The sequence below is a fragment of the Actinacidiphila sp. bgisy160 genome (assembly GCF_057707815.1).
Window position 1 is genome coordinate 1 of the sequence record NZ_JBYIQW010000046.1, and the last position, 56,761, is coordinate 56,761.

Genomic DNA, 56,761 nt, shown 5'->3' on the forward strand with positions numbered 1-56,761 from the left:
CGAAGATCTCCTCGGCCTCGGAGCCCAGGTGCGGGCCCGCCAGCCAGCGGGGGCTGTCCTGCGGGCCGATGGAGGTGTTGCTGACCAGGGCCGGCTTCCCGCCGGGCCCCCGGGCGAACCAGCCGCCGCCGGAGGAGCCCGCCGTCATGGTGCAGCCCAGCCAGTGCATGGCGGGCGCGCCCGCGTTCAGCGCGAGGCGGACCGGATCGCCCGAGCACTGGTACTGCTGGTAGCCGAAGCCGTCGAAGGGGGCCGCGGCGGGGTAGCCGCGGATGTCCATGGAGTCGATGCCGGCCGAGGTGGGCGCGTCGAACCAGACCGGCACGGAGGCCCCGACCGTCTCCTCCAGCGACCGGGTCGAGTCCGGATCGGTCACCTTCAGCACCGCGAAGTCGTAGGGGTAGGCGGAACTGGTCTGCGAGGACTCCCCGCCCCCGTCGATCCACTGCTGGGAGGTCCCCGCCTTCGTCGCCCACCACGTGCCGTAGGGGGCCAGCTGCTCCTTGCCTGCGCTCCGCAGCGCGGCGCCGCTCAGGCCCGTGTCGTTGAAGGACGGCACGAAGACGATGTTGCGGTACCAGCCGCCCCGGGCGCCCGCGTGCACGCAGTGGCCCGCCGTCCACACCAGGTTGCTGCGGCCCGGGTTCGCCGGGTCGCTCACCACGGTGGCCGAGCAGACCGCCTGGCCGTCGGGCATGTCGAAGAGCAGTTTGCCCGTCGCCGGGGAGGCCCCGTGGTACGGGGCCGGCAGGTGCCGCGCCCGGATCGCGGCGGGCTCCGGGTCGCTGGTGCCGTCGTCCACCTGCCCCAGGTCGGGCCGTTGCTCGTCGTCCGGGGTCTCGTCGGCGCTGCGGAGCCGGTCGGCGTCCCAGAGGTCCTTGATGATGGGATTGATGAAGTCGGCCGCGTCGCGCAGCCACTTGTCCTTGTCCCAGTCCTTCCACCCGCCGTCCTTCAGAGCGTCGGCCCACTTGTCCAGATCGTCCAGGCTGGTGGGGAGGGCGGTCGGCAGCTGGAGGCCGCCGCCACCGGCCGTCGCGGTGGGTGTCGGGCCGGGTTTGGCGTCGGCGTTGTCGTCGGACGGGCCGCAGGCCGTCGCCGTCACGGCGAGCAGGGCCGCCGCGACAGCGGCTGCGGCCAACCGGCTTATCGGTGCCATGGGTTGCGCTCCCCCTGTTGTCAACACGTTGTCAACAGTCGTCTGCCCACTCGAGGGCGACCCCTCACCGTGCCCTCAAGGGGAGGACGGCGGGCGCCCCGCCGACGGTTCCTCACCAGGATCTGCGCTCCAGACAGTTGCCGGTCAGCGCGTACGTCGTTGGTAGCTCCGGGGACGCAAGCACCGACACCGAGGAGTGAGCACGTGGCCGCCATGCCGAGCGCGAGGAGCCGACCGGCGGTGCGCGGGGGCGAGCACGAGTCCGACACCGAGTTCGACGACACCGAGGGCATTCTGAGGCGTCAGTCGATGCGCGAGTCGGCCGCCCGCACCTACGCCCGCTCGCTGCCCGTCGTGCCCGTGCGGGCCCAGGGCATGACCGTCGAGGGCGCCGACGGCCGCCGCTACCTCGACTGCCTCTCCGGCGCCGGCACCCTCGCCCTCGGCCACAACCACCCCGTCGTCCTCGAGGCCATCCGCGCCCTCCTCGACTCCGGCGCCCCGCTCCACGTGCTGGACCTCGCCACGCCCGTCAAGGACGCCTTCACCACCGCCCTCTTCGAGACCCTGCCGCGTGAACTCGCCGACCACGGACGCATCCAGTTCTGCGGCCCGGCCGGCACCGACGCCGTCGAAGCCGCCCTCAAGCTCGTCCGCACCGCCACCGGCCGCGGCGGACTGCTCGCCTTCACCGGCGGCTACCACGGCATGACCGCCGCGGCCCTCGCCGCCACCGGCGACACCGCCGTGCGCGGGGCGGCCGGCGGTACCGTCGACGCGCGGGTCACGCGGCTGCCGTACCCGTACGACTACCGCTGCCCGTTCGGGGTGGGCGGGGAGCAAGGCGCAGAGCTGTCCGCGCGGCTGACGGAGAGCCTGCTCGACGACCCCAAGGGCGGCATCCAGCCGCCCGCGGGCATGCTCTTCGAACCCGTCCAGGGCGAAGGCGGCGTCATCCCCGCCCCCGACACCTGGCTGCGGCGGATGCGCGACCTCACCGCGGCCCGCGGCATCCCGCTCATCGCCGACGAGGTGCAGACCGGCGTGGGGCGCACCGGGGCCTTCTGGGCGATCGAGCACAGCGGCGTCGTCCCGGACGTGATGGTGATGTCCAAGGCGATCGGCGGCAGCCTCCCGCTCGCCGTCATCGTCTACCGCGAGGAACTCGACTCCTGGCGGCCCGGCGCCCACGCCGGCACCTTCCGCGGCAACCAGCTCGCCATGGCGGCGGGCACCGCCACCCTCGGCTACGTGCGGCGCAACGGCCTCGCCGAGCGCGCCGCCCTCCTCGGGGCCCGCATGCTCGCCCGGCTGCGGACGCTGGCCGAGGAACACCCCTGCGTCGGCGACGTCCGCGGCCGCGGCCTCATGCTCGGCGTCGAACTCGTCGACCCCGACACGGACCCCGGGCCGCGGGGCGTCCCCCCGACCGCGCCCCGCCTCGCGGCGGCCGTCCGGCGGGCCGCCCTCGACCGCGGCCTCATCGTCGAACTCGGCGGCCGCGACGGCAGCGTGATCCGGCTGCTGCCCCCGCTGACGATCACCGAAGAACAGTCAGAAGCCGTCCTGGACCGCCTTGCCGACGCCCTCGTCGCCGCGACGGCGGTCCGGGCGTGACCTTGCGCCCAGCGGCCCCGCCCCCGGGGCGGGATCCCACCGGGCGCCGACCCCTCACGGAGCGAAGCGATGACCGTACGTCCCGGCGACGAAGCCACCGCGGCCGTCCCCCATCAGCGCGCCGCCGAGGCCGGCCTGCCGGGCCGGGCCGGCCCCGCGGCCCCGCCGCCCGTCGCCGACCCGCTGGAGCAGGAGGATCCGTGGGCCGCCGCCGACGCCGCCGGCACGGACGCCCTGCTGCGCTGCTGGGTACGTGAGACGGGGCTGCCGCCCGAGCCGGACGGCCGCACCCTGCGCGTGCCGTTGCCCGCCGCCGGCGCCGAGCTCCTCGTCCCGGTCCACCACTGGTCGGCCGTCGGCCACCACCGCTTCGGCGCCCCGCGCCCCGCCGCCGGAGGTGCCCCGCTGGACGCCGTCACCCTCGCCGCGCTGCTCGCACGGGAGGCCGCCGCTCCCGGCCCGGACGGTCCCGGACTCGTCGCGCGGGTCGCCGACTCCGTACACCGCACCGCGGCCTTCCTCACCGCACGCCGCGCCCACCCCGCCGCCCCCCACGGCACCCACCCGTTCCTCGACGCGGAGCAGGACCTCGTCCTGGGCCACCCGCTCCACCCCGCACCCAAGAGCCGGGAAGGAGTCACCGAGGCCGAGGCCGCGGTGTACGCCCCGGAGCAGCGCGGGGCCTTCGCCCTGCACTGGCTGTCCGTGCACCGCTCGCTCCTGGCCACCGACTCCGCCTGGACCGAACGCGGCCGCCCCGTACCCGCCGAGCAGCTGCTGACGGCACTGGGCGGACCGGAGCTCGTCCGGCGGCTCCCCGCGGGTACCGTGCCCCTGCCGCTCCACCCCTGGCAGGCCCGCGAGGCCGCCCACCGTCCGCAGGTGCGCGCCCTGCTGGAGGCCGGGCTGCTCCACGACCTCGGCGCCGCCGGCGACCCCTGGCACCCCACCTCCTCGCTGCGCACCGTGTACCGGCCCGGCGCCCCCGCGATGCTCAAGCTCTCGCTGGCCCTGCGGATCACCAACTGCCGCCGCGAGAACCTCCGCAAGGAACTCCACCGGGGCGTCGAGGTGCACCGGCTGCTCCGGGCCGGCCTCGCCGCGCGCTGGCACGCCGTCCATCCCGGGTTCGACATCGTCCGCGACCCCGCCTGGCTGGCCGTCGGCACCACCGCCGGCGTTCCCGTACCCGGCCTCGACGTCGTCCTGCGGCACAACCCCTTCGGCCCCGGCGACGAGGTGCGCTGCCTCGCCGGCGTCACGGCCCCGCGCCCCGCCCCGGACGGCGGCGGCGCCCTGCGGTCCCGGCTCGCCGAACTGGTGGCGCGGCTCGCCTCCCGTACCGGACGACCGGTGGCGGCCGTCGCCACCGAGTGGTTCCTGCGCTACCTGGAAGCAGTGGTCCGGCCGGTCCTGTGGCTCGACGGCGAGGCGGGCATCGCCCTGGAGGCGCACCAGCAGAACACGCTGGTCGTCCTCGACCCCCACGGCTGGCCGGCCGGCGGCCGCTACCGCGACAACCAGGGCTACTACTTCCGCGAGTCCGCGCGCGCGGCCCTCACCGCCCTGCTGCCCGCAGCGGGCGAGAGCAGCGACACCTTCGTGGCCGACGCCGTCGCCGACGAGCGATTCGCCTACTACCTCGGCGTCAACAACGTCCTCGGTCTCGTCGGCGCCCTGGGCTCCCAGCGCCTCGCCGACGAACGGGTGCTCCTCGCCGCCCTGCGCCGCTTCCTGGAGCAGGCCGCCCGCACCGGCCGCTCCGGGCTGCCCGCGCGGCTGCTGGAGGAGCCCCGGCTGCGCTGCAAGGCCAACCTCCTCACCCGGCTGCACGGGATGGACGAGCTGGTCGGCCCCGTCGACACCCAGTCCGTCTACGTCGCCGTCCCCAACCCCCTCACCACCTGACGAGAGGAGGCCGCGACCACCGTGGCGACCGCCGACCCCACCCCCGCCCCCGTGTCCCCGCCCGGGAACGCCGACGACACCCTTGACCTGGAACTGCCCGCCGACGTCCTCGCCCTCCTCGACGAGGACGTCACGGCCGACGACCGCGCCGGCGGCCCGGCCCCGCTCGACGACCTCCTCGACGGCGTCGCCGACTGGGGCCCGGTCGGCACCCCCGCGGGCACCTTCCAGCTGGTCCCCGTACGTCCCGAGCGCGACCTGCGCGTCATCGCCCACTGGATGAACGACCCCGCCGTCGCCGAGTTCTGGGACCTCGCGGGCCGGCCCGAGGTCGCCGAGCGGCACCTGCGCGCCCAGCTCGACGGCGACGGGCGCAGCGTGCCGTGCGTCGGGGTCCTCGACGGGGTGCCCATGAGCTACTGGGAGATCTACCGGGCCGACCTCGACCCGGTGGCCCGCTACTACCCGGCCCGCCCCCACGACACCGGGCTCCACCTGCTCATCGGCCCCGTCGCCGACCGGGCCCGCGGGCTCGGCGGCATCCTGCTGCGAGCCGTGGCCGACCACGCACTGCGGCAGCGGCCCCGCTGCACCCGGGTGATCGCCGAGCCGGACCTGCGCAACACCCCGTCCGTCGCCGCCTTCCTCGCCGCGGGCTTCCGCTTCTCGGCGGAGGTCGACCTGCCGGGCAAGCGGGCGGCACTCGTCGTCCGCGACCGCGCACTGCGTCACCTCCTGTGACCCGCCGGCCACGCGGGAGGGTCGCCGTACGGGCGGTGGCGACCGCGTTGTCGGTGCCGCCCCGTAGGCTGGACCCGCTATGACACAGCCCTCGAAGCCCGCCCTCACCGACCTCCTCCACGCCGCCGTCTCCGCGGTCGGCGGGGTGGAGCGGCCCGGCCAGGTCGCCATGGCCGAAGCCGTCGCCGAAGCCGTGGACAACGGCTCCCACCTGCTCGTCCAGGCCGGCACCGGAACCGGCAAGTCGCTCGGCTACCTGGTGCCCGCGCTGGCCCACGGCGAGCGCGTGGTCGTCGCCACCGCGACCTTGGCCCTGCAGCGCCAGCTCGTCGAGCGGGACCTGCCGCGCACCGTCGACGCGCTGCATCCGCTGCTGCGGCGCGAGCCGCAGTTCGCGATGCTCAAGGGCCGCTCCAACTACCTGTGCCTGCACCGGCTCCACGAGGGCGTGCCGCAGGACGAGGGCGACGGGCTGTTCGACCAGTTCGAGGCCGCCGCGCCGACCAGCAAGCTCGGTCAGGACCTGCTCCGGCTGCGCGACTGGTCGGACGAGACCGAGAGCGGAGACCGCGACGACCTGACGCCCGGCGTCTCCGACAGTGCCTGGCAGCAGGTCTCGGTGACCTCCCGCGAGTGCCTGGGCGCCTCGCGCTGCGCGTACGGCGCCGAGTGCTTCGCGGAGGCGGCGCGCGAGCGCGCCAAACTCGCCGACGTCGTGGTCACCAACCACGCGCTGCTGGCCATCGACGCCCTCGAAGGCGCGCCCGTCCTGCCCAGCCATGAGGTGCTCGTCGTCGACGAGGCCCATGAACTGGTCTCGCGCGTCACCGGCGTCGCCACCGGTGAGCTCACACCCGGCCGGGTCAACCGGACGGTGAAGCTCGCGGCCAAGCTGGTCAACGAGAAGGCCGCGGACGCCTTGATGAGCGCGTCGGAGGGCTTCGAACGGCTCATGGAACTGGCCCTCCCCGGGCGTCTGGAAGAGCTGCCCGAGGATCTGCGCTACGCCCTGATGGCGCTGCGCGACGCGTGCCGTCTGGTCATCACCTCGCTCGGCGAGACCCGTGACCGCTCCGTGCAGGACGAGGACGCCGTCCGGAAGATGGCCCTCGCCGCCACGGAGAACGTCCACGAGGTCGCCGAGCGCATCGTCGAGGGCTCGGATTACGACGTCGTCTGGTACGAGCGCCACGACCGCTTCGGTGCCTCGCTGCGGGTGGCCCCGCTCAGCGTCTCCGGCCTGCTGCGGGAGAAGCTGTTCACCGAGCGCTCCGTCGTCCTGACCTCCGCCACGCTCCGGCTGGGCGCCGACTTCAACGGCGTCGCGGCCTCACTGGGACTGGCCCCTGAGGGCGCCGTGGCGGCCGAGGGGGAGGAGGACCCGCCGGAGTGGAAGGGCCTCGACGTCGGCTCGCCCTTCGACTACCCCAAGCAGGGCATCCTCTACGTCGCCCGCCATCTGTCACAGCCCGGCCGGGACAGTGGCCGCGAGGACATGCTGGACGAGCTCACCGAGCTGATCGAGGCCGCGGGCGGCCGCACACTCGGGCTGTTCTCGTCCATGCGCGCGGCTCAGGGCGCCGCCGAGGCGCTGCGCGGCCGCATCGACCACCCGATCCTGCTGCAGGGCGAGGAGACCCTGGGCGAGCTGATCCGCCGCTTCGCCGCGGACGCCCGCACCTGCCTGTTCGGCACCCTCTCGCTCTGGCAGGGCGTGGACGTGCCCGGGCCGAACTGCCAGTTGGTGGTGATGGACCGGATCCCGTTCCCCCGCCCGGACGACCCGTTGATGAGCGCGCGCCAGAAGGCGGTGGAGGAGAAGGGCGGCAACGGCTTCATGGCGGTGGCCGCCACGCACGCGGCCCTGCTGATGGCGCAGGGCGCCGGCCGGCTGGTACGGGCCTCCGGGGACCGCGGGGTCGTCGCCGTCCTCGATCCCCGGCTGGTCACGGCCCGCTACGGCGGCTTCATCAAGGCCTCGATGCCGGACTTCTGGCAGACAACGGACCGCAACCAGGTCCGCCGTTCGCTGGCCGCCATCGACGCCGCCGCCTCGGCGGCCGAGTGACGTCGCCGGGGCGACCCCCGGCAGCGCACAGGAACAGCCCCCGCCCACAACGGGGCCCCGGAACCGGCGCAGAGGTCCCGGGGCCCGGTCACGGGCGGGTCCTGGCTCAGACCCGGCGCAGCACCGCCACCACCTTGCCGAGGATGGTGGCCTCGTCACCCGGGATGGGCTGGTAGGCGGCGTTGTGGGGCATCAGCCACACATGCCCGTCCTCGCGCTTGAAGCGCTTGACCGTGGCCTCTCCCTCGATCATCGCCGCGACGATGTCGCCGTTCTCCGCGACCGGCTGACGGCGCACCGTCACCCAGTCGCCGTCGCAGATGGCGGCCTCGATCATCGAGTCACCGACGACCTTGAGCACGAACAGCTCGCCGTCGCCCACCAGCTGGCGGGGGAGCGGGAACACGTCCTCCACGGACTCCTCGGCGAGGATCGGGCCACCGGCGGCGATCCGGCCCACCAGGGGAACGTACGACGCGGAGGGCTTGCCCGCGGTGTCCGTGGGCTGCGCCTGCGCGGAGTCGGAGGCGCGCACCTCGTACGCACGGGGGCGGTGCGGATCACGCCGGAGGAAGCCCTTGCGCTCCAGCGCCATGAGCTGATGGGCGACCGACGACGTGCTCGACAGCCCGACGGCCTGGCCGATCTCACGCATGGAAGGCGGGTATCCGCGCCGCTGGACGGAATCCCGGATCACCTCGATGACGCGCCTTTGGCGGTCGGTGAGTCCGGAACTGTCCGCCCGGATTCCCGGAGGTCGTCCTGGTAGCGCTCGCGCGGGCTTTGGCGTCTCGTCGTTCATCGCTTCCATCGGGCGTAGCCGGTCCTGGGGGCGGTCATGGGCGGTCAATGTGGCGCTGTCGGCGGTGGTGGTCACGGCGGCCCCTCTCGAGATGTTCTCCCTAGTAGGACAACGGTAGTTGCTTTCGAAAGGTTGCGCCAAACACACGTTCGAGTGAATTTGTGCTGATCCACTGTTGCGATCAAGCTGCAGATGGTATTGATCGAATATGAATTCGAATTCATCCGGCATTCGGGTTCCGAACGCCGTTTCCGCGGGCCGGTATTGCGTCGTCGCCTCCTGTCCGCCCGTCCGGCTCCATGATGCGCGAGTCGTGACGATCCGTACACCCAGTGTGTCACTCGCGCCCCGGCTCTCCCGGGAGGCCGCGCGTCGCGTAGGCTCCCGTCCCGTCGGCGAGCCGCGACACGCGGTTCGCGCGATGGGTGCGTTTGGCCACCACGCCACCAGATCTAGTGGTTGGATGGGGTCCTGCCCCCACAAGTAGTGGTCCCCGGGTCATCAGACCCTTCCGGATCGCCTATGCTTGTGGCTGCTTCGCGGGGCCCTGACCGGCCCCTCGGGCTCAGAAGCCGTGCGCTCACCGTGGGTGAGGGAGGGAGAGGGAAACGATGCACTGCCCCTTCTGCCGACACCCCGACAGCCGCGTCGTCGACAGCCGGACCACCGACGACGGCACCTCGATCCGCCGTCGCCGGCAGTGCCCCGACTGCGGCCGCCGCTTCACCACCGTGGAGACGGCCTCGCTGATGGTCATCAAGCGCAGCGGGGTCACCGAACCCTTCAGCCGGAACAAGGTCATCGCCGGAGTCCGCAAGGCCTGCCAGGGCCGGCCCGTCACCGAGGACGCCCTCGCCCAGCTCGGGCAGCGCGTCGAGGAGGCGGTGCGCGCCACGGGCAGCGCCGAGCTGTCGACCCACGATGTCGGGCTGGCCATACTCGGCCCGCTGAAGGACCTGGACCTGGTCGCCTATCTCCGCTTCGCCTCCGTCTACCGGGCCTTCGACACGCTCGAGGACTTCGAGGCGGCGATCGCCGAGCTGCGCGACCAGGGGCCACCGAACGACACCGGGGGGCGGGACCGGGACGTGGCCGTCCCCACCGCCGCCGTCGCCGCGGAGTAGCGGCGACACACCGGCACCAGACTTGCCGGGCACCTGGGGGGGTGCACCGGCCGTGAGAGACACCGGCGCGGGAAGACCGCGGCGCTTCAGGGCGTTTTACCTGTAATGCCTGTAATGGGAGGCGGCACATGACAGAGACGACGAGCGGCCCGGCAAGGGGTTCCCGAGCCAAGGCCGGCAAGGCGGCCGCGGCGGCCCCGGCTGCCAAGGGCCTGCGCATCGAGCGCATCCACACCACCCCGGGGACGCACCCCTACGACGAGGTGGTCTGGGAACGCCGTGACGTCGTCATGACCAACTGGCGCGACGGCTCGATCAACTTCGAGCAGCGCGGCGTGGAGTTCCCCGACTTCTGGTCGGTGAACGCGGTCAACATCGTCACCAGCAAGTACTTCCGCGGCGCCGTGGGTTCCCCGCAGCGCGAGAGCAGCCTCCGCCAGCTGATCGACCGTGTGGTCACGACGTACCGCAAGGCCGGTGAGGACCACGGCTACTTCGCGTCCCCCGCCGACGCGGAGATCTTCGAGCACGAGCTGACCTGGGCCCTGCTCCACCAGGTCTTCAGCTTCAACTCCCCGGTGTGGTTCAACGTCGGCACCGCCCAGCCGCAGCAGGTCTCGGCGTGCTTCATCCTCTCGGTCGACGACTCCATGGAGTCCATCCTCGACTGGTACAAGGAAGAGGGGATGATCTTCAAGGGCGGTTCCGGCGCGGGCCTGAACCTCTCGCGCATCCGCTCCTCCAAGGAGCTGCTCTCCTCCGGCGGCAACGCCTCCGGCCCTGTCTCCTTCATGCGCGGCGCGGACGCCTCCGCCGGCACCATCAAGTCCGGCGGCGCCACCCGCCGCGCGGCCAAGATGGTCGTCCTGGACGTCGACCACCCGGACGTCGAGGCCTTCATCGACACCAAGGTGAAGGAGGAGGAGAAGATTCGCGCCCTGCGCGACGCGGGCTTCGACATGGACCTGGGCGGCGACGACATCACGTCCGTCCAGTACCAGAACGCCAACAACTCCGTGCGCGTGAACGAAGAGTTCATGAAGGCGTACGAGGACGGCGGCAAGTTCGGCCTGCGCGCCCGGATGACCGGAGAGGTCATCGAGGAGGTCGACGCCAAGGCGCTCTTCCGCAAGCTGGCCGAGGCCGCCTGGGCCTGCGCCGACCCCGGCATCCAGTACGACGACGTCATCAACCACTGGCACACCACGCCGGAGACCGGCCGCATCACCGCGTCCAACCCCTGCAGCGAGTACATGCACCTGGACAACTCGTCCTGCAACCTCGCCTCGCTCAACCTGCTGAAGTTCCTGGACGACGACGGCAAGGGCAACCAGCGCTTCGACGCCGTGCGCTTCGCCAAGGTCGTCGAACTCGTCATCACCGCGATGGACATCTCCATCTCCTTCGCGGACTTCCCGACCCAGAAGATCGGCGAGACCACCCGCGCCTTCCGGCAGCTGGGCATCGGATACGCCAACCTCGGCGCCCTGCTCATGGCGACCGGGCACGCCTACGACTCCGACGGCGGCCGCGCGCTCGCCGGTGCGATCACCTCGCTGATGACCGGCGTCTCCTACAAGCGCTCCGCGGAGCTCGCCGCGGTCGTCGGCCCGTACGACGGCTACGCCCGCAACGCCACCGCCCACAAGCGCGTCATGAAGCAGCACTCCGACGCCAACGCCGTCGCCACGCGGATGGACGACCTGGACACCCCGGTCTGGGCCGCGGCCACCGAAGCCTGGCAGGACGTCCTGCGCCTCGGCGAGAAGAACGGTTTCCGCAACGCGCAGGCCTCCCTGCTGGCCCCGACCGGCACCATCGGCCTGATGATGGACTGCGACACCACCGGCATCGAGCCGGACCTCGCCCTGGTCAAGTTCAAGAAACTGGTCGGCGGCGGCTCCATGCAGATCGTGAACAACACGGTCCCGCAGGCCCTGCACCGCCTCGGCTACCAGCAGGAGCAGATCGAGGCGATCGTCGCCCACATCGCCGAGCACGGCAGCGTCATCGACGCGCCCGGCCTAAGGCCCGAGCACTACGAGGTCTTCGACTGCGCCATGGGCGAGCGCTCCATCGCGCCGATGGGCCACGTCCGGATGATGGCCGCGACCCAGCCGTTCCTGTCCGGCGCCATCTCCAAGACGGTCAACATGCCGGAGTCGGCGACCGTCGAGGAGATCGAGGAGATCTACTACGAGGGCTGGAAGCTCGGCCTGAAGGCGCTCGCGATCTACCGCGACAACTGCAAGGTCGGCCAGCCGCTCTCCGCCAAGAAGAAGGCGGCGGAGAAGAAGGCCGAGGAGGCGGTGGCCGCCGCCCCCGCCGCGGTCGAGAAGGTCGTCGAGTACCGCCCGGTCCGCCGTCGGCTCCCCAAGGGCCGTCCGGGGATCACCACCTCCTTCACGGTGGGCGGCGCCGAGGGCTACATGACCGCCAACTCCTACCCGGACGACGGTCTGGGCGAGGTCTTCCTGAAGATGTCCAAGCAGGGCTCGACCCTCGCGGGCATGATGGACGCCTTCTCCATCGCCGTCTCGGTCGGCCTGCAGTACGGGGTGCCGCTGGAGACCTACGTCTCGAAGTTCACCAACATGCGCTTCGAGCCGGCCGGCCTCACCGACGACCCGGACGTGCGGATGGCGCAGTCGATCGTCGACTACATCTTCCGCCGCCTGGCGCTGGACTTCCTGCCCTTCGAGACCCGCTCCGCCCTCGGCATCCACTCCGCCGAGGAGCGTCAGCGCCATCTCGACACGGGTTCGTACGAGCCCGCCGCCGATGAGGTCGACGTCGAGGGCCTGGCGCAGTCCGCCCCGCGCCAGACCGAGGCGCCCAAGCCGGCCGCCACGGCCAAGCCCGAGGCCGCGGCGACCCCAGCGGCGAAGACCGCCCACAACTCCACGGAGTTGCTGGAGATCCAGCTCGGCCTGAACGCCGACGCCCCGCTCTGCTTCTCCTGCGGCACGAAGATGCGCCGTGCGGGCAGTTGCTACCTCTGCGAGGGCTGTGGCTCCACCAGCGGCTGCAGCTGAGACTTAGGCGGAATTGCATCTGCTGCAACATTTCGCAGGTGTAGCCGATCCGCCTGAACGGCAGCTCAAGGGGGTGTCGACCGATCGTCGGCACCCCCTCGTTCGTCGATGAGCTGGGCGTTCCCGAAGGCCGCGTAGCCGATTCAACGATGTTGCGTTGCACGCAAGCAGCGGAGGCCGCTGTGGCTGTTCTTGGAGTACCTCACGGACGCGCGGTATTCGTGGCCGGCGGTCTGCCAGGAACGTCAGCTGACAACAACCGGCACATTGCCGATGCTGCGGCGACTCGAAGCCGCCAACGCCCGCATCCGGCGCCTCACCGAGGAGAACCAGCGGCTCCGTGAGCAACTCGCCCGCGCACTCGGCGAACAGCGCCCGGCGACGAATCGCACGGGCCCGCCGCGGGCGAGTGCGAGGAGTGTCGGGGATGTCTGATCTGACTTTCGCCACCCCGTGCTCGGCACTTCCCCGGACCTGCTCACCTTGGATCCTCACTGCGAGGTGCGGGAACCGTCTGGGTGCGGTCGGCGGTGCGTCGTGCTGGATTGTCCAGGAATGCCTTGGACGGAGACGCAGGGCCTATCGGAAGGCGGCGATGTGGCGCTGGGCCCAGTCGGCGAAGGTGCGGGGCGCGCGGCCGAGGAGCCGCTCGACGTCGGGGCTGATGCGCTGCTCAGCGGGGGTGGGCTCACCCAGGATGGTCAGCGTGGTCTCGACCACGGGCTCGGGCATGAACCGCAGCATCTGCGCCTGGGCCTCGGCGCGGGTCTGCTCGATGAACCGGACGGGTTCGCCGAGTGCGTCGGCAATCGCCTCGGCCCGCTGGCGGGGCGTGCTGAGGGCGGGGCCGGTCAGCTCGTAGATCTGTCCGGCGTGGCCGTCCTCCCGCAGGGCTGTGGCGGCGACCTCGGCGATGTCGTCCGGGTCGATGGTCGGCAGGCCGATGTCGGCGAACGGCGCGGCGATGGTCCTTCGGGCGCGGACCGACTCGGCCCAGGCGTACGCGTTGGAGTTGAAGCCTCCGGGCCGCAGGATCGTCCAGTCCATGCCTGACTGCCGGACGGCGTCCTCGATGGTTCGTCCCAGGTTCCCGTGAGAGGCCGAATGCGGTCGGGTCGCGACTCCTTGGGAGGACAGCAGGACGACCCGCCCGACGCCGCCGGCCTTGGCGACGTCGAGGATGTCTCGTGGGCTCAGCAGGTGGGCGCTGGGGCCGCCGCTTTGCAGGAACAGCGCGTCGGCTCCGTTGAGAACGGGCCGAAGGCTCTCAGGATCGACCAGGTCCGCCTGCGCGTACTGGACGCTCTCCGGCACGTCCGCGTCCGAGATCCCCCGGGATGTCGCGGTCACCTGCGCACCGGCTGCCGCGAGGGCCCGCACGAGCGATCGGCCGACGTTGCCGGTCGCACCCGTCACTACGAACATGAACAACTCCCGTGTCGATTCAGCATGGTTGTCGCCGCCCGAGCGGGCGGGGCCGCCGCGGAGAGTTGCTCTCCGGGCGACACGGGGACGCTAACACCGTCGATATAGTAGGTACCTACAGGAAAGTGACTATCCCGAGGGGGCGTGCATGGCCGGCGACGCTGACTGGGTGGCAGCCGCTGCGACCGACCCAGAACTCGCCTGTCCGACCAGTGCGGTCGTGGACATCGTGTTCAGCCGGTGGACCACGCCGATCCTGTGGACTCTCCACATGCATGGTCGGCAACGGTTCGTCGAGCTGGAACGACGGATCGGCACGATCACACCAAAGGTACTGACCCAGCGGCTGCGTCAGCTGGAACGCGACGGCATGGTCGTGCGTACGTACCACCCGGAGGTCCCCCCTCGGGTCGAGTACGAGATCAGCGAGCTGGGCCGCAGCCTCGCCCCACTCTTCGCGCACCTCGCAGAATGGGCTGCCGGCAACCTGGACAAGGTCGAGCAGGCCCGGCACGACTACGACACCGTTCCACCCCGGTAGCGCGCCAGTGGGAGGACTCGATCCTTGTCCGAACTTCCGCTGCCTGGTTGATTCCGCAAGCAAGTGGCCGGTCCGCCGCGGCCCGAAATAGGGTCGAGGGGATCGCTGTCGCATTCCCGTGACCGTCAGGCGTATTCCTCCTCCGGCGATCGGCGCTTTCTTCCCCCGTACGCCAAGGAGTTCCTGTCGTCCACCGATCCCATCGCCGACACTGTCGCATCGCTCATTCGGCAGCGCCGAAGGAACTCGCGGAACTCGTCGGGTTCAGGTCGGTCGCGGACCCGGACGTCGCACCTCACCTGATCGCTGGAGGAGCCGGCCGCCGCGAGGAGGGTGGCCCTCGACGCCTGTGCGGCGCTTTTCTCCCGCGCAATCTCGGAGCGACCGTGTTCCGGGCTCAGTGCGAGGCCCCGCGGCGAGCGACTGCCTGCGGCCGCCGCGGGAGCCGCCGGACCCGCGGGGGCGGGCCCGGCAGCCCGCGGTCAGGCCGGTGGAGGGGCGTGCCGCCCACGCCGCGGCCGAAGGATCACCAGCGCGAGGAGGAAAGCCGCCGCGAGCAGGCCCGCGCCGGTGCCGAAGGCGAGGCGGAAGCCGCCGGTGAGTGCGGAGGCGGCGTCGTGCCCGTCGGCGGCCAGGGCGTGTGTCCGGGAGTCGGCGAGGGTGGACAGGACGGCCACGCCGAGGGCGCCGCCCACCTGCTGGGTGGTGTTGAACAGGCCCGAGGCGACGCCCGCGTCCTGCGGCCCCGCGCCTGACATGCCGAGCACGGTCAGGGCGGAGACGGCGAGGCCGAAGCCGGCCGCCAGCAGCATCGTGGGCAGCAGGTCGGCGGCGTAGCCTGCGCGGACCGGCAGCCGGGTGAGCAGGCCGAGTGCCACTACGAGCAGGGCGATCCCGGTGAGCAGGACACGGCGTTCGCCGAAGCGGGCGCCCAGCCGGGCGGAGAGCAGCAGCGAGACGGTGCCGATGGACAGCGCGGCAGGCAGCATGGCCAGCCCCGTGGCGGTGGCCCCGTACCCCCGGACGGTCTGCAGGTAGAGCGCCATGAGGATCTGGAAGCCGAAGAGGGCGGAGACCATCAGCACTTGGACGAGGTTGGCCCCGAAGACCTCGCGCGAGCGGAACATGCGCAGCGGCAGCAGCGGGGACGCCGCCATCGCCTGGCGGACCACGAATGCTCCGAGCAGCGCCGTGGCGAGGGCGGCGAGGCCGAGGGTGCGTGCGGAGGACCAGCCGTGACCGCCGGTCTGGACGATCGTGTAGACGCCGGTCATCAGGCCGGTCGTGACCAGGAGCGCGCCGAGGGCGTCGGCGCCCCGGGCGGGGGGACGCACGGGGTCGGGCTCCAGTACGCGGACGGCCAGGAGCGCGGCCGCCAGTCCGATGGGCAGGTTGATGAAGAAGATCCAGTGCCAGTTGACGGCCTGGGTGAGGACGCCGCCGAGTACTTGTCCGATCGACGCCCCGGCGGCGCCGACGAAGCTGAACGCGCCGATGGCCCGCCCGCGTTCACGGGGTCCGGGGAAGAGCGTGACGAGCAGGCCGAGGCTGACGGCGGAGGTCATGGCGCCGCCGATGCCCTGGAGGAAGCGGGCGCCGATGAGCACGGCCTGGCCGGTGGCGAGGCCGCAGAGGAGCGAGGCCCCGGTGAAGACGGACAGCCCGGCGATGAACATCCGCTTGCGTCCGAGGAGGTCGCCGAGTCGGCCGGACAGCAGGAGCAGTCCGCCGAAGGCGATCATGTAGGCGTTGACGGTCCAGGTCAGGTCGGCGGAAGAGAAGTGCAGGTCACGCTGGATGGCAGGCAGCGCCACTGTGACGATGCTGCCGTCCAGGATGATCATGAGCATCCCCGCGCACAGGACCGCGAGGGCCAGTCCGCCGGAGCGGCTGTCGGGGACGGCTCCCGCGGTTGCCGCCGTGGGCGTGATCCGGGCGCGTAAGGACATGGCGTCGTCTCCTGGTTGTCGAGGACCCAGGTAAGACGCTAACAGATGGTTTCGTTAAAGACTATTTGTTTCAGTGCTTCTGAGGTCCGGCGGGTCCGGCAGGTCCGGTGGTCAGGGTGAGTCCGGCAGGTTCGGGTGAGTCCGGTCAGTACGACTGGAGCTCCACGCGGCTGCCGGCCGGGGTGCGCAGATGCGCGGTTCGCGGGCCGGGGCCCATTCGGGCCGGTCCTTGCGGCTCGGCGAGGACGGTCGCACCGTGCGCGGTCAGCTTTCCCGAGGCCGTTTCGATGTCGTCGACCCGCAGGACGAGCATGGTCGCGTCCTGCGCGAGGGCCTGTGTGGGCAGGGTGCCGGTGTCGCTCGCCGGGCGAGCGCGGCACGGGAGAAGCGTGTGCGGGCGGCCTCGCCACCCAGATCCCCATTGGCGTAGCCGGCCTGCGCGATCAACCTGACCGGCTCGATGCCGAGCAGGTCGCGCGGGGCGGCGGTCAGAAGCGGGCGGCGGTGCCGATGTCCTCGACCGAGGAGGCGTGGGTGGAGGGCGTGCACGGCCTGATCGTATTCCTCTCTCGTTCAGGGGAGTTGGTACTCGGATGGGGCGGAAGGCCCGCCGGCGGGCCATAGGATGGCGCGGTGCTGGTGAAGTGGATTCGCTGCGGAATCGTCGATCGCGCCGGATTCGAGCGCGGGCAGCGGAAATGGGCCAACGGGCTCATGGGGGAGCCGGGCTTCCGAGGGCAGGGCGGCGGCTGGAGCCGCAGCCAGCCGGGCGTGGCGCACCTGTTCGCGTTCTGGGAGGACCGCGACTACTACGACGCCTTCATGGCGGGCCCGCACGACCGCCTCGCGGCCGCCCAGGCCGGCACTTACGAGAGTCTGGGCGTCAAGCTCTTCGAGCACCGTCTGGACGTCAAGGTCGGCTTCCGGCCCCGCTTCGCCGACAGCGACTTGCTGCGCCTTGCGCACTGCAAGGTGCGGCCGGACCGCGTCGAGCACTTCGTGCTCATGCAGGAGAAGGTCTGGAACCCGGCCATGGCCGGCTCCCCGGGGATGCTGCGCGGGGTCTTCGCGCAGGGACCCGGGTCCGACTTCCTGGTGCTGTCGATGTGGGACTCGGCCTCCGAGCACGCCAAGTACCGGGACGGCTCCATTCTGCGACTGTCCGAACGTGCCGATCTGGAAGCCGACGTGCTCACCGTCGCCGGGGACCTCGTCGACCTGGAACAGGCCTGGTCGATATGACGGCACGGCTGACGGCACGGCGACCGGGGACCCGCCCGGGAGTCGTCCGCGTCAGCCCTTCCCGCCCTGTGCGGGACGGGTGATGACCGAGAAGTACGCGCCGTGCGGATCGTCGAGCACGGCGACCCGCCCGACGTGCTCGAGGTCGAAGGGCGGCACGCAGACGCTGCCCCCGAGCTCCGTGGCCCGCGCGGCGGCCGCGTCGGTGTCGGCGACGGAGAAGTAGTGCATCCAGTGCTGGGGTATCTCCTGCGGCCAGGCGTCGTTGATGAGCAGGATGCCGCCGAACTTGCGGTCCGTCCCCTCCACTTCGATCTCGGTGTACGAGCTGTCCCCGGCGAAGGGGTGGGTCTCGCCCGTCCAGCCGAAGACGCTGCGGTAGAAGGCCCGGGAGCCTTCCACATCCCGGGTGTTGAGCTCGATCCAGCACAGCGTGCCCGGCTCGTCGAGCAGGCCCGCGCCGCTGAACCGGCCCGGCTGCCACGCGGCGAACTCCGCCCCGTGCGGGTCCGTGAACTGCGCGAAGCTGCCCTCATCGAAGACCGCCATGGGCGGCACGCACACCGAGCCGCCCGCGGCCTCGACCGCCTTGGCCGTGTCGGTCACGTCGCTCGTGGCCATGTAGGTGATCCACCGCGGCCGGTCGCCCTCGGCCATCACCGGGCCGACGGCCGCCACGTGTTCGCCGCGCAGGCTGAAGAAGGTGTATCCCCCGGCCTCCGGGGGGCCCGCCTGGGAGTCCCAGCCGAACAGGCCGCCGTAGAACGCACAGGAGGCCTCGATGTCGGGACTGCTCAGATCGGTCCAGCAGGGTGTGCCGGGAACGAACGACGTGGTCTTCATGGCGGCCTCCAACCGTGGCGCGCGAAGGCTCCCCCTCTTCATGCTGAGTCTGCGGTACGCCACTGACAATCGGGGGCGGGGACGCCCGGCCTGTGGACGGAGCGTGCGAGCGCCGTCACGACCCTGGTCAGGCACGTGACAGGCCCGGACGGGGACCCGCCCACGGCCTCGCGCGGGGACCGCCGCGACCTTGCCCACGCGTAAGAATTACAGTGAGGCCATGGCCCGACCGCGTCGCATAGTGCTCATCAGGCACGGAGAGTCCCAGGGCAATGCCGACGACACGATCTACGAGCGGGTGCCCGACCACGCGCTGACCCTCACCACGAGAGGCGAGGAGCAGGCCCGCGCGGCCGGCCGGGAGCTGCGCGAGCTGTTCGACGGGGAACGGGTGCAGGCCTTCGTCTCGCCATATCGCCGGACGCATCAGACCTTCCACCTGCTCGGCCTCGATCCCTGCCGTACCCGGGCCAAGGAGGAGCCCCGGCTGCGCGAGCAGGACTGGGGGAACTACCAGGACGCCGGGGACGTGCAGCGGCAGCGCAAGGCCAGGGACGCCTACGGCCACTTCTTCTACCGCTTCGCCCAGGGCGAGTCCGGGGCGGACGTCTACGACCGCGTCGGGTCCTTCCTGGAGACGCTCTACCGCGCCTTCGACAAGCCCGAGTTCCCGCCGAACGTCCTGCTGGTCACGCACGGGCTCACCATGCGGCTGTTCTGCATGCGGTGGTTCCACTGGACGGTCGACGAGTTCGAGTGCCTGTCGAACCCCGACAACGGCGAGACGCGGATGCTGCTGGCCGAGCCCGACGGCCGGTACCGGCTCGACCGGCCCTTCGCCCGCTGGCGGACCACCGACTCCGGCCTGGCGCGATATCACGGGTGAGATTGCGCACAGGACGATTGACCCGGGTGGCACCGGATGTCAGAGTTCTCCCGCCATGACCGCTGACCCTCGTGACCTCCCACGCCGCCGCGCGCTGTCCAGCCTGCGCGGTCTCGCCCTGGGCGACGCCCTCGGCTCCCAGTTCTTCGTGCCGGCGCACTACCCGGCACTGCAGGGCCGCGCGCTGCCGCCGGGAACATGGCAGTGGACGGACGACACCGAGATGGCGTGCTCGGTCGTCGCGGTCCTGGACTCGCACGGTGCGATTGACCAGGACGCGCTGGCCGCCTCCTTCGCGGCGCATCACGACTTCGACCGTGGCTACGGCCCCGGCGTGAACCGGATGCTGCGGCTGATCCGGCAGGAGGGCGCCGACTGGCGCACGCTCGCGGCCGAGATGTTCAACGGCCAGGGCTCCTGGGGCAACGGAGCGGCCATGCGCGTGGCGCCCCTGGGCGCCTGGTACGCGGGCGAGCCGGAGAAGGCCGCCGAGCAGGCCGAGCTGTCGGCTTACACCACCCACCAGCACCGGGAGGCCGTCGTCGGCGCGATGGCCGTCGCGGCCGCCGCCGCGCTCGCCGCGGACCCGGCCGGCCCCGGCGACCCCGCGGACCTCATCACCCGCGTCGTGGCGCTGCTGCCGCGCAGCGCCGTGCACGCCGGACTGCGCCGCGCCGTCGACATGCTCGATTACGACGACGTGGCCACCGTCGCGGCCGTGCTCGGCAACGGCCGTCGCACCAGCGCGCACGACACCGTCCCCTTCGCCATGTGGTCCGCCGCCCGGGGCCTGGGCGACTACGAGGGTGCCTTCTGGACCACCGCCCGCGCGGGCGGCGACGTGGACACCACCTGCGCCATCGTCGGCGGGATCATCGCCGCCGGGGCCGGTGGCGAGCCCCCGCGACATTGGCAGGAGCGCTGCGAGCCGTTGCCGGAATGGCTGCCCGCGGACTGAGCCCCGTCCACGGGCCGCATCCACGGGCCCCATCCCTGGACCCCGTCCACGGGTCCCAGGTCCCGTCCGGGGGTCTCGCCATCCTGTGCATTGTCACGGCCCTGTCACAGACTCCGCCGTCGGGCCCGTACCGCGTTTGCGCAGCTGGTCGGCGCGCCTAGCCTGTCGGCCACGCCGTCCGGCTGATCTTCGCCGGACGCGCAGTCGAGCACCGGTCCGGCGCGCGGCCCCCGGCCGCCGTGCGACCGGCGGGGAGGGGTTCTCATGTCCGACACGCCGTCCGACGCCGCGCCGACGGCGCAGGCGCCCGCGCAGGCACAGCCGCAGTCACCGCTGCGGAAGCAAGGTCCACCCGTCCATCCGGCGCCACCGTACGCACGTCCCTGGACGCCACCGCCCCCGCCCACGCCGCCGGCGTGGGTGACCGCGAGCCGGCCCCGGACCCCGCGTGCCGTGCGGCCCGCCGTGCTGTGGACGGCGCTGCTCACCGGTGTGCTGGCCGCGACCCTGCTGCGCGGCGGCCTGGGGATCAACCTGCTGCTGGTCAGCGTTCCCGCCGCGGTCGCGGCCGCGGTCGCCGCCCTGGACCACGGCCGGCGGCTCAGACCCTGGTCGGCGGTCTGGTCGGTGGCCGGCCTGACGCTGCTGCTGATCCCGGCCCTTCGGGACGCCTGGTGGCCGTCGTTCCTGGCCGTCGTCGCCGGCGCCTTCCTGGGCTCGCTGGCCCTGCACGGCGGCCGTCGCTGGCCCGGCGTGCTGCTCGGCGGTGCCGGGCTGTGGTTCGCTCCGGCACCGGCGATCGGCTGGGCACTGCGCGGGCTGCGCGAGCGCGCCACCCACGACCGGAGCCGGCTGCTGCCGATGCTGAAGACGGTCGGCGTGACCGTCGTGCTGCTCGTCGTCTTCGGCGCGCTCTTCGCCGGGGCCGACGCGGCCTTCGCCGACCTGCTGGGTGACCTGACGCCCGATGTGAAGGTCACAGACGTCCCGCTGCGGTTCCTGCTCCTCGCCCTCGGCACGCTGTTCGCGCTCTGCGCCGCGTGGAGCGCCGCCGCGCCGCGCCGCTGGGACCGGATCGAGGTGAAGCCGGGACGCGCGCGCCGGCGTGTGGAATGGGCGCTGCCGCTGGTCGTCCTGGCCGCGCTGTTCGCCGCCTTCAACGCCGTCCAGCTGACGGTGCTGTTCGGCGGCTACGGGAAGGTGCTCGACAAGACCGGCCTGACCTACGCGGAGTACGCCCGGCAGGGGTTCTGGCAGTTGCTCGTCGTCACGGTGCTCACCGTGGTGGTGATCGCCCTTGCCCTGCGCTGGGCGCCACGCGGCACCGAGCGCGACCGCCTGCTCGTGCGTTCCGTCCTCGGCACGATCTGCGTGCTGACCCTGGTCGTGGTCGCGTCCGCGCTGCGCCGCATGGACCTGTACGTCGACGCGTACGGGCTGACCCGGCTGCGGATATCGGTGGCGGGGGTGGAGCTGTGGCTCGGGCTGCTGATCGTCCTCGTCATGGCGGCCGGGCTGTTCGGCGCGCGCTGGCTGCCGCGCGCCGTGGTGGTGAGCGCCGCGGCGTCCGTGCTCGTCTTCGGACTGGTGTCGCCCGACGCGCTCATCGCCGACCAGCAGGTGAGCCGCTACCAGAGCACCGGCAAGATCGACCTGGCGTACCTGCGGAACCTCTCCGCGGACGCCGTCCCGGAGCTGGACCGGCTGCCGGAGCCGCAGCGCTCCTGCGCCCTGGAGAAGATCGTGGAGCACCTCTACGAGGACGGCACCGAGGCCTGGTTCACCACCAGCCTGGGTGAGGTCCGGGCGCGGTCGCTGCTCGACGAGCGCCCGCCGCGGACCGATGACCAGCCGTGCGACGCCGCAGGGCTGGAGGGCTTCTACGACGAGTGGCGCGACCCCGAGTTCCCGTGACGTGAACGCCTTGTGCCGCCGCCCCGGCCTCCCCTCGGGCCGGGCGGCGGCGCCGGCGTCAGGCCGCGGGCATGCCCGCGCTGCCGCTGAGCGCCTCCAGGTCGCTCTTGCGGACCCGGATCACGAACAACGCCGTGAGCAGGGCGAGCGCGACCAGCCCCACGCCCGCGTAGAACGCGGTCGAGATGCCGTGCGCGAGCACCTCGTGGCCCCACGGCGGCGGCAGTTCGTGCGTCTGCTGGAAGGCGGCCTGCTGCTCCGGAGTGGAGTGCGCGAGGAAGTCCGGGACGAGACCGGTGGCCTTGTCGCGGCTCGCGGTGCCGAACACCGTCACCAGGATGGACAGCCCGAGCGAGCCGCCCACCTGCTGCATCGCGTTGAGGAGCCCGGAGGCTGCCCCCGCCTCGTGCTGGGCGACGCCGGAGACGGCCGTCAGGGTCAGCGTGACGAAGTTCAGGCCCATGCCGAAGCCGAAGAGCAGCATCGGGCCGAGGACGCCGCCCACGTAGCTGCTGCCGGGGTCGATCAGGGTCAGCCACGCCATACCGGAACCGGTCAGCGCCGAGCCGGTGACCAGGAACGGCTTCGGCCCGAGCACCGGCAGGAAGCGGGTGGACAGCCCGGCCCCGGTCACGATCGCCGCGGTGACCGGCAGGAAGGCGAAGCCTGCCGCGATCGCGCTGTAGCCGAGCACGTTCTGCACGAAGATGACGATGAAGAAGAACATGCCGAACATGGCCGCGGCCAGGCTCAGCATCATCAGGTAGGTGCCGGAGCGGTTGCGGTCGGCGAACATCCGCAGTGGGGTGATCGGCTCCCGGGCCCGCCGCTCGACGACCACGAAGGCGCCCAGCAGCACGACGGCCACCACGAACGAGGAAACGGTCAGGGTGTCCCGCCACCCCGAGTGGGCGGCTCGGATGAAGCCGTAGACGAGCGAGGCCATGCCGAGCGTCGAGGTGACGGCTCCGGCGATGTCGAACCGGCCCGGGTGCCGCTGCGACTCGCTGATGAAGCGCGGCGCCAGGAAGGCGATCAGCAGGCCGATCGGCACGTTGACGAAGAACACCCAGCGCCAGTCGAGCCAGTCGGTGAGCATGCCGCCCGCCAGCAGGCCTACGGCGCCGCCGCCCGCGGAGACCGCGGCGAACACACCGAAGGCGCGGTTGCGCTGCGGACCCTCGGGGAAGTTGGTGGTGATGAGTGCGAGCGAGGTCGGCGAGGCGATCGCGCCGCCGACGCCCTGCAGCGATCGCGCGGCCAGAAGTTGCCACGGCTCCTGGGCGAAGCCTCCGAGGAGGGAGGCGAGGGAGAACAGCAGGATGCCGAAGACGAACACCCTGCGCCGTCCCAGGATGTCGCCCGCGCGTCCGCCGAGCAGCAGCAGACCGCCGAAGGTGAGCGTATAGGCGTTGAGCACCCAGGACAGATCGGTGGTGGAGAAGGAGAGCGCGTCCTGGATGTGCGGGAGCGCGATGTTCACAATGGTGGCGTCCAGCACGACCATGAGCTGGCAGGCCGCGATCACCGCGAGTGCGATGCCCGGCCTGCCGTCGCGTCGCGCGGCTCCGGGCTTTCGTGGTGAGGTGAGTTGCCCAGTCGTCACGAGGTCCCCCAGTCGGTGACTTAGTGAACGGTTGCGTTCACTGTGTACGACACTAGGCTGATGGTGGTAGTGAACGCAAGCGTTCACTAGAGAGTGAATGAGAAGGTGGCATGGTCATGTCGCAGGGAGCGGGGACCCGTCGTCGCGGGCCCGTTCTGGAGCGGGCGATCCTCGGAGCCGCCCTGGAGCAGCTGAGCACGGTGGGCTGGCGAGGGCTGACCATGGAGGGCGTCGCGGCCGGCGCCCAGACCGGCAAGGCGGCCGTCTACCGCCGCTGGCCGTCCAAGCAGGCGCTCGTCGCCGACGCCCTGCAGACGGCCTTCCCCGAGGTCCCCGACGTCCCGGACCTGGGCGGTCTGCGGGAGGATCTGGTCTTCCTCGTACTACGGATGCGCGAGGCGATGTACTCGCGCGGCGGGCTCGCCCTGCGTTCGGTGATCGACGAGTGCGACCAGGAAGCGGCCCACTGCTTCGTGCGGCTGATCTTGGAAGGGGTTGTTGAACCCACCAAGAACCGCATCCTGGACGTGGTCCGGCGCGGCATCGAGCGGGGCGAGGTGCGGCCCGACGCCACCGGGGACATCGTCGCCGACGTCGTGCCCGCGCTGATGATGTACCGGTCGAAGATCGGTGGACGGGAGATCACCGAGGAGGATCTGATCGAGGTCGTCGACCAGGTGATGCTGCCCTTGCTGCGCCCCTGATCCGGTCGCCGGGCCGGTCGCCCCCCGGCCCGCGTCCCACCCTGGCCGACCTGCTCTCGGGCGGCCCAACGCGGGAGCGTAGGCTAAGCCTTGCCATGGTCCACGAACCCCCCACCCACACTGTCGAACGCTCGCTGCGCGCGACCCTCGGCGCCAAGGTCATCGCGGGCGTCGACGAGGTCGGACGGGGTGCCTGGGCCGGACCTGTCACGGTGTGCGCGGCCGTCACCGGCCTTCGGCGGCCCCCCGATGGCCTCACCGACTCCAAGCTGATCACCGTCAAGCGCCGTACCGAACTCGCCGGTGTGCTCACCGGATGGGTGAACTCCTTCGCGCTCGGCCACTCCTCCCCGGAGGAGATCGACGGGCTGGGGATGACCGCCGCGCTGCGGCTCGCCGCCACGCGCGCCCTGGACGCCCTGCCCGTGCGGCCGGACGCGGTGATACTCGACGGAAAGCACGACTACCTGGGGGGCCCCTGGCGGGTGCGCACGGTGATCAAGGGCGACCGTTCGTGCGTGGCCGTGGCGGCCGCATCCGTGATCGCCAAGGTGCGGCGGGACGCGATGATGGCGGAACTGGGCGTGGACTATGCTCCGTTCGGTTTCGAGGACAATGCCGGGTACCCTTCGCCGGTGCACCGGGCGGCGCTGGAGGAGCTGGGGCCCACCCCCCTTCACCGGCTGTCCTGGGCATATCTCGATACGCTGCCGCGTTGGCAACACCTGAAGAAGGTCCGGGAGACCGTGGAGGCGGGCGAGTCGGGTGAGCAACTCGGGTTCGACTTCGGAGCCGAGTTGTGACCTGAGCCGATTTGTGACCTACCCGCCGCTGCGTTGTTCCGGTGCATTTGATAGACATCAGCACATGCCTCTCACCCCCGAGGAGCCTCAGATTCACGAGAGTGTCCCAGGTCCCCGCGTAGCCCCGGCCTCCGGCCGGCCCGCGTCGACCCCCCGTCCCGTACCGGGCCCCGGCCCCCGTCCCGCGCCTCCGCGTGGTGCTCCGGCGGTGAACGCCCGGCCTGGCCGTCCTGGTCCGACCCGCGGGTCCGTCGTACCCCCGCAGCAGCGATCGCCGCGGGAGTCCGAGGCCGTGGCCTCCGGCTCCGCCGGCCCGTCCGCGCAGATCCAGCTCATCCCCGCCTCGGTGGAGGGCGCCCTCGACGCCGCCGACGAGACCGTCGACCTGCTGCTGGACAGCGGGCGCGCTCCGGGTGAGGTCCTGGTGCTCACCACCGGCGAGCAGCACCCCTGGGCGGCCCACGAGTTGAGCTTCGGCGAGGCGTCCTACTGGGCGCAGCACGACGCCGGCGACGACGTGTTCTACGCCGCGCACGACGCCGACCGCGCCAAGGGCCGGCCCGTCGTGGTCGTGGCCGTCAACGGCGGCTCCGACGAGACCGTGGCGGATGTCCTGCCCTCCGCGATGGCGAGGGCCGGAACGCTGCTGGTCGTCTGCGGAGACCCGCAGCGGATCAACGCGCTGCTCGGCGTCAACGCCTGATCAGCGCGCCGCCGCGCGGCGCAGGGGCGGCGTCCCGCTGGGACGCAGGCTCGCTGCGCCGCGGCTCGTGGCCGACCACGAGGCGGCGTTCGGGGTCCGTCCGGCACGTTCCTCGCCCTGCACCCGCCAGCCGTCGTCGGTCATGGTGATGTACGAACCGGGGCGTAGGCCGTACAGCGAGCAGGCGTCCCGCAGTCCCCACATCCAGGCACCGTCCACCTCGGTCCACCCCGCTCCGCCGTCACGGCAGACGAGCAGCACCGCGGTGCGCACCGGCCTGCGCCGCCGCAGGTCGTCCGCGGTGATCCGACGCAGGTGGACGAGGATCGCGTTGCGGCGCTCCCAGCCGTCGGTGACGTGGGGGCGCTGCGCGAAGGACGCGCTGGCCGTCAGCCGTTCGTCGGGGGAGTAGACCGCGACCACGGCGGTGCCCGGTGCCGGGAGGTGGCGCGTGTGGAGGTCCGTGACCACTTCGCGCGGGTTGATCAGCAGGGGGATGCCCGCGGCGGTCCATTCGGCAGGCTCGAGGTTGCGATGGCGTGCGGCACGGCGGGAGGAATTCACGGAAGCGGTTTCCGGAGCGAAGCCGATGGCCACGGTCCTCCCTTCGGGTATGCGTCCGCGACCGGGCGTGCGTGGGCATGCCGGTCGGGGGGCTCCAAGAGCCGATGCGGGGATCCAGAGTCAATTGTTCCTGTCGCACACCCAGGCGGCAACGGTCATTTTGTCGACCTGTCTGTTATCTGACCCTCCGCCGCATAGATCCCGTCTCTGTCTCACATGGTGACTACCGGTCAGCCCTGCAGGGCCAGGACCAGCGGAAACACCGCGGTAACACCGGAACGGCGCAAGAGCCGCGCTGCGACGGCCACGGTCCACCCCGTCTCGGTGAAGTCGTCGACCAGCAGGACCGGTCCCGCGGCCGAGCCGAGCGCCTCGCTGAGGGCGGGCGGAACGGTGAACGCACCGTGCAGCGCCCGCAGTCGCTGTGCGCTGTTGCTGCGCGGCACCCGCGAGGGCTCCAGGTCACCGCTGTGCGCGACCTCCCCGAGCAGGGGCATGCGGCCGATCTCGGCGATCCGCGCGCCCAGTGACGCGATGAGCTGCGGCCGGGTGTGCGAGGCGATGGTGACGACGCCGACCGGTCGCTGCGGGGCGTCGGGCTCGCCGCTCGCCCAGCCGCCGGGGCCCTTCGCCCAGTCGGCCAGCACCTGCACCACGGCCTGCGACACGTCCTCCGGGACGGGGCCGTCCGTGGCGTTCTCGGCGAACAGGGGGCGGAGCCGGTTGCCCCAGCCGATGTCGGAGAGCCGTCCGAGGGCCCGACCGGTCGCGGCCTGCTCACCCGGCGGGATCTTCCCCCTCAGGTCGATGCCGATCGCGGGCAGACCCGTCGGCCACATCCGGCGGGGCTCGACCTCGACCCCGGGGCGCCCGAGCGCGGCCCGCGCCGCCTCCAGGGCCTCGCGGGAGACCTCCGCGGTGAACCGGGGCCCGGCGCAGTTGTCGCAGCGGCCGCAGGGGGCGGCCTCCTCGTCGTCGAGCTGACGGCGCAGGTACTCCATGCGGCACAGCGAAGTCGTGGCGTACTCGCGCATCGCCTGCTGTTCGGCCTTGCGCTGCCGGTCGACCCACGCGTACCGCTCGGTGTCGTACGCCCAGGGCCGGCCCGTGGCTGTCCAGCCGCCGCGCACCCTGTGCACGGCGCCGTCCACGTCGAGCACCTTGAGCATGGTCTCCAGCCGGTTGCGGCGCAGGTCCACCCGGGTCTCGAGCGCGGGGACCGACATCGGGCCGTCGGAGGCGGCCAGAGTCTCCAGGGTGTGCCGCACCTGTTCCTCACGGGGGAAGGCGAGCGAGGCGAAGTAGCGCCAGATCGCCTCGTCCTCGGGCCCGGGGAGCAGCAGCACCTCCGCGTGGTCGACACCGCGGCCGGCGCGGCCGACCTGCTGGTAGTAGGCGATGGGCGAGGAGGGCGAGCCCAGGTGCACCACGAAGCCCAGGTCCGGCTTGTCGAATCCCATGCCGAGCGCCGACGTGGCGATCAGCGCCTTGACCTCGTTGTTCAGCAGCGCGGCTTCGGCGGCCCGGCGGTCGGCGTCCTCCGTGCGCCCGGAGTAGGCGGCGACCCGGTGCCCGCGCTGCCGGAGGAAGGCGGTGACCTCCTCCGCGGCCGCCACCGTCAGGGTGTAGACGATGCCCGAGCCCGGGAGGTCGCCGATGTGGTCGGCGAGCCAGGCGAGCCGGTGGGCGGCGTCGGGCATGCGCAGTACCCCGAGCGACAGGCTCTGGCGGTCCAGCGGTCCGCGCAGCACGAGGGCTCCCTCGTGGTCACCGGTCCCCAACTGCTCGGCCACGTCGGCCGTCACGCGCGCGTTGGCGGTGGCCGTCGTGGCCAGCACCGGGACGCCCGGGGTGAGATCGGCGAGCATCGTCCGCAACCGGCGGTAGTCGGGCCGGAAGTCATGGCCCCAGTCGGAGATGCAGTGGGCCTCGTCGACCACGAGCAGACCGGTCGTGGACACCAGCTTGGGCAGCACCTGGTCACGGAAGTCGGGGTTGTTGAGCCGCTCCGGACTCACCAGGAGGACGTCGACCTCCCCCGAGGCGACCTCGGCCTGCACCGTGTCCCACTCCTCGGGGTTGGCCGAGTTGATCGTGCGGGCGCGGATGCCGGCGCGGTCGGCGGCCTCGATCTGGTTCCGCATCAGCGCCAGCAGCGGGGAGACGATCACCGTGGGACCGCTGCCCCGCTCGCGGAGCAGCGCGGTGGCCACGAAGTAGACGGCCGACTTGCCCCATCCCGTGCGCTGCACCACCAGGGCCCGGCGGCCGTGCGCGACCAGCGCCTCGACGGCACGCCACTGGTCCTCGCGCAGGCGTGCGGTGCCCGTCGGGTCCCCGACGAGCCGGCTGAGGATGGTGTCGGCGGCGGTGCGCAGTGCGGTGGTCATGCCCCCATGCAACCCGATGGCACCGACACCGCGCCAACCGCACGCAGGCGGCCTGTGGACAACCCGCCCCGGATCATTGTGATGATATGCGCAAGTTATCCACAGGTTTTGGAGGGGGCTGGCGGAGATCCACGGCGTACGGGACCTTCGGATCATGACTCAGCACACCGAATCCCCCCGCCCCTCGGACGACCCGAAGGTCACCCTGCGCAGCCCGGCCGACCTCGCCGCCGCACTCCCGTACCTGTGCGGATTCCACCCCGACGACAGCATTCTGTTGATCGCCCTGCACGGCGAGCGCGGCCGCTTCGGCGGCCGGGCCCGGCTCGGCATCCCACGGGACGCCGCCGAGTGGCCCGGCGCCGCCCAGCAGTTGGCGGAGTGCCTGGTGAACGGCAGCGAGCAACGCGGCGGACGGCCGGACGCGATCGTGCTCTTCCTGGTTCAGGAACCCGCTCCCGGCGAGACCCCCCACCAGCTCATGGAACGGCTGCGCCCGCTGGCGCAGCGGCTGCGGATCGCCTGCGGCACGCTCGACGTCCCCGTCGTCGAGGCGCTGTGCGTCTGCGCCGGCCGCTGGTGGTCCTACTGCTGCCCGGACCCGGAGCGGTTCCCGCGCGAAGGCATCGGGATCACAAAGTCCGGCGATTCCGTGATGGCCGCGGCGGCCGCCTACGCGGGCCTGCGGATCAGCGGCTCCCTCAAGGAGATTGAGGAGCGCCTCACCCCGCCCCCGCCGGGCGCACCGGCGTCCGCGGCCCGCGCGGACGCGCTGGACGCGGCGGCCGCCGCCCTCGTCCCCCGCATGCTGGAGCGGGACGACTCCGCAGAGGTGCGGCGCACCACCCTGCGCCTGTTGCGGGCGGCGCTCGAGCGCTTCCGGGCCGCCACCCCGGTGGGGGACGGAGTGGCGGCCGACCGCGACGACGACGCGCTGCTGGACGACGACGAGGCCGCCACGATGATCCTCGGCCTGCAGGACCGCACCACCCGCGACGAGGCCGCGGAGTGGATGGACCCGCCCCACACCGACCCGGCGGTGCGCCTGTGGCGGGCGCTCGCCCGGCGCTGCGTCGAGCCGTACCACGAGCACGCCGCCGCGCCCCTGACCCTCGCCGGCTGGGTGGCCTGGTCCGCCGGGGACGAGGCGGCGGCGCGCGTGGCCTTCGGCCGCGCCCTGCACCTCGCCCCCGACTACACCTTCGCCCGGCTGCTCCACGCCGCCGTCAACAACGGCCTCTCGCCGGAACCGCTGCGCCGCTACCTGCGCCAGCAGAGCATCGGACGTGCCCGCCGGGCCGCGCTCCTCACAGCTCGCCGCGGGCCAGCCGGATCAGCCGGTCGAGGACCCGGCCGCCGCTCACCCGGAGCCCGTCGTGCTCGTACTCGTCGGTGACCCAGGTGCGCAGGCCGCGGACCGAGCGCGCGGTGGTGAGCGATTCGGCGGTGTCCACGTACATGTCGTCGTGGTAGACGGCCGCGGCCACCGGCACCTCGTTCCGCCCCAGCTGAGCCGGGTCGTACAGGTCGGGCCACTCCTCGTGCTGCGCCAGGTGGTGCGCCGTCTCGCGCAGCGGTGCCAGCGCGGGGTCCGTGGCGAACATCCAGGGGTAGATCATCTCGCCGGTCAGCAGCACCGGCGCGTCGTCCGCCAGCGGCTTGTCGACGTCGAACTGGGGGAACTCGCCCCGAACCGAGTCGGCGGCCCAGCCGGTGGCCCGCGGCGAGACCGAACGCTGGCCGTAGATCGACTCGTGCAGCACCGCGTAGAGCGGATTGGCCGCGAACGACAGATGACCCTGGACCTCGGCGAGGAAGAAGTCGGAGAGCTGGAGGCCGGATCCCCCGGCCACGAAGGCGTCCTCGAGCAGGTAGTGCAGCGTGTGCGAGCCGGTGCCCGTGCCCAGCAGCATCCCGGTGGTCTGGAAGGCCTCCGCGGTCAGCAGGCCGCCGCCCGGCAGCCTGACCTCGCGCTCGCGCAGGTGCCGCACGATCGCCCGGACCGTCTCGACGTCCTCCGGGTAACGCGCGTAGTGCGCCGCGGTCTTCCGCTCCACGCGGGGGTAGGCGGCCCGGTAGACGTCCTCGGCTGTGCTGCGCAGACCGGCGAGGCCGCCGGTCACGAAGGCCTCGCGGACGCCCTCGGGGGCGAAGGACAGGTAGGTGAGCGCGCAGAAGCCGCCGTAGCTCTGGCCCAGCAGGCTCCACTGGCCGTCCTCGCCGAGCAGTTCGCGGCGGATCAGCTCGCAGTCGCGGACGATCGAGTCCGCCCGGAAGTGCTCCAGATAGCGGGCCTGGGCCGAGGCGTCCCCGCGCAGCGGCAGGGTCTGCCGGTTCGCCGGGGTGGAGCGGCCGGTGCCCCGCTGGTCGAGCAGCAGCACCCGGTAGTCGTCCAGCGCCCGGGTGAGCCAGCCGTCGCGGCCCAGCGGCCGCGGCGACCGGCCGCCCGGCCCGCCCTGCAGGAACAGCAGCCAGGGCAGCGAATCTCGCTCCTTCCCGGTGGCCACGACCTCCCGTGCGTACACCTCGATCCGCTCGCCGCCCGGGTCCGCGTGGTCGAGCGGCACCTGGAAGGTGTGGTCGGTGATGACGGTTCCCGGCTGGCGGTAGACGGCCATGGCTCTCTTTCCGGTGATACGGACGGCTTCCCGATCAGGAACGGTAGACGGCGCGTGACCCGAGTGCCCACACGGCCGTTCTCGTGGGTAGTGGCGGCAGCGCCCGAGCGATCGAACCGACGAGGAGGTGGCATGAGCCCGCAGCCGGTCAACCGGCCGCCCCGGCAGGACCGGGGGCCGCAGCCGGTGCACGACGCCGTGATGTGCGTCGCGGCCCCGGCCCTCGCGGTCTCGCCGGAGCACGGACAGCTCGACGGAAGCGGCCTGGGCGGCTTCTACCAGGGCGGCCGCCGGGTACTGGCCCGCTGCGAGCTGCGCGTCGCGGGGGTGCCACCGCTCCCCGTGCAGGGCGGGCTGGTCACGGCGGGGCGGGCGCGGTTCACCTCCGTCGCCCGCGTGCCCGGCGACACGGCACCGGACCCCGCTCTCACCGTCGAGCGGCTCCGCACGGCCGGGGGCACCGAGCGCATCACGATCCACAACACCGGTTCCCGCGCCCTGCGCATCCCCTTCGAAGTGGCCCTGGCGACCGACCTCGCGGAGCTGGCGGCGATCGCGGCCGGATCCTCCGGGCCGGAGCTGCAGCCCAGTGTCTGCGACGCGGGACTGCTGTGGTCGGCCGAGGGTCTGCGGGCCCGGGTCACCGCCGTGCCGGCGCCCGAGAGTGCCCTGGCCTCCGCGGGGTTGCTGTGCTGGGAGCTGGCGCTGCCCGCCGGGGCGTCCCGCACGATCGAGCTGCGCGCGACGCTGGAGCCCGCCGTGGCCGGCGTGAACGGTGGATCCGCCCCGGCGGTCCCCGTGCCCTGGTCCGCCCCGGAGGTCCGGGGCGGTGACGGCCGGGCGGAGACGCTGCTGCGGGCCGCCCTCGACGACCTAAGGGCGCTGCTGCTGCGCGACCCGGGGCACCCCCTGGACGTCCATGTGGCGGCGGGCGCGCCATGGCGGCTCGGTCCCGCCCCGGCCGACGCCCTGTGGGCGGCCCGGATGCTGCTGCCGCTCGGCACCCGCCTGGCGGCCGGTACCCTGCGGGCGTTCGCCCGCCGCCAGGACCCGGAGACCGGCGGCCTGCCGGGCCCGCTGCGCCATGCCGGCCCGCTTCTGCCGCCCACCTGCTCCGGGGTGGAGGCGGGGCTCCTCTTCGTCACCCTGCTCGCCGAGGCACGCCGGTGGGGACTTCCGGAGCGGGACACCGAACAGTTGCTGCCGGCCGCCGAGCGCAGTCTGCGGTGGCTGCGGTCGGTGGCGGCCGAGAGCGGGTACGTTCCCGACCCCGTGCCGGGCGGCCCCCTGCGCTGCGACGTGCAGGCACACGCCCACCGGGCCATGCTGCTTGGCGCCGATCTGCTCCAGGCCCTTGGACGCCCGGGTCCGGAGGAGTGGCGGGAGCGGGCCGAGGCGCTGCGCCGCAGGTTCCGCGAGGACTTCTGGCTGGACGACCCCACCGGCGGGAGCCCGGCCGCCGCGCTCACCCCCGACGGCAGACCCGTGCCCCACCTGGGCTCGGCCGCCGCCCATCTGCTCGACACCGGCCTGCTGGGCGGCTGCGAGCTCGCTCCCGGCCTGCTGGACAAGGCGCAGACGGAGCAGCTCGCTCGCCTTCTCGCGGCTCCGGAACTCGACTCGGGATGGGGACTGCGCACCCTGTCCGCCAGGGCCCCCGGCTACAACCCCTTCGGACACCGCGGCGGAGCGGTGCGGATCCACGAGACGGCCGTCGCGGTCGCCGGGCTGGCTGCGGCCGGCCATGAAGACCAGGCCGCGGCACTGCTGCTGGGCGTGCTGGACGCGGCCGGTGCGTTCGGCCATCGCCTGCCCGAGATGTACGCGGGGGAACAGCGTGACGACTCCCGGCGGCCCGCCCCGCACCCGACGGCCTCGCGCCCCGCCGCGCTGGCCGCCGCCGGCGCCGTCCACCTGCTGATGGCCCTCGCCGGGATCCGCCCCGACGCTCCCGAACGCATGGTGGCCGTGCGTCCCCTGGCCGCCGCCCCGCTCGGGGATCTCGGCCTCGCCGGGCTGCGGGTGGCCGAGGAGCCCTTCGCGCTGCGGATCGGCGCGTCCGGTACGGCCGTGATCGAGGAGGCGGCTCCCGGACTCCAGGTCGGTGCCTGAATCCGCCGGGCGGCAGCGGGCGCCGGGCCACCGCCGCGACGTCGAACAACAGGCCGAACGCGAGGCGCGTCATCCCGCCAACCTGCTGTTTATCGTCAGGCAGACGACTATGATCGCGGGCATGGCGCCCTACGACCCGTCAGCTTTCCCGCCCTTCGCCGTCACTGTCGATCTCGTCGTGCTCACAGTGCGCAGCCACGCCCTGTGCGCCCTCGCGGTCCGCCGCGGCGAACCGCCCTACCAGGGCCGGTGGGCGCTGCCCGGCGGCTTCGTACGCGGCGACGAGGACCTGGCCGGGGCGGCCGCCCGCGAACTGGAGGAGGAGACCGGACTGCGCGCGGGCAGCGGCGTCCACCTCGAGCAGCTGGCCACCTACGGCGACCCCAAGCGCGACCCGCGCATGCGCGTGGTGAGCGTCGCCCACCTCGTGCTCGCCCCGGACCTGCCCGCGCCCCGTGCCGGGGGCGACGCGCGAAGCGCCCGCTGGGCCCCGGTCGAGGAGCTGCTGCGCAACGGCGAGGAGGGCACCCTCGCCTTCGACCACGCGCGCATCCTGGCCGACGGCGTGGAGCGCGCCCGCTCCAAGCTCGAGTACTCGGCGCTGGCCACCGCCTTCTGTCCGCCCGAGTTCACCGTCGGCGAGCTGCGCCGCGTCTACGAGGCGGTGTGGGGCGTCGCCCTCGACCCTCGCAACTTCCATCGCAAGGTGACGGGGACGGTCGGCTTCCTCGTCCCCGCCGGTGGCACGACGACCCGTCAGGGCGGCCGTCCCGCACAGCTGTTCCGCGCGGGTGGAGCAACCATTCTCAATCCGCCCATGTTGCGACCAGAGGTGTAAATTCCGGGCCATTTGCGCGTTATGGTGCAATGGTGATCCAGGCCATCGGACTGACCAGCGCGTCCCGGGGCGAAGAGCCCCCTGCCGTCGACGACCTCACCTTCGACGCCCACCCCGGCGAGATCACCGTCCTGCTCGGCGACAGCGGCGCCGGCAAGTCCACCGTCCTGCGGCTGATGCTCGAACTCGAACCGGGCCGCGGCGTCACGCTGTTCGGCGGGCGCCCCCTGCACCGCCACACCCATCCGGCCAACGCGGTGGGAGTGCTCCTCGGTGACGTGGCCGGCCACCCCGCCCGGACCGCACGTGGCCACCTGCGCATGCTCGCAGCCGCGGCGGGGGCCCCGGCCGAACGCGCCGACCACGTCCTGGAGATCGTGGGCCTGCGCGAGACGGCCGGACGCCGCCTGTCGACCTTCTCCCTCGGTATGGACCGCCGCCTGGGCGTGGCTGCGGCGCTCCTCGGGGACCCGCCCGCGCTGGTCCTGGACGACCCGGCCCAGGGGCTTTCCCCGCGCGACAGCGCCTGGTTGTACGGCCTGCTCAAGGCGTACGCGGCGCGCGGCGGCGCCGTCGTGGTCACCTGCGCCGACCCCAAGGCGGCGGGCAGGCTCGGCGATCGCGTCGTCACCCTCGACAAGGGCCGGCTCGTCGCCGACCAGTCCGCCCACGAGTTCTGCCGCCGCCGGCTGCGCCCGTACGTGGCCGTCCAGTCACCCCAGGCCGAACGCCTGGGCCTGCTGCTGACCGGCGACGGGACCGAGATCACCCACGAGAGCGGCAGCCGCATCCGTGTACACGGCGCGACCACCGCCCAGGTCGGCGAAACCGCCTTCCGGAACGGCATCCTCCTGCACCGTCTCGCGGACGAGGTGGCCGACACCGGTGTGCCGGAGGCCCCGGACGGCGACCGAGACCGGCCTGCGGTGCCCCTGGCGGCCGCGCGCGCCGCTGTGCCACCCGCCGGTCCGGCCCGGCCCGTCCGCTACGAACTGCGCCGCCTGACCGGCGTCCGCGGCCCCTGGCTCGTCACGCTCGTCTCCGTCCTGGTCTCGGGTCTGGCCACCCTGGCCCTGCTGCGGACCGGCCATCACACCTTCTCGCTGCGTCTGCTGACCGGCTGGCCGCACTCGCTGCCCCTGCCGCCCGTCGCGTTGGGCGCCGGCCTCATCGGCGCCCTCGCCTACGGCCAGGAGTTCCGCTATCCCGCGCTGGCCCCCGCGCACGCACCCGTGCCGCGACAACTGCGCCTGCTGCTCGCCAAGCTCGTCGTCAACGGTTCGACGGCGGTACTGATCGCCCTCCTGGGAACGACGCTCGGCCTCGTCGCGATGCGCCTCGAACACGGACCGGGCGCACTGCCCTCGACGTTCGTGCTGGCCTCGACCGCGGCCCCCGCGGTCGCCCTCTCGCTCGTCTGCTGCTGGGCCGGGGTGCTGGCCGCCGGGGTGTTCCGCACCACGGCGCTCGGGCTGGCCGGTGTCCTGGCGGTTCCGTTGCTGGTGGCCCCGCTGATGAGGCGGGCGGCGTCCGCCCCGGCGATCGACATGACCCGTCTGGCGACCCAACCGGTCCGGTATTCCTTCGTTTTGTCGCTCCTCGCTCTCTCGTGTGCCTATGTGGCAACGGTCTTGCGTCGGAGAAACCCCATTTCCTTCCGATAAAGCGTCAATTATCAGGTGATGAGTGCTCACCCTTTCGTGTGCTTTTCAGGAAAGCCCTCAAGGCATCCCGCGCCATCGCCGACAAATGATGCGTGAGTACCCTTGCGCACACCATGATGACCGCGGCCCGCCCCGCCGACCCGAGTCTCGGCGGCGGGGACATCGACCGCTATCCGTACGCCGACGCCCCCGCCGGCCTCGACCGCCCGGGCGGCACACCCTCCTGGGACGGCGGCGACGCCGACATGGGCCGGGTCGGCCGCCGCCCCGCCGGGAGCCGTGGCCGCGGGCTGCACGGCCAACTCGTCCAGCAACTCGGCCAGATGATCGTCTCCGGCGATCTCGGGGCCGACCGCCCGCTCGTCCCCGAGGAGATCGGCCAGCGTTTCGAGGTCTCCCGTACCGTCGTCCGCGAGTCGCTGCGGGTACTGGAGGCCAAGGGCCTCGTCAGCGCCCGGCCCAACGTCGGCACCCGGGTCCGCCCGGTCAGTGACTGGAACCTGCTCGACCCCGACATCATCGAATGGCGGGCCTTCGGCCCGCAGCGCGACGACCAGCGTCGCGAGCTGTTCGAACTGCGCTGGACGATCGAGCCCCTGGCCGCCCGCCTCGCGGCGGGTCACGGCCGCGAGGACGTCCAGCAGCGCCTCGTCGACATGACCGACATCATGGCCCACGCCGTGGGGCAGGGTGACGGCCTCACCTTCTCCCGGGCGGACGCCGAGTTCCATGCCCTGCTGCTGCAGGTCGCGGGCAACCGGATGCTGGAACACCTGTCCGGCATCGTCTCCGCCGCCCTGCAGGTCTCCGGCGGCCCCGTCACCGGCTGCGAGCGCCCCGGCGAGCACTCGGTGGCCCTGCACACGCGGGTCGTCGAGGCGCTGGCCGCCTCCGACGGTGCCGAGGCGGAGACCGCCATGCGCCAGCTGCTCGCCGTCCACCCCGACACGGGTCCCGGCGGCGCGGCGGACCATGTCGTCCCGGCCCCCCGCGAGCACTGAGCGTTCCCGCGCAGCACGAGACGGCACCGACTTCCGCCGCCGGCCCACGGCCTCCGGGCCCGGCGGCGGAGCCGTCCGCCATGGTTGACGCACGTATTCAACCGGGCATGGTGCCGGCGTGCACGGGGAGTGTCCCGCTATCGACGGTTTGGCGCCGATGCGGGGTGTGACTCGAACCACGTACGGCGGGGCGTAACGCTCTGGGCGGCAGCGCGATGAGCTTAGAGGTGGCGGCCGCGCGAGGAATATCCGCGACGAACATGACGCTGAGTTGCCGAGCGGTTCCCACCCTAGTCGTTTTCCATCGTTCCGAGAGGTTGTTCGTGTCGGCCAGCACATCCCGTACGCTCCCGCCGGAGATCGCCGAGTCCGAGTCTCTGATGGCGCTCATCGAGCGGGGTAAGGCTCAGGGTCAGATCGCCGGCGACGACGTGCGCCGAGCCTTCGAAGCGGACCAGATCCCGGCAACCCAGTGGAAGAACGTTCTGCGCAGCCTCAACCAGGTCCTCGACGAGGAGGGTGTGACGCTGATGGTGAGTGCCGCCGAGGCGCCCAAGCGCACCCGTAAGAGCGTCGCAGCCAAGAGCCCGGCGAAGCGTACTGCCACCAAGACCGTCGCCACCAAGGCCGCCCCGGTCAAGAAGTCCGTCGCAGCCAAGGCCGCCGCGGCCCCCGCCCCCAGTGGGGCGGCGGAGCCCGTGGGGGAGCCGGAGGACGAGGCCGTGGCACCCGCGAAGAAGGCCGTCGCCAAGAAGACTGCGGCGAAGAAGACCACCGCAACCGCCAAGAAGACCGCCGCGAAGAAGACCACCGCCACCAAGGCCAAGAAGGACGACGAACTCGGCGAGGGCGAGGAGCTCCTCGAGGACGTGGCCCCCGGCAAGGACGAGGACGTCCCCGCCGAGGCCGAGGCGGAGAGCTTCGTCCTGTCCGACGAGGACGAGGACGACGCGCCCGCCCAGCAGGTCGCCGCGGCCGGCGCCACCGCCGACCCGGTGAAGGACTACCTCAAGCAGATCGGCAAGGTCCCGCTGCTCAACGCCGAGCAGGAGGTGGAGCTCGCCAAGCGCATCGAGGCCGGTCTGTTCGCCGAGGACAAGCTGGCCCAGGCCGACAAGCTCGCCCCCAAGCTCAAGCGCGAGCTGGAGATCATCGCCGAGGACGGCCGCTGGGCCAAGAACCACCTCCTGGAGGCCAACCTCCGTCTGGTGGTCTCGCTGGCCAAGCGCTACACCGGCCGCGGCATGCTGTTCCTGGACCTGATCCAGGAGGGCAACCTCGGTCTGATCCGTGCCGTCGAGAAGTTCGACTACACCAAGGGCTTCAAGTTCTCGACGTACGCGACCTGGTGGATCCGCCAGGCGATCACCCGTGCGATGGCCGATCAGGCCCGCACCATCCGCATCCCGGTGCACATGGTCGAGGTCATCAACAAGCTGGCCCGCGTCCAGCGCCAGATGCTCCAGGACCTGGGCCGCGAGCCCACCCCGGAGGAGCTGGCCAAGGAACTCGACATGACTCCCGAGAAGGTCATCGAGGTCCAGAAGTACGGCCGCGAGCCCATCTCGCTGCACACCCCGCTCGGTGAGGACGGCGACAGCGAGTTCGGTGACCTCATCGAGGACTCCGAGGCGGTCGTGCCGGCCGACGCGGTCAGCTTCACGCTGCTGCAGGAGCAGTTGCATTCGGTGCTCGACACGCTCAGTGAGCGCGAGGCGGGCGTGGTCTCCATGCGCTTCGGCCTCACCGACGGTCAGCCGAAGACGCTGGACGAGATCGGCAAGGTGTACGGGGTCACCCGTGAGCGCATCCGCCAGATCGAGTCCAAGACCATGTCCAAGCTGCGTCATCCCTCGCGTTCCCAGGTTCTCCGCGACTACCTGGACTGATCCCGCAGAACGCCCAGATGGGCCCGCGACCGCCACGGCGGTCGCGGGCCCATCGGCCTTTCCGGACAGTTCTCCGGATGCGACCCCCGCCCTGTCAGGTCACTGTGGGTGCTCAGGGCATTCCGGATGGTGAGGAGAATGCATGCGTTCCTCGATCCGCACGCTGATCGGCGGGCTCATAGCCGGGTCCGCGCTCGCGCTGTCGCTACCGGCTTCCGCCACCGCCGCGGTGTTGGCGTACGCTCCGGTGGCCCCGGGCGCCGACAACGGTGTCATAGGCGGCACGCCGGTCACCACGGAGCAGTACCCGTGGGCGGTGGTCCTGTCGAGCCGGTCCCGCTACGGCACGGGCCGCTCGGGGCAGTTCTGCGGCGGAGCGCTCGTCGGGCCGAACACCGTGGTCAGCGCGGCGCACTGCTTCAGCCCGACCGCGCTGGGCGGGGACTGGAACCAGGTGTCCGACCTTCGTGTCATCGCCGGGCGGACGGATCTCGCCGGCTCCGCGGGCAGGGAGGTGGCGGTCCGCCGGGTCTGGGTCAATCCCGCGTACGATCCCACGACCAACAGCGGCGACGTCGCGGTCGTGACGACCGCGGAGCCGTTTCCCGCCGGAAGCACGATACCCATGGCGGCACCCGGGGACCTGGGTTCCTACGAGGCGGGCACGCCGGCGCAGGTCTTCGGCTGGGGGGACACGGCGGGCCTGGGGACCTACTCGAACGTCCTGATGGCGGCGAACGTCTCGGTGCTCGACGACTCGGTCTGTGAGCAGGCGTATCCGGGCAGTGTGGAAGGCAAGTACCAGAAGAACGGCATGGTCTGCGCCGGCGACCTGGCCGGCGGGCACGACTCGTGCCAGGGGGACAGCGGCGGTCCGCTGGTGGCGGGCGGGCGGCTGATAGGGCTGGTGTCCTGGGGCGCGGGATGCGCCCAGGCCGGCCATCCCGGTGTGTACACCCGGGTTTCGGCGGTGGCGGGACTGGTGGGCCAGCACTCTTCATGACGCGGCGGACAAGCCGACGGGCGGCCTCCCTCACGGGAGGCCGCCCGTCGTGAGAGCTCGTCGCAGTGCTATGCGTCAGCGTTCGTCATCGGCCGCGACGGCCGGGGCGGCGGTGAGCCGACCGGTCTCGTCCTGTATTTCCGCAGCGATCTTCTTCAATTCGGGCTCGAACTTACGCCCATGGTGCGCGCAGAAGAGCAGCTCGCCGCCACTGATGAGTACGACGCGCAGGTATGCCTGGGCGCCGCAACGGTCGCAGCGGTCCGCCGCCGTCAGCGGGCTCGCGGGGGTCAGAACAGTAGTCACGTCGCCTCTTCTCTAGCTCGACGAGCTGTCGTACCAGGGTCAACATCCAACCAGGCCGAAACTGTTCCCGCTCAGGTCTTTTCCTTGGAAACTGTTGTTGTTGCGGCCGGATGCTACCGATTGGCGGCGAATGATCCTCTGGCGTCTTATCTGTCGGCTTCGGGTCGTTCTGGCGGATCTGGTCAGATTGTTCGGTTGCGTCCCCCCGGCCCTGCGGCCGGTTGTTGAGGAGGACGTGCCCCGAGCCTAAATGGTTCATGCCTCCAGTGGAACGTGACATGTGTATCACTCAAACGAGGGATCGAACATGTCTTCGAAAGCGGGCTAGCATGGTGCCCATACCGGGTCGCGGCGAAACGGCCGTGCGTGACCTCGGTACCCTCTCACCGATACGGCTGAAGAACTTCATGAGGAGACGTTCGCGTGACCGCCGAAACATCCGTGCCGTCCACCGCGTTGCTGACCGGTGCAGATCGTGACGGCTCCAACTACACCGCGCGACACCTGCTCGTGCTCGAGGGCCTCGAAGCGGTCCGCAAGCGCCCGGGCATGTACATCGGTTCCACCGACAGCCGCGGCCTCATGCACTGCCTGTGGGAGATCATCGACAACTCGGTGGACGAGGCCCTGGGCGGGCACTGCGACCACATCGAGGTCATCCTCCACGACGACGCCTCCGTCGAGGTCCGGGACAACGGCCGCGGCATCCCCGTCGACGTCGAGCCCAAGACCGGCCTGTCCGGTGTCGAGGTCGTCATGACCAAGCTGCACGCCGGCGGCAAGTTCGGCGGCGGCTCCTACGCGGCCTCCGGCGGTCTGCACGGCGTCGGCGCCTCCGTCGTCAACGCGCTCTCCGCCCGCCTGGACGTCGAGGTCGACCGCGGCGGGCACACGCACGCGATCAGCTTCCGCCGCGGCGTCCCCGGCGGCTTCGCCAAGGCCGGCCCCGAGGCGCCCTTCGAGCCGGGCAACGGGCTGGACAAGGTCAAGAAGGTGCCGCGGGCCCGTACCGGCACCCGCGTTCGCTACTGGGCGGACCGTCAGATCTTCCTCAAGGACGCCAAGCTCTCCCTGGAGACGCTTCACCAGCGCGCCCGCCAGACCGCGTTCCTGGTCCCCGGGCTCACGATCGTCGTCCGCGACGAGCGCCCCGACAACGGCTCCGAGGACGGGAAGCCGGTTGAGGAGACCTTCCACTTCGACGGCGGAATCAGCGAGTTCGCCGAGTACCTCACTCCGGACAAGCCGATCTGCGACGTGCTGCGGCTGACCGGCAGCGGCACATTCAAGGAGACCGTCCCCGTCCTCGACGACCGGGGCCACATGACCCCCTCCGAGGTCACCCGCGAGCTCGGCGTCGATGTCGCCCTGCGCTGGGGCACCGGTTACGACAGCACGCTGCGCTCCTTCGTGAACATCATCGCCACCCCCAAGGGCGGCACCCATGTGCGCGGCTTCGAGGGCGCCGTCACCAGGACGTTCAACGAGGTGCTGCGCGCCACCAAGATGCTGCGCGTCGCCGAGGACGACATCGTCAAGGACGACGCCCTGGAGGGGCTGACCGCGGTCGTCACGGTCCGTCTCGCCGAGCCGCAGTTCGAGGGCCAGACCAAGGAGGTGCTGGGCACCTCGGCGGCCAACCGCATCGTGGCCAACGTGGTGTCCCGCGAGCTCAAGGCCTTCCTCACCTCCACCAAGCGGGACGACAAGCAGCAGGCCCGAGCCGTCCTGGAGAAGGCCGTCGCCGCGGCCCGAACCCGGATCGCCGCCCGGCAGCACAAGGAGGCGCAGCGACGCAAGACCGCGCTGGAGTCCTCGTCGCTGCCGGCCAAGCTGGCCGACTGCCGAAGCGACGACGTCGACCGCAGCGAACTGTTCATCGTCGAGGGTGATTCGGCGCTGGGTACCGCCAAGCTCGCACGCAACTCGGAATTCCAGGCGCTGCTCCCGATCCGGGGCAAGATCCTCAACGTCCAGAAGTCCTCGGTGTCGGACATGCTGAAGAACGCCGAGTGCGGCGCCATCATCCAGGTCATAGGAGCCGGCTCGGGCCGTACGTTCGACATCGACCAGGCCCGTTACGGCAAGATCATCATGATGACGGACGCCGACGTCGACGGCAGCCACATCCGCTGTCTGCTGCTGACGCTCTTCCAGCGCTACATGCGACCCATGGTCGAGGCCGGCCGGGTCTTCGCCGCCGTGCCGCCGCTGCACCGGGTCGAGCTGACCAACCCCCGCAAGGGCCAGGACAAGTACGTCTACACGTACTCCGACCGGGAGCTGCGCGAGACTCTGCTGGAGTTCGAGCGCAAGGGCATCCGTTACAAGGAGTCCATCCAGCGCTACAAGGGCCTGGGCGAGATGGACGCCGACCAGCTGGCCGAGACCACGATGGACCCGCGCCACCGCACCCTGCGCCGGATCAACATCAGCGACCTGGAGGGCGCGGAGCTCGCCTTCGACCTGCTGATGGGCAACGAGGTCGCGCCGCGCCGCGAGTTCATCGCCAACTCCGCCGCCACGCTCGACCGTTCGCGGATCGACGCCTGACGGACCGGTTCCCCGCGGCGGCGTCCTCCACGGGCACCCGCCCGTGGAGGACGTCGGCGCTGCCCCACCCCAAGGGGTGGGGCACCATCACCCGATGAGGTGAAGGATTCCGCTTGGAGGCTCCCGGATCTTCCCGCAATGTCCATGCTTGGGCGCACGGCCGATCGGCCCGTGAAGCGAGGAGAGTTCGTGAAAGAGCACGACCGGGCGGAAACCGGAGGGCTGCGGGTGGACGACCCCTGGTACGACGTCCTGACCGCGGGGAAGTGGGAGGGACCCGAGCCGCCGCCCGTCTCCCTCCCTTCGCAGGCCCGCCCGGCCGACGGGCACGCCGGGGTCTACCGGGAGGTGCAGGCCAGCGGCCCCTTCATGGAGGTGCGTTCCCGTTACCGGCGATTCGTCTTCCCGGCGGCCGGCGCCTTCCTCGCCTGGTACCTGCTCTACGTCGTCCTGGCGACGGCCGCGCCGCGCCTGATGGCCCGGCCACTGGCCGGCGAGCTCAACGTGGCCATGGTCCTCGGCCTCGCCCAGTTCGCCTCGACCTTCCTCCTGACCTGGGCCTACGCCCGGCATGCCCGGCTGCGCCGAGACCGGGCCGCCCTTGACCTGCGCTGGGACACCCAGGAGCGGATGCGGTGACCGGCAACCACCAGGGCATGGCACTGGTCCTCTTCACCGTCTTCGTCTCCGTCACCCTGGCCATCACCGCCTGGGCCGGCCGGCGGCGCAGCTCGTCCGTGGAGTTCTTCGCCGGCGGCCGTCTCTTCTCCCCGCTGGAGAACGGATTCGCCATCGCCGGCGACTACATGTCGGCCGCCTCCTTCCTCGGCATCTCCGGGCTCATCGCGCTCTTCGGCTACGACGGCATGCTTTATTCCGTCGGATTCCTCGTCGCCTGGCTGCTCGTGCTGCTGCTCGTCGCCGAACTGGTCCGCAACTGCGGCCGCTACACCCTCGCCGACGTCCTCACCGCCCGCATGCGACAGCGCCCGGTCCGGATCGCCGCTGGCACCTCCTCGGTCACCGTCTCGGTGCTCTACCTCGTCGCGCAGATGGTCGGCGCCGGAAGCCTGGTCTCCCTTCTGCTCGGCGGCCAGGGGCCGGCGGCCCGCACCTGGACCGTCATCGGCGTCGGCGCGCTCATGGTCTTCTACGTCGCCTTCGGCGGCATGCGCGCCACGACCTGGATCCAGATCGTCAAGACCGTGCTGCTCATGGGCGGTACGGTGACCCTTACCGTGCTGGTCCTCGTCCGCTTCCACGGTGACATCGGATCGCTGCTGCGCTCGGCCGCCGACGGCAGCGGCCACGGCCGGGACTTCCTCGGCCCCGGCATGCTGTACGGGCAGAGCTGGACCGACCGGCTGGACTTCATCAGCCTCGGCCTCGCCCTCGTCCTGGGCACCGCTGGACTGCCGCACATCCTGTCGCGCTTCTACACCGTGCCCACCGCCCGGTCGGCACGGCGTTCCGTGGTCTGGGCGATCGGCCTCATCGGCGGCTTCTATCTGATGACGATCGTGCTGGGCCTCGGTGCCGCGGCGCTGGTCGGCTCCCATACCGTGCGCGCCTCCAATGCCGCCGGGAACACGGCGGTGCCACTTCTCGCCCTCGATTTGGGCGGGGGAGCGGGCTCCACCGGCGGCACGGTGCTCTTCGCGGTCGTCGGAGCGGTCGCGTTCGCCACGATCCTGGCCGTCGTCGCCGGGATCACGCTCGCCTCGTCCGCCTCGGTCGCGCACGACCTCCACGCGACGCTGCGCCGCCGCCGGCCGACGTCGGGCGGCAAGCGCCCCGAGAACCAGGACGTGCGCGTGGCCCGGGTGGCCGCCGTCTGCATCGGCGGGGTGGCCATCGCGCTGAGCCTGTTCGCGCAGGGCCAGAACGTGGCCTTCCTGGTGGGGCTCGCGTTCTCGGTGGCCGCGTCCGCCAACCTGCCCGCGCTGCTGTTCACGCTGTTCTGGCGGAGGTTCACCACGCGCGGCACGGTGTGGGCGATCTATGGGGGTCTCGTCCCGGCGGTCGCGCTGGTGGTGCTCTCCCCGGTGGTGTCGGGCGGCCCGCAGTCGCTGTTCCCGGGTGTGGACTTCCAGCTCTTCCCGCTGGAGAACCCGGGCCTGGTGTCCATCCCGCTGGGCTTCGCCGCGGGCTGGCTGGGCACGGTCCTGTCCCGCGAGCGCGCCGACGAGGACAAGTTCGCCGAGGTCGAGGTCCGTTCGCTCACCGGGGCCGGAGCGGTGTGACGCCCGTTCCGCCTGGCAAAGCTCTCTGATTGCCGCAGGCCCACGGCACCTCCACGCTGTGCGGCTTGCCATCGAGCCGTATGGGTTGGCTGCTGCGCGACGAGTCAGGCGTGGCAGTGGTGCTGGTCCCGCCGGCGCTCGTCGTGGGCCACCGCCGAGCCCGGCTTCCTCACCCGGTCGACCCGACCGGCACCGCCACAACGCTCGCCATGGCGGCCTGATGGCGGCCGGCATGGTCTTCGCCCTCACCATGCGCGAGGTCGACCTCGCGGTCTACGGGGTCCACGCGCGCGGCGTGACCGTCGGCGCGGTCTGCATCCGTGACGGCTGCTCCCCGTGGGTGGCGGCCGCCGTCGTGCTGGTGCTCTGGTCGTCAACTCCGGCGTCGCCGGACTGACCGCCGATCCCGGCATCAGCGGCTACGCGGCCGTCAAGCACGCCGAGGCAGGCCGGGCTGATGCGCGTCGCGGCACGTGAGAGCACCGTCTGGGGTGCCCGCGTCGGCACCATCCATCCGGGCCCGCTGACACTTCGTTCATGCGGCGCATCGAGGCCACCGCCACCGGGCAGCCTTCGGAGCACGCGGCCAAGGCATCCGACGCGACGATCCCCCTCGGCCGGCACGCGGCACCCGAGCAGATCGCCGCACCGTGCTCCATCTCGCGGGCGACGACGGGAGCTCCACCACCGGAGCCCCCGTCGCGGTCGACGGTGGCATGAGCGTATGAGAGGCGACCCCGCTGACGACCGCCCTTCGGGCCCTGCTGGAGATCCTCGCCGACGAGGGGTGGACCGGGTCTTCGGCAACCCGGCACCTGTGCGCCGTGCTCGGCCGGCACCGGCCGGGCGGCTTCGTCCGCGCGGTCGGCGGGGGCCTCGGCTGGGGCATTGGCGCGGCCGTTGGCCATCGGCTCGGCGCGCCGGAACGCCCCGCGGTGGCCGTCCTGGGCGACGGCTGCGCGATGTTCGGGCTGCAGGGGCTGTGGAGCGCGGCGCACCACCGGGTGCCGGTCCTCTTCGTGGCGATGGCCAACGGCGAGTACCACACCCTGAAGGACACCTTCGACGCCCGGGGCGGCAGCCCCTCCGTCGCTTGCCCCGGCCTCGACCTGGGCGAGCTCGACTGGCGGCCGGCGGCGCGGTTCTTCGGCATCCCCGCGGTCCGCGTGGACGATGCGGAGGAACTGGCGCAGACCGTCGCGGCGGTCCGCGGGCTCGACGGCCCGCTGCTGGCCGAGGTGGCCTCGCAGGGGCACGCAGGAGCGCCGAGGGTGCGGCCGTGACGGAGAGCCTGTGATGCCGGGCGCGCGGGGCCGCGCTGCCCCTTCGCCGCGGGCGAGGACCAGATCCGCTCGGCGAACTCGCCGCCCGCGCCGGCCTGCCCACGTCGGCCGTGCACCGGCCGCTCGCCGAACTGACCACCGTCGGCCCCGTCGAGCGCGGGACGGACGGCTACCGGCTCGGCCTCGCCCTCTTCGAGCCGGGCGGGGGGGCGCCGCACCGGCGGCGCCGCCTTCCCGTCCACTGCAACCGCCACCGGCAAGGCCTGCTCGCCTACGGGACCCCGCCCGGCCTGGCCGCGGTGCTCGGCGCGGGCCTGCGCCGCCGCGGCCCGCGCACCATCGTCGTGCCGCGGCTGCTCCAGCTGGACCTCGTCCGCGCCCACACCCGCGCCCACGGCTACGCCGTGAACTGGGAGGCGGCCGAGGCCGGCGCCTCCTGCGTCGTCGTCCCGTCCACGGGACGCGGATCGGCCCGCACGCCCACCCGTCGCCGTCGCCGTCGCCGCCGCCTCCTCCGTCGCCGTCGCCGCGCGGGGGCTGCGGCTGGACCGCGTCGTGCCCGTGGTGTGCGCGGCGGCGCGGGCGCTGAGCCATGAACTCACCCGCCGCCGCGCCGCTTCAGCCGGTCCGGGCCCACGCGTACCGGTGCTCGGGGCGGCCGGTGTCGCCGTACTTGAGGGTGAGGCTGATCCGGCCCTCGCGCTCCAGGAACTTCAGGTAGCGCTGCGCGGTGGAGCGGCTGATGCCCGCGCGTTCCGCGACCTCGTGGGCGGAGAGCGGCTGCGCGGCCTCGGTGAGGACCTTGCGCACCAGGTCGGCGGTGGGAGCCGAGTGCCCCTTGGGCAGTTCCGCCGGCGCCGCGCCGGCCGTGCGCAGCGCGCCGAAGATACGGTCCACCTGCTCCTGGCCGGCCTCGCCGCGCCCGCCGACGCCGTCCAGCGTGCGGCGCAGAGCCGCGTAGGCGTCCAGCTTGGCCCGCAGCCCGGCGAAGCTGAACGGCTTGACCAGGTACTGCAGTGCGCCGAAACGCATCGCCGCCTGCACCGTCGCCACGTCGCGGGCGGCCGTCACCATGATGACGTCCGCCGTGTGGCCGAGCTGCCGTATGCGGCGCACGAGGGTGAGGCCGGTCTCGTCGGGCAGGTAGTGGTCGAGCAGGACGAGGTCGACGTGCATGCGCTCCAGTGTCGCCAGCGCCTGGGCCGCGGTGTGGGCGCGGGCGGTCACCCGGAAACCGGCGACCTTGGAGACGTACGCCGCGTTGATCTCGGCGACGCGGAAGTCGTCGTCCACGACCATGACGTCGATCATCGCGCTCCCCCCGCGGAGGCGGCGGACGCCGCCGTGGTGAGTTCGGCGCCGGCCAGCGCCTCCGGCAGGACGACGGTGAAGACCGCGCCACCGCCCGCGCGGGCGGTCACCCGGGCCATGCCGCCGTACCGTTCGGCGAGCCGCCGCACGAGGGCGAGACCGAGCCCGCGGCCACGGTGCGCCGGAGACTGCTTCGTCGTCCAGCCCTCGGCGAAGATCTGCTCACGGGCCTCGGGCGGCACGCCGGGACCGTCGTCGGACACCCGCAGGACGACCGTCGTGCTCTCGGCGCGCAGTTCGACCTCGACGACCGATCGGGCCGCGTCCAGGGCGTTGTCGATGAGATTGCCGAGCACGGTGACCAGGTCGCGCGGGTCCACGACCCGGTCCGGCAGCAGGGTGACGGGGGAGACCGACAAGGTCACGCCCCGCTCCGCGGCGATCGGCGACTTGCCGACCAGCAGGGCGGACACCAGCGGGTCCCTGACGCGTTCCGCGACCTGCTCCGCGGAGGCCCGCTGGGCGTCGGCGACCTCGCCGACGAAGTCCACCGCCTCGTCGTACAGGCCGAGTTCGAGCAGCCCCAGCAGGGTGTGCAGCCGGTTGGCGTGCTCGTGGTCCTGGGCCCGCAGCGCGTCCAGCAGGCCGTGCGTGCTGTCCAGCTCCCGGCCCAGCCGCTCCAGTTCGGTGCGGTCCCGCAAGGTGGCCACCGCCCCGCCGTCCCCGGTCGGCATCCGGTTGGCGACCAGCACCCGCGCCCCGCTGACGGTCAGCAGGTCGGTGCCCGCCACGCGGCCGGCCAGCACATCGGTCGTCCGACCGGCGGGCAGCACCTCGTCCAGCGCGCGGCCCGCGGCGTCCGGGCCGAGGCCGAGCAGCCGCTGCGCCTCGTCGTTGAGCAGCCGCACCCTGCCCTGGGCGTCCAGGGCGATGACGCCCTCACGGATGCCGTGCAGCATCGCCTCGCGCTCGTCGAGCAGAGCTGAGATGTCGGCGAAGGCCAGACCGTGCGTCTTGCGCTGCAGCCGCCGTGACACCAGCAGCGCCGCGAGGACGCCGACCCCCAGGGCTGCGCCCGCGTACAGCAGCAGCACCGGCACCGTGGCCAGCAGTCGCTCCCGGACGCTGTCGTACGCGATGCCCACCGACACGGCGCCCACGATCCTCCCGTCGGTCCCGTGCAGCGGCACCTTGGCGCGCGCGGAGCGCCCGAGGGTGCCCCGGTCGATCTGCATGATCTCGCGCCCCGACAGGGCCACGCTCGGGTCGGTGGAGACGTGCCGGCCGATCTGGGTGACGTCCGTGTGCGACCAGCGCACGCCCCGGGTGTCCATGACGACGATGTACAGGGCGCCGGTGGCACGGCGGATCCGCTCGGCCTCCTCCTGCACCGGGCCGGAGACGCTCGGCCGGGTGGTGAGCAGGTCGTGGGCGAGACCCGGGGTGGCGGCGGTGGTCTGGGCGATCGACAGCGCCTGCCGCATCGCCTGCTGGTCCAGCTGGGAGCTGAGCGGGGCGAGGAAGAGCCCGGTGGCCAGGGTGATCACGCCGGTGGTGAGCACCACCTGGACGAGCAGCACTTGCGCGAAGACACGGCGGGGCCAGCGGATGCGCATGAACGTCACCCCTGCCCTTCCCGGTGTCCCGCGCCCTTGCGGAATTCGCTCGTCCGTTTGCCCTGCTGTGAACGCAACGTAAACGCGTCCGGGGCCCGCTGCCCAGCCCCCGTGGCCCTTTCGTTGTTGTAGCGCGAGCAAAACGAGCAGAACAGGGGGTTGTGGGCACAAGGAGGAGTTGTGACCGCAAGGGTGCCGCGGTGACCCGGGCCACACCTACCGTCCCGGCCCATGAGCACACACACCAGCCCCGCCATCGAACTGCGGGGTGCGAGCAAAGCGTTCCGGACCCCGTCCGGGGCCCTGCACACCGCCGTGCGAGACCTCGACCTGACCATCGGGCGCGGGGAGTTCGTGGCCGTCGTGGGCCCGACCGGCTGCGGCAAGTCCACGACGTTGACCCTGGTCAGCGGGCTGGAGGAACCCACCGAGGGCGAGGTGCTCGTCGCCGGCGAGCCGGTGCGCGGCATCGGCGACAAGGTCGGTTTCGTCTTCCAGCAGGATGCCGTCTTCCCCTGGCGGACCGTGCTGTCCAACGTCATGGCCGGCCCTCGCTTCCGGGGCGTGCCCAAGACCGAGGCCCGGGAGAGGGCCCGCGAGTGGCTCGCCCGCGTCGGCCTGTCCGCCTTCGAGGACCGCTACCCGCATCAGCTGTCGGGCGGCCAGCGCAAGCGTGTCGCCCTGGCCGCCACCTTCGTCAACGACCCCGAGATCCTGCTCATGGACGAGCCCTTCTCCGCGCTCGACGTGCAGACCCGCGCGCTGATGTCGGACGAGCTGCTGGAGCTGTGGGCCGGCACGGGCGCCTCGGTCGTCTTCGTCACCCACGACCTGGAGGAGTCCATCGCCCTCGCCGACAAGGTCGTCGTCATGACCGCCGGGCCGGCCACGGTCAAGGAGGTCTTCGAGATCGACCTGCCGCGCCCGCGCAAGGTCGAGTCCGTGCGGCTGGAGCCGCGGTTCATCGAGATCTACCGGGAGATCTGGGCCTCGCTCGGCGAAGAGGTCCGCATCACCCGCGAGAGGGGTGCGGCCGATGTCGCCTGAGACCGTGGCGGCCTCCCCGGCCGCCGCCACCTTGGACCCTGCGGGCACCGACCGCGCGCGCTCCCGCGCCCGCGCCGCCCGCAACAGGGGCTACCTCGTCCACGGCAGTCGCGTCCTGCTGCTGGCCGTCGTCCTGGGGCTGTGGGAGTGGCTGGCCAGGGCCGGGGTCATCGACCCCTTCCACTTCTCGATGCCGTCGAGGATCTGGGAGCAGATCCGCACCTGGGCCGTGGACGGCACCGCGCAGGGCACGTTGTGGGAACAGATCTGGTACACGCTCTACGAGGCCCTGCTCGGCTGGGTCATCGGCGTCGTCGCGGGTGTGGTGCTCGGCATCGCCCTGGGGCGGGTCCGTTTCCTCGCCGACGTGCTCGGCCCGTACATCAAGGTGCTCAACGCGCTGCCGCGGATCGTGCTCGCGCCGATCTTCCTGATCTGGTTCGGACTCGGCCCGGCCTCCAAGGTGGCCTCCGCCGTCGTGCTGGTCTTCTTCCCGGTCTTCTTCAACGCCTTCCAGGGCGCCCGGGAGGTCGACCGCAACCTGGTGGCCAACTCCCGCATCCTGGGCGCCCGCGACCGTCAGGTCACCTTGCAGGTCGTCATTCCCTCGGCCACCTCCTGGATCTTCACCAGCCTCCACGTGAGCTTCGGCTTCGCCCTCATCGGCGCCATCGTCGGCGAGTACATCGGCGCCACCAAGGGCCTCGGCCTGCTGGTCGCGGCCTCGCAGGGCACCTTCAACTCGGCCGGCGTGTACGCCGCGATGGCGATCCTCGCGGTCGTCGCGTTGCTCGCCGAGGGCCTGCTGACCTTCCTGGAGAAGCGGCTCTTCCGCTGGAAGCCGGCCGAGGCCGGCTCCGCCCGCTGACCCGCCACCGTCTCCCGCCCACCCCCTTCACAAGGACGTGAACCAGATGCGCGCAACCCTCAGGGCCGCGGCCGCCGTCGCCGCCTCCGCCGTCGCCCTCACCACGCTCACCGCCTGCGGCGGCGACTCCACCGCCTCCGCCTCCGGCGGCAAGGGTGACAGGGTCAAGATCATGGTCGGCGGCCTGGACAAGGTCATCTACCTGCCCGCGATGCTCACCGAGCGGCTCGGCTACTTCAAGGCCGAGGGCCTGGACGTCGAGTTGCTCACCGAGCCGGCCGGCGTGCAGGCCGAGACCGCACTCGTCTCCGGCGACGTGCAGGGCACCGTCGGCTTCTACGACCACACGCTCGACCTGCAGGTGAAGGGCAAGCAGGTGGAGTCCGTGGTGCAGTTCTCGCAGGCTCCCGGCGAGGTGGAGATCGTCTCCAACGCGGCGGCCGGCGACCTCACCAGTGCCAAGGACTTCAAGGGCAAGAAGATGGGCGTGACGGGCATCGGCTCGTCCACGGACTTCCTCACCAAGTACCTCGCCGTCAGCAACGGCGTCAAGACCAGCGAGTTCACCCCGGTCGCGGTCGGCGCGGGCCAGACCTTCATCTCCGCCATGGAGCAGGGCTCGATCCAGGGCGGCATGACCACGGACCCGACCGTGGCCACGATCCTGGACAAGGGGCTCGGCAAGGTGCTCATCGACATGCGCACACCGGAGGGCTCCCGGCAGGCGCTCGGCGGGCTCTACCCGTCCTCCAGCCTCTACATGCAGACGGAGTGGGTGAACAGCCACAAGGAGACCGTCCAGAAGCTCGCGAACGCCTTCGTGAAGACGCTGCGGTGGATGTCGACGCACAGCGCCGCGGAGATCGCGGCGAAGATGCCCTCCGACTACGCGCAGGGCGGCGGGAAGGACCTCTATGTGGAGGCGATCGAGAGCACGCTGCCGATGTTCACCAAGGACGGCGTGATGCCCGAGGGCGGCCCCGAGACGGTGGAGCGGGTCCTCAAGGCGTTCAACCCCAACCTGCAGAACACCAAGGTGGACCTGAGCAAGACCTACACGACGGAGTTCGTCAAGAGCGCCGGCTGAATACCGCTGATCTCCATCCGCAGCGGCGCCCCCAGGGCCGCCCCGCAGCTCTCGGGCCGGGGCGGCTCCGCCGCGACCGGCGTCACCTCGACGTCCCAGGCCCGGCCGTCGAGGTGCCGCACGCGGGTGCCGTGCTCACCGTCCACGGTCAGCGCGTCGGCGCACAGTTCGCCGGTCAGCCGCCGAACGGCCAGTTCGGCGGCCTGGCCCGGGCGCTCCCACGCGGAACGCCCGCGGCAGCCCTCCAGCACCATGTCGCCCTCGCGGGCGGCCGTCAGCACCCGGCGGGCCAGCCCGGCGTCGACCCGGCCGTAGGCGTAGCCGTACGGCAGCACCAGCATCGTCGGCGAGAACCGGTGTCCGCCCAGGTGGGTCACCTCCCACACCTCGCCGAGGCCCGAGGCGGCCAGCTCGGCGGCGAGCGGGCGGCCGTTGAGGGCGCAGCAGCGGTCGCGCTTGCCGTTGGTGCAGACGAGGGCGAGCGGGTCGCCCTCGTACGGCATCCCGAAGCCGCGGTGGTCGCCGCGGCCCAGCGCCTCGAAGTCCAGGCCCAGCAGGGCGCCCGGATCCTCCAGGACCGCGTCCCGCACCCAGGAGCCACCCGGCGTCGTATGCGCCAGGTAGGCCGCGCGGCGTCGTACCTCGTGCCGGTCCGCGTGCCGCCCGGGCCGGCGGATCAGGCCGACCCGCACCCCGGTCCCGGCCGCGGCCCGCTCCAGCGCCCTGCCCACCCGCGGATCAAGATGGCTCTGGGTCAGCGCCTTGGGGCCCCACGGCCCCGGCTGCTCCAGCAGTAGCCAGGTCCGCGCGGTGGCCGCCGTCGCGGCGACGGGCTCCGCCAGTGAGCTGGACGCTGTTGTGCAGGTGCTCATGAAGGCAAGCCTAACCTTGTACGTCACCCCCCGGCCCTCCAGCCCCTCCGGCTCGGGTCGCGGTTCGCGCTGCGGGGCCGTCGCGCCGGTGCCGACGAGGCGAAGTCGTCCTGCGCCGTGGTGCCGGGTGTCACCCGCCGCGGAGGGCCGTGAAGCGTGCCATTCAGGACAGGGGTGCCTGCTGTATCGACGCAGGTAGGAGGCGAGGCGGCACTGGCGCCCCAGCAGTCCTGGCGGGCCGCTCGCGTCTCCCTGGTCCCGACGGACTTGCGCAAGAACGCAAACCACTTGCACACCGTGTCGTATGCTTGCGCTCATGACGCGACGGCTTGCCGAAGTAGCGAAGAAGGTCGGGGTCAGTGAGGCCACCGTCAGCCGTGTGCTGAACGGGAAGCCGGGGGTGTCGGAGGGCACCCGGCAGGCGGTGCTCACGGCGCTCGACGTGCTGGGGTACGAGCGGCCGACGCAGCTGCGGGGCAACCGTGCCCGGCTGGTCGGGCTGGTGCTGCCGGAGCTGCAGAACCCGATCTTCCCGGCCTTCGCCGACATCGTGGGCGCGGCGCTCGCCCAGCAGGGCCTGACGCCGGTGCTGTGCACACAGACCGCGGGCGGGGTGTCGGAGGCGGACTACGTCTCGCTCCTGCTGCAACAGCACGTCTCCGGCGTGGTCTTCGCCGGCGGCCTGTACGCGCAGGCGGACGCACCGCACGACCACTACCGCCTGCTGGCCGAGCGCAACCTGCCGGTGGTGCTGATCAACGCCGCCATCGAGGACCTCGGCTTTCCCCGGGTGTCCTGCGACGACGCGGTCGCCGTGGAGCAGGCCTGGCGGCACCTGGCCTCGCTCGGCCACGAGCGGATCGGCCTGCTGCTCGGGCCCACCGACCACATGCCGTCGCGGCGCAAGCTCACCGCGGCGCGGGCGGCGGCCGCCGCGGGCGGCGGGTCGCTGCCGGACGAGCACGTCGGGCGGGCGATGTTCACGCTGGAGGGCGGCCAGGCCGCGGCCGCCAAGCTCTGGGAGCGCGGGGTCACCGGGATCATCTGCGCCAACGACCCGATGGCGCTGGGTGCTGTGCGGGCGGCACGCCGGCTGGGGCTTTCCGTGCCGGGCGACGTGTCCGTGGTGGGCTACGACGACTCGGCGTTCATGACCTGCACCGACCCGCCGCTGACCACGGTGCGGCAGCCCATCGAGGCGATGGGCCGCACGGCCGTCGAGCTGCTCGCGCTGAAGATCGCGGGCAAGCAGGTGGCCTCCGACGAGCTGCTGTACGAGCCCGAGCTGGTCGTCCGCGGGACGACAGGGCCCGTGCGCGGCTGAGCGGCCGCGCGCCCCGCGGACGGGCGGTTCCCGACGACGTCGGAAGCGCCCGGTCCGCGTTTGCGGCCTCGGACTTCCCGCCTCGGCCCCGGGGTTCACGGCCTTCGTTGGCGAGCTGCGCAAGGCCGTCAATCTTTTGCGATATCTGCGCGAGATATTGCGGACATCTGTTTGCGGTGCTTGAGTGTGCGACGCCCCCGCTGCGTGTGGTCGGGGGCTTCCACGCTCATGCCCGAAGGGGACCACCGATGAGAAGCTCCTGGTTCCGCCCCGCCCGCCGTGCCTCCGCGGCCACGCTCGTCTCCGCGCTGGCCCTGGCCGTCCTGACCGCCTGCGGCACCAGCAGCAGCGCGGACAACGACGACAACGCGGGCGGCGGTTCGTCCGATCCCACCGCCCCGCTGGACCCCAAGGCCAAGGTCACGCTCACCATCGACTGCATGCCGCCGGCCGCGAAGAAGGCGGAGCTCAAGGAGTGGAAGGAGGACGTCGCCGCCTTCAACAAGAAGTACCCGAACGTGACGATCGACGGTAAGTCGACGCCCGGTCAGTGCGAGGAGCCGGCCCGCTTCACGGCCGCGCTGAAGGCCAAGTCCCAACCGGATGTGTTCTACACGTACTTCACCGACCTGCAGCAAGTGCTCGACAACAACGGCGCCGAGGACATCAGCGCGTACGTCACCGACAAGACCGTTCCGGCGCTCGCGGACATCGACTCCAACGTGCTCGACGTGCTGAAGAAGGACGGCAAGCTGTACGGCCTGCCCACCAGCAACTACCGCATGGGCCTGCTCATCAACCGCAAGCTCTTCACCCAGGCCGGCCTCGACCCCAACAAGCCCCCGGCCACCTGGGACGAGGTGCGCAGCGCGGCGAAGGCCATCGCGGGCCTGGGCAAGGGCGTATCGGGCTATGGCGAGTACAGCGCGCAGAACACCGGCGGCTGGCACTACACCGCGACGATGTACGGCCTCGGCGGCGACGTCGTGTCCGCCGACGGCACCAAGGCGGCCTTCAACACCGACCTCGGCAAGGAGATCGTGCAGAACCTGCACGACATGCGCTGGACCGACAACAGCATGGGCCAGACCCAGCTGCTGAAGTGGGGCGACCTGCAGAAGCAGATGGCCGCCGACAAGCTCGGCATGTTCCTGGCCGCGCCCGACGACATCACGTACATGGTCCAGCAGCTCGGCGCCGACTACGCCAACTTCGGCATGGGCCCGATCCCCGGCGGCAAGGCCACCCTCTTCGGCGGCAACGACTACATGATCAAGAAGGGCAGCTCGCCCGACAAGATCAAGGCCGCGATCGCCTGGCTGAACTTCAAGACCCTCACCCCCGGCGCGGGCCAGTTCGACTACGCCCGCAGCAAGGCGGACGGCCTCCCCGTCGGACTGCCCCAGCCGGCCTTCTTCACCGGTGCCAGCAAGACCAAGGACGACCAGCTGAAGGCCGCCAGCGCCACCATGCCGGTCGAGAACTTCCGCGCCTTCATGGACAACCCGGTTCCCGGCAAGGCCGAGCCGCCGAAGGCCCAGGAGATCTACAAGGTCCTGGACAACGTGATGTCCGGCGTCCTGACCAACAAGAACGCGGACGCCGCCAAGCTGCTGTCCACCGCGGAGAACCAGGTCAACCAGGTCCTCGCCAATCAGTAGCCCAGGCCCCTCGGCACCCGGCACCCAGGAGCGACGATGTCGGCCCCCAGCGCCCCCACTCTGCCCACCAGCACTCCCGCGAAGAGCCGGTCGCGCCGTACGGTGCGCCGCCCCGCCCCGGACGGCCGCCGTCCGGGGCGGGCCGGCCGCGCCCTGCGCCGCAACCTCACCGCGCACGGCTTCCTGATCGGCGCCGTGCTCTGCTTCGCGTTCTTCTCCTGGTACCCGATGGTCCGGGAGGTCCTGCTGGCCTTCCAGAAGACCCAGGACGGGAACACCACCTGGGCCGGCTGGTCGAACCTGAACTACGTCTTCCACGACCCGGCGTTCTGGCAGGCCTGGCGCAACACCCTGCTGTACACCGGCCTGGCCCTGCTGCTCGGCTTCGCGGTGCCGTTCCTTGTCGCCCTGCTGCTCAACGAACTGCGGCACGCGCGGGGCTACCTCAGGCTGCTGGTGTACCTGCCGGTGATGCTGCCGCCG

The 56,761-nt window shown here is 72.0% G+C and carries 49 protein-coding genes (1 of these 49 cut by a window edge); 35 read left to right on the forward strand and 14 right to left on the reverse strand.

The window, feature by feature from the left end:
* Positions 1-1,159, reverse strand: a 1,159-nt coding sequence (locus AC3EUJ_RS28190; protein ID WP_431966166.1) for a trypsin-like serine peptidase, incomplete at its 3' end; no start/stop codon positions are given.
* Between the two features lie 213 nt (positions 1,160-1,372).
* On the opposite strand from AC3EUJ_RS28190, the gene AC3EUJ_RS28195 reads away from it, so the two are divergent.
* The 4 genes from AC3EUJ_RS28195 to AC3EUJ_RS28210 all read left to right on the forward strand — a co-directional run bounded on the left by AC3EUJ_RS28195 (position 1,373) and on the right by AC3EUJ_RS28210 (position 7,493).
* On the forward strand, positions 1,373-2,776 hold the full coding sequence (locus AC3EUJ_RS28195) for a diaminobutyrate--2-oxoglutarate transaminase family protein (protein WP_431966259.1): 1,404 nt from the start codon (positions 1,373-1,375) through the stop codon (positions 2,774-2,776).
* 69 nt (positions 2,777-2,845) lie between these two features.
* Positions 2,846-4,684 (forward strand): IucA/IucC family protein, encoded by a 1,839-nt coding sequence (locus AC3EUJ_RS28200; protein WP_431966168.1) that lies wholly within the window; start codon positions 2,846-2,848, stop codon positions 4,682-4,684.
* 21 nt (positions 4,685-4,705) lie between these two features.
* Complete coding sequence (locus tag AC3EUJ_RS28205) at positions 4,706-5,425, forward strand: GNAT family N-acetyltransferase (protein WP_431966170.1); 720 nt, start codon at positions 4,706-4,708, stop codon at positions 5,423-5,425.
* A gap of 79 nt (positions 5,426-5,504) precedes the next feature.
* Positions 5,505-7,493: an ATP-dependent DNA helicase gene (locus AC3EUJ_RS28210; RefSeq protein ID WP_431966172.1), complete on the forward strand. Its 1,989-nt coding sequence runs from the start codon at positions 5,505-5,507 to the stop codon at positions 7,491-7,493.
* A gap of 106 nt (positions 7,494-7,599) precedes the next feature.
* On the opposite strand, the gene lexA is transcribed toward AC3EUJ_RS28210, so the two are convergent.
* Complete coding sequence (gene lexA, locus AC3EUJ_RS28215; RefSeq protein ID WP_431966174.1) at positions 7,600-8,370, reverse strand: transcriptional repressor LexA; 771 nt, start codon at positions 8,368-8,370, stop codon at positions 7,600-7,602.
* Positions 8,371-8,906: 536 nt separating this feature from the next.
* On the opposite strand from lexA, the gene nrdR reads away from it, so the two are divergent.
* Together nrdR and AC3EUJ_RS28225 are read left to right on the forward strand one after the other, a co-directional pair.
* Positions 8,907-9,419: a transcriptional regulator NrdR gene (gene nrdR, locus AC3EUJ_RS28220; RefSeq protein ID WP_431966176.1), complete on the forward strand. Its 513-nt coding sequence runs from the start codon at positions 8,907-8,909 to the stop codon at positions 9,417-9,419.
* Positions 9,420-9,547: 128 nt separating this feature from the next.
* On the forward strand, positions 9,548-12,454 hold the full coding sequence (locus tag AC3EUJ_RS28225) for a vitamin B12-dependent ribonucleotide reductase (protein ID WP_431966178.1): 2,907 nt from the start codon (positions 9,548-9,550) through the stop codon (positions 12,452-12,454).
* A 579-nt stretch (positions 12,455-13,033) separates the two neighbouring features.
* Here AC3EUJ_RS28225 and AC3EUJ_RS28230 read toward each other — a convergent pair.
* Entirely contained in the window at positions 13,034-13,879 is an 846-nt protein-coding gene (locus AC3EUJ_RS28230) for an NAD(P)H-binding protein (RefSeq protein WP_431966180.1), read from the reverse strand.
* Positions 13,880-14,027: 148 nt separating this feature from the next.
* On the opposite strand from AC3EUJ_RS28230, the gene AC3EUJ_RS28235 reads away from it, so the two are divergent.
* On the forward strand, positions 14,028-14,420 hold the full coding sequence (locus tag AC3EUJ_RS28235) for a winged helix-turn-helix transcriptional regulator (protein WP_279566556.1): 393 nt from the start codon (positions 14,028-14,030) through the stop codon (positions 14,418-14,420).
* Positions 14,421-14,902: 482 nt separating this feature from the next.
* Here AC3EUJ_RS28235 and AC3EUJ_RS28240 read toward each other — a convergent pair whose 3' ends face one another.
* Together AC3EUJ_RS28240 and AC3EUJ_RS28245 are read right to left on the reverse strand one after the other, a co-directional pair.
* Positions 14,903-16,369, reverse strand: coding sequence for a DHA2 family efflux MFS transporter permease subunit (locus AC3EUJ_RS28240; RefSeq protein ID WP_431966182.1), 1,467 nt, complete (start codon positions 16,367-16,369; stop codon positions 14,903-14,905).
* Between the two features lie 145 nt (positions 16,370-16,514).
* Positions 16,515-16,682 carry a VOC family protein gene (locus AC3EUJ_RS28245; RefSeq protein WP_431966184.1) on the reverse strand — a complete coding sequence of 56 codons (168 nt, stop codon included), beginning with the start codon at positions 16,680-16,682 and terminating at the stop codon, positions 16,515-16,517.
* A 320-nt stretch (positions 16,683-17,002) separates the two neighbouring features.
* Here AC3EUJ_RS28245 and AC3EUJ_RS28250 point away from each other — a divergent pair, with 320 nt between their 5' ends.
* Positions 17,003-17,611 carry a YdbC family protein gene (locus AC3EUJ_RS28250; RefSeq protein ID WP_431966186.1) on the forward strand — a complete coding sequence of 203 codons (609 nt, stop codon included), beginning with the start codon at positions 17,003-17,005 and terminating at the stop codon, positions 17,609-17,611.
* A gap of 51 nt (positions 17,612-17,662) precedes the next feature.
* Here the strand turns inward: AC3EUJ_RS28250 and AC3EUJ_RS28255 are convergent, their stop codons facing one another.
* Positions 17,663-18,454, reverse strand: coding sequence for a VOC family protein (locus tag AC3EUJ_RS28255; protein WP_431966188.1), 792 nt, complete (start codon positions 18,452-18,454; stop codon positions 17,663-17,665).
* Positions 18,455-18,674: 220 nt separating this feature from the next.
* On the opposite strand from AC3EUJ_RS28255, the gene AC3EUJ_RS28260 reads away from it, so the two are divergent.
* The 3 genes from AC3EUJ_RS28260 (at position 18,675) to AC3EUJ_RS28270 (ending at position 22,212) form a co-directional block, all read left to right on the forward strand.
* Positions 18,675-19,340 (forward strand): phosphoglycerate mutase family protein, encoded by a 666-nt coding sequence (locus AC3EUJ_RS28260; RefSeq protein WP_431966190.1) that lies wholly within the window; start codon positions 18,675-18,677, stop codon positions 19,338-19,340.
* A 55-nt stretch (positions 19,341-19,395) separates the two neighbouring features.
* Positions 19,396-20,298, forward strand: a complete 903-nt coding sequence (locus AC3EUJ_RS28265; protein ID WP_431966192.1) for an ADP-ribosylglycohydrolase family protein — start codon at positions 19,396-19,398, stop codon at positions 20,296-20,298.
* 453 nt (positions 20,299-20,751) lie between these two features.
* A complete protein-coding gene (locus AC3EUJ_RS28270; protein WP_431966193.1) occupies positions 20,752-22,212 on the forward strand; it encodes a DUF4153 domain-containing protein in 1,461 nt (486 codons plus the stop codon).
* A 58-nt stretch (positions 22,213-22,270) separates the two neighbouring features.
* Here the strand turns inward: AC3EUJ_RS28270 and AC3EUJ_RS28275 are convergent, their stop codons facing one another.
* Positions 22,271-23,818, reverse strand: a complete 1,548-nt coding sequence (locus AC3EUJ_RS28275) for an MFS transporter (RefSeq protein WP_431966194.1) — start codon at positions 23,816-23,818, stop codon at positions 22,271-22,273.
* A gap of 110 nt (positions 23,819-23,928) precedes the next feature.
* Between AC3EUJ_RS28275 and AC3EUJ_RS28280 the strand changes: the two genes are divergently transcribed.
* The 3 genes from AC3EUJ_RS28280 (at position 23,929) to AC3EUJ_RS28290 (ending at position 26,028) form a co-directional block, all read left to right on the forward strand.
* Entirely contained in the window at positions 23,929-24,522 is a 594-nt protein-coding gene (locus AC3EUJ_RS28280; protein ID WP_431966196.1) for a TetR/AcrR family transcriptional regulator, read from the forward strand.
* A gap of 95 nt (positions 24,523-24,617) precedes the next feature.
* The gene (rnhB, locus tag AC3EUJ_RS28285) at positions 24,618-25,325 is read left to right on the forward strand and encodes a ribonuclease HII (protein ID WP_431966198.1); all 708 of its coding nucleotides are present in this window, start codon (positions 24,618-24,620) and stop codon (positions 25,323-25,325) included.
* Between the two features lie 64 nt (positions 25,326-25,389).
* Positions 25,390-26,028, forward strand: coding sequence for a hypothetical protein (locus AC3EUJ_RS28290; protein WP_431966200.1), 639 nt, complete (start codon positions 25,390-25,392; stop codon positions 26,026-26,028).
* Here the strand turns inward: AC3EUJ_RS28290 and AC3EUJ_RS28295 are convergent, their stop codons facing one another.
* Together AC3EUJ_RS28295 and AC3EUJ_RS28300 are read right to left on the reverse strand one after the other, a co-directional pair.
* Positions 26,029-26,625: a hypothetical protein gene (locus AC3EUJ_RS28295; RefSeq protein WP_431966201.1), complete on the reverse strand. Its 597-nt coding sequence runs from the start codon at positions 26,623-26,625 to the stop codon at positions 26,029-26,031.
* A 197-nt stretch (positions 26,626-26,822) separates the two neighbouring features.
* Positions 26,823-28,982, reverse strand: a complete 2,160-nt coding sequence (locus tag AC3EUJ_RS28300) for a RecQ family ATP-dependent DNA helicase (protein WP_431966203.1) — start codon at positions 28,980-28,982, stop codon at positions 26,823-26,825.
* Between the two features lie 154 nt (positions 28,983-29,136).
* Between AC3EUJ_RS28300 and AC3EUJ_RS28305 the strand changes: the two genes are divergently transcribed.
* Positions 29,137-30,378 carry a DUF4192 domain-containing protein gene (locus AC3EUJ_RS28305; RefSeq protein WP_431966205.1) on the forward strand — a complete coding sequence of 414 codons (1,242 nt, stop codon included), beginning with the start codon at positions 29,137-29,139 and terminating at the stop codon, positions 30,376-30,378.
* Here AC3EUJ_RS28305 and AC3EUJ_RS28310 read toward each other — a convergent pair.
* Positions 30,290-31,600 (reverse strand): alpha/beta fold hydrolase, encoded by a 1,311-nt coding sequence (locus tag AC3EUJ_RS28310; RefSeq protein WP_431966207.1) that lies wholly within the window; start codon positions 31,598-31,600, stop codon positions 30,290-30,292. The two genes, AC3EUJ_RS28305 and AC3EUJ_RS28310, sit on opposite strands and share 89 nt — an antisense overlap.
* Positions 31,601-31,732: 132 nt before the next feature.
* Between AC3EUJ_RS28310 and AC3EUJ_RS28315 the strand changes: the two genes are divergently transcribed.
* From AC3EUJ_RS28315 to AC3EUJ_RS28340, 6 genes are all read left to right on the forward strand, one after another.
* Positions 31,733-33,712, forward strand: a complete 1,980-nt coding sequence (locus AC3EUJ_RS28315; RefSeq protein WP_431966209.1) for a glycogen debranching N-terminal domain-containing protein — start codon at positions 31,733-31,735, stop codon at positions 33,710-33,712.
* A 121-nt stretch (positions 33,713-33,833) separates the two neighbouring features.
* Complete coding sequence (locus AC3EUJ_RS28320) at positions 33,834-34,550, forward strand: NUDIX hydrolase (protein WP_431966211.1); 717 nt, start codon at positions 33,834-33,836, stop codon at positions 34,548-34,550.
* Between the two features lie 29 nt (positions 34,551-34,579).
* The gene (locus AC3EUJ_RS28325) at positions 34,580-36,214 is read left to right on the forward strand and encodes an ATP-binding cassette domain-containing protein (protein ID WP_431966213.1); all 1,635 of its coding nucleotides are present in this window, start codon (positions 34,580-34,582) and stop codon (positions 36,212-36,214) included.
* A 92-nt stretch (positions 36,215-36,306) separates the two neighbouring features.
* Entirely contained in the window at positions 36,307-37,215 is a 909-nt protein-coding gene (locus tag AC3EUJ_RS28330) for a FadR/GntR family transcriptional regulator (protein ID WP_431966215.1), read from the forward strand.
* Between the two features lie 317 nt (positions 37,216-37,532).
* Positions 37,533-39,104: an RNA polymerase sigma factor gene (locus AC3EUJ_RS28335; protein WP_431966217.1), complete on the forward strand. Its 1,572-nt coding sequence runs from the start codon at positions 37,533-37,535 to the stop codon at positions 39,102-39,104.
* A gap of 142 nt (positions 39,105-39,246) precedes the next feature.
* Positions 39,247-40,107 (forward strand): S1 family peptidase, encoded by an 861-nt coding sequence (locus AC3EUJ_RS28340; RefSeq protein WP_431966219.1) that lies wholly within the window; start codon positions 39,247-39,249, stop codon positions 40,105-40,107.
* Between the two features lie 75 nt (positions 40,108-40,182).
* Here AC3EUJ_RS28340 and AC3EUJ_RS28345 read toward each other — a convergent pair whose 3' ends face one another.
* Positions 40,183-40,413 carry a DUF7455 domain-containing protein gene (locus tag AC3EUJ_RS28345; protein WP_431966221.1) on the reverse strand — a complete coding sequence of 77 codons (231 nt, stop codon included), beginning with the start codon at positions 40,411-40,413 and terminating at the stop codon, positions 40,183-40,185.
* A gap of 423 nt (positions 40,414-40,836) precedes the next feature.
* On the opposite strand from AC3EUJ_RS28345, the gene AC3EUJ_RS28350 reads away from it, so the two are divergent.
* The 8 genes from AC3EUJ_RS28350 to AC3EUJ_RS28385 all read left to right on the forward strand — a co-directional run bounded on the left by AC3EUJ_RS28350 (position 40,837) and on the right by AC3EUJ_RS28385 (position 47,088).
* Positions 40,837-42,966, forward strand: coding sequence for a DNA gyrase/topoisomerase IV subunit B (locus tag AC3EUJ_RS28350; protein ID WP_431966223.1), 2,130 nt, complete (start codon positions 40,837-40,839; stop codon positions 42,964-42,966).
* Between the two features lie 189 nt (positions 42,967-43,155).
* Positions 43,156-43,605 (forward strand): DUF485 domain-containing protein, encoded by a 450-nt coding sequence (locus AC3EUJ_RS28355; RefSeq protein WP_431966225.1) that lies wholly within the window; start codon positions 43,156-43,158, stop codon positions 43,603-43,605.
* Positions 43,602-45,209, forward strand: a complete 1,608-nt coding sequence (locus tag AC3EUJ_RS28360) for a solute symporter family protein (RefSeq protein ID WP_431966227.1) — start codon at positions 43,602-43,604, stop codon at positions 45,207-45,209. Before AC3EUJ_RS28355 ends, AC3EUJ_RS28360 begins: the two co-directional genes overlap by 4 nt.
* Positions 45,210-45,274: 65 nt before the next feature.
* Positions 45,275-45,430: a hypothetical protein gene (locus AC3EUJ_RS28365; protein ID WP_431966229.1), complete on the forward strand. Its 156-nt coding sequence runs from the start codon at positions 45,275-45,277 to the stop codon at positions 45,428-45,430.
* On the forward strand, positions 45,430-45,606 hold the full coding sequence (locus AC3EUJ_RS28370) for a hypothetical protein (RefSeq protein WP_431966231.1): 177 nt from the start codon (positions 45,430-45,432) through the stop codon (positions 45,604-45,606). The genes AC3EUJ_RS28365 and AC3EUJ_RS28370 overlap by 1 nt, the downstream gene beginning before the upstream one ends.
* Before the next feature lie 140 nt (positions 45,607-45,746).
* The gene (locus AC3EUJ_RS28375) at positions 45,747-45,929 is read left to right on the forward strand and encodes a hypothetical protein (protein WP_431966233.1); all 183 of its coding nucleotides are present in this window, start codon (positions 45,747-45,749) and stop codon (positions 45,927-45,929) included.
* 104 nt (positions 45,930-46,033) lie between these two features.
* The gene (locus AC3EUJ_RS28380) at positions 46,034-46,492 is read left to right on the forward strand and encodes a thiamine pyrophosphate-dependent enzyme (RefSeq protein WP_431966235.1); all 459 of its coding nucleotides are present in this window, start codon (positions 46,034-46,036) and stop codon (positions 46,490-46,492) included.
* A 35-nt stretch (positions 46,493-46,527) separates the two neighbouring features.
* Positions 46,528-47,088: a helix-turn-helix domain-containing protein gene (locus tag AC3EUJ_RS28385; RefSeq protein WP_431966261.1), complete on the forward strand. Its 561-nt coding sequence runs from the start codon at positions 46,528-46,530 to the stop codon at positions 47,086-47,088.
* 22 nt (positions 47,089-47,110) lie between these two features.
* Here AC3EUJ_RS28385 and AC3EUJ_RS28390 read toward each other — a convergent pair whose 3' ends face one another.
* Positions 47,111-47,803, reverse strand: a complete 693-nt coding sequence (locus AC3EUJ_RS28390; protein WP_431966237.1) for a response regulator — start codon at positions 47,801-47,803, stop codon at positions 47,111-47,113.
* Positions 47,800-49,419 carry an ATP-binding protein gene (locus tag AC3EUJ_RS28395; RefSeq protein ID WP_431966239.1) on the reverse strand — a complete coding sequence of 540 codons (1,620 nt, stop codon included), beginning with the start codon at positions 49,417-49,419 and terminating at the stop codon, positions 47,800-47,802. Before AC3EUJ_RS28395 ends, AC3EUJ_RS28390 begins: the two co-directional genes overlap by 4 nt.
* A gap of 231 nt (positions 49,420-49,650) precedes the next feature.
* Here AC3EUJ_RS28395 and AC3EUJ_RS28400 point away from each other — a divergent pair, with 231 nt between their 5' ends.
* The 3 genes from AC3EUJ_RS28400 to AC3EUJ_RS28410 are packed head-to-tail and all read left to right on the forward strand — an operon-like array spanning position 49,651 to position 52,421.
* The gene (locus tag AC3EUJ_RS28400; protein WP_431966241.1) at positions 49,651-50,466 is read left to right on the forward strand and encodes an ABC transporter ATP-binding protein; all 816 of its coding nucleotides are present in this window, start codon (positions 49,651-49,653) and stop codon (positions 50,464-50,466) included.
* Positions 50,456-51,334, forward strand: a complete 879-nt coding sequence (locus AC3EUJ_RS28405) for an ABC transporter permease (RefSeq protein ID WP_431966243.1) — start codon at positions 50,456-50,458, stop codon at positions 51,332-51,334. The genes AC3EUJ_RS28400 and AC3EUJ_RS28405 overlap by 11 nt, the downstream gene beginning before the upstream one ends.
* Before the next feature lie 46 nt (positions 51,335-51,380).
* A complete protein-coding gene (locus AC3EUJ_RS28410; protein WP_431966245.1) occupies positions 51,381-52,421 on the forward strand; it encodes an ABC transporter substrate-binding protein in 1,041 nt (346 codons plus the stop codon).
* Here the strand turns inward: AC3EUJ_RS28410 and AC3EUJ_RS28415 are convergent.
* Positions 52,388-53,293, reverse strand: coding sequence for a ferredoxin family protein (locus AC3EUJ_RS28415; RefSeq protein ID WP_431966247.1), 906 nt, complete (start codon positions 53,291-53,293; stop codon positions 52,388-52,390). The two genes, AC3EUJ_RS28410 and AC3EUJ_RS28415, sit on opposite strands and share 34 nt — an antisense overlap.
* A gap of 316 nt (positions 53,294-53,609) precedes the next feature.
* Here AC3EUJ_RS28415 and AC3EUJ_RS28420 point away from each other — a divergent pair, with 316 nt between their 5' ends.
* From AC3EUJ_RS28420 to AC3EUJ_RS28430, 3 genes are all read left to right on the forward strand, one after another.
* A complete protein-coding gene (locus AC3EUJ_RS28420) occupies positions 53,610-54,617 on the forward strand; it encodes a LacI family DNA-binding transcriptional regulator (RefSeq protein ID WP_431966249.1) in 1,008 nt (335 codons plus the stop codon).
* Positions 54,618-54,865: 248 nt separating this feature from the next.
* Positions 54,866-56,278, forward strand: coding sequence for an extracellular solute-binding protein (locus AC3EUJ_RS28425; RefSeq protein WP_431966251.1), 1,413 nt, complete (start codon positions 54,866-54,868; stop codon positions 56,276-56,278).
* Positions 56,279-56,314: 36 nt separating this feature from the next.
* Positions 56,315-56,761, forward strand: partial view of a carbohydrate ABC transporter permease gene (locus AC3EUJ_RS28430; protein WP_431966253.1) — the start only. It continues 528 nt past the right edge of the window; only the first 447 of its 975 coding nucleotides appear in the window; it begins with the start codon at positions 56,315-56,317; its stop codon lies beyond the right edge, outside the window.

What these genes read in the sequence shown, in the direction of transcription:
- rnhB (WP_431966198.1), top strand. Translation starts at nt 24,618, where the DNA reads ATGGTCCACGAACCCCCCACCCACACTGTCGAACGCTCGCTGCGCGCG.
- AC3EUJ_RS28340 (WP_431966219.1), top strand. Translation starts at nt 39,247, where the DNA reads ATGCGTTCCTCGATCCGCACGCTGATCGGCGGGCTCATAGCCGGGTCC.
- nrdR (WP_431966176.1), top strand. Translation starts at nt 8,907, where the DNA reads ATGCACTGCCCCTTCTGCCGACACCCCGACAGCCGCGTCGTCGACAGC.
- AC3EUJ_RS28415 (WP_431966247.1), bottom strand. Translation starts at nt 53,293, where the DNA reads ATGAGCACCTGCACAACAGCGTCCAGCTCACTGGCGGAGCCCGTCGCC.
- AC3EUJ_RS28255 (WP_431966188.1), bottom strand. Translation starts at nt 18,454, where the DNA reads ATGAAGACCACGTCGTTCGTTCCCGGCACACCCTGCTGGACCGATCTG.
- AC3EUJ_RS28210 (WP_431966172.1), top strand. Translation starts at nt 5,505, where the DNA reads ATGACACAGCCCTCGAAGCCCGCCCTCACCGACCTCCTCCACGCCGCC.
- AC3EUJ_RS28195 (WP_431966259.1), top strand. Translation starts at nt 1,373, where the DNA reads ATGCCGAGCGCGAGGAGCCGACCGGCGGTGCGCGGGGGCGAGCACGAG.
- AC3EUJ_RS28315 (WP_431966209.1), top strand. Translation starts at nt 31,733, where the DNA reads ATGAGCCCGCAGCCGGTCAACCGGCCGCCCCGGCAGGACCGGGGGCCG.
- AC3EUJ_RS28265 (WP_431966192.1), top strand. Translation starts at nt 19,396, where the DNA reads ATGACCGCTGACCCTCGTGACCTCCCACGCCGCCGCGCGCTGTCCAGC.
- AC3EUJ_RS28240 (WP_431966182.1), bottom strand. Translation starts at nt 16,369, where the DNA reads ATGTCCTTACGCGCCCGGATCACGCCCACGGCGGCAACCGCGGGAGCC.
- AC3EUJ_RS28245 (WP_431966184.1), bottom strand. Translation starts at nt 16,682, where the DNA reads ATGCTCGTCCTGCGGGTCGACGACATCGAAACGGCCTCGGGAAAGCTG.
- AC3EUJ_RS28290 (WP_431966200.1), top strand. Translation starts at nt 25,390, where the DNA reads ATGCCTCTCACCCCCGAGGAGCCTCAGATTCACGAGAGTGTCCCAGGT.
- AC3EUJ_RS28400 (WP_431966241.1), top strand. Translation starts at nt 49,651, where the DNA reads ATGAGCACACACACCAGCCCCGCCATCGAACTGCGGGGTGCGAGCAAA.
- AC3EUJ_RS28395 (WP_431966239.1), bottom strand. Translation starts at nt 49,419, where the DNA reads ATGCGCATCCGCTGGCCCCGCCGTGTCTTCGCGCAAGTGCTGCTCGTC.
- AC3EUJ_RS28420 (WP_431966249.1), top strand. Translation starts at nt 53,610, where the DNA reads ATGACGCGACGGCTTGCCGAAGTAGCGAAGAAGGTCGGGGTCAGTGAG.
- AC3EUJ_RS28375 (WP_431966233.1), top strand. Translation starts at nt 45,747, where the DNA reads ATGCGGCGCATCGAGGCCACCGCCACCGGGCAGCCTTCGGAGCACGCG.
- AC3EUJ_RS28305 (WP_431966205.1), top strand. Translation starts at nt 29,137, where the DNA reads ATGACTCAGCACACCGAATCCCCCCGCCCCTCGGACGACCCGAAGGTC.
- AC3EUJ_RS28405 (WP_431966243.1), top strand. Translation starts at nt 50,456, where the DNA reads ATGTCGCCTGAGACCGTGGCGGCCTCCCCGGCCGCCGCCACCTTGGAC.
- AC3EUJ_RS28280 (WP_431966196.1), top strand. Translation starts at nt 23,929, where the DNA reads ATGGTCATGTCGCAGGGAGCGGGGACCCGTCGTCGCGGGCCCGTTCTG.
- AC3EUJ_RS28225 (WP_431966178.1), top strand. Translation starts at nt 9,548, where the DNA reads ATGACAGAGACGACGAGCGGCCCGGCAAGGGGTTCCCGAGCCAAGGCC.
- AC3EUJ_RS28370 (WP_431966231.1), top strand. Translation starts at nt 45,430, where the DNA reads ATGGCGGCCGGCATGGTCTTCGCCCTCACCATGCGCGAGGTCGACCTC.
- AC3EUJ_RS28260 (WP_431966190.1), top strand. Translation starts at nt 18,675, where the DNA reads ATGGCCCGACCGCGTCGCATAGTGCTCATCAGGCACGGAGAGTCCCAG.
- AC3EUJ_RS28320 (WP_431966211.1), top strand. Translation starts at nt 33,834, where the DNA reads ATGGCGCCCTACGACCCGTCAGCTTTCCCGCCCTTCGCCGTCACTGTC.
- AC3EUJ_RS28425 (WP_431966251.1), top strand. Translation starts at nt 54,866, where the DNA reads ATGAGAAGCTCCTGGTTCCGCCCCGCCCGCCGTGCCTCCGCGGCCACG.
- AC3EUJ_RS28310 (WP_431966207.1), bottom strand. Translation starts at nt 31,600, where the DNA reads ATGGCCGTCTACCGCCAGCCGGGAACCGTCATCACCGACCACACCTTC.
- AC3EUJ_RS28410 (WP_431966245.1), top strand. Translation starts at nt 51,381, where the DNA reads ATGCGCGCAACCCTCAGGGCCGCGGCCGCCGTCGCCGCCTCCGCCGTC.
- AC3EUJ_RS28235 (WP_279566556.1), top strand. Translation starts at nt 14,028, where the DNA reads ATGGCCGGCGACGCTGACTGGGTGGCAGCCGCTGCGACCGACCCAGAA.
- AC3EUJ_RS28300 (WP_431966203.1), bottom strand. Translation starts at nt 28,982, where the DNA reads ATGACCACCGCACTGCGCACCGCCGCCGACACCATCCTCAGCCGGCTC.
- AC3EUJ_RS28230 (WP_431966180.1), bottom strand. Translation starts at nt 13,879, where the DNA reads ATGTTCGTAGTGACGGGTGCGACCGGCAACGTCGGCCGATCGCTCGTG.
- AC3EUJ_RS28325 (WP_431966213.1), top strand. Translation starts at nt 34,580, where the DNA reads ATGGTGATCCAGGCCATCGGACTGACCAGCGCGTCCCGGGGCGAAGAG.
- AC3EUJ_RS28390 (WP_431966237.1), bottom strand. Translation starts at nt 47,803, where the DNA reads ATGATCGACGTCATGGTCGTGGACGACGACTTCCGCGTCGCCGAGATC.
- AC3EUJ_RS28200 (WP_431966168.1), top strand. Translation starts at nt 2,846, where the DNA reads ATGACCGTACGTCCCGGCGACGAAGCCACCGCGGCCGTCCCCCATCAG.